Source organism: Streptomyces sp. LN549, assembly GCF_043203805.1.
Classification (GTDB): Bacteria; Actinomycetota; Actinomycetes; order Streptomycetales; family Streptomycetaceae; genus Streptomyces.
Window position 1 is genome coordinate 9043950 of record NZ_JAZHRI010000002.1, and the last position, 48700, is coordinate 9092649.

Genomic DNA, 48700 nt, shown 5'->3' on the forward strand with positions numbered 1-48700 from the left:
CGCACGGACTCCCCGATCGGCTTGAGCCACTGGCCACCGCCACCGGCACCTCGGCCCGCATGCTGATCTATCACTTCGGCACCCGCGACGCCCTGTTGCGGGCCGTCCTCGGGCACGCGCGCCAACGCCAGCTCGACACGTTCGGCGACCTCCTGCGGGTTCGACCCGACGAGCCCTACAGTGCCACCCTTGATCGCGCCTGGACCTCGATCACCGGCTCGGGCGGCCAGTCGTACCTGCGAATGTTCGGCCAGCTACGCGAGAGCACGGTGCAACAGTTGTGGCCCGACTTCCGGCGCACCGCCACGACCGACTGGCTCGGGCCGCTCGAGGACGGCCTGCGCAGCATCGGCCAGCCGGAACTGGCGACGCTCGTTCTCGCTGTCATCCGTGGTCTCCTCATGGACCTCGACGCCACCGCCGACACCCTCCGCACCGACCGGGCCTTCCGCGAATTCCTCGCCGCACTCGGGTATCTGTCCAGCGGCGACCGCTCAACCGCCCACCGCACCCAGGAACGCGTCGACAGCAGCACGGCCAGCACCGACCCGGCGTCGGGCACGTAGTGCCGCGAGCGGTCAGACCAAGATCAGCGTTATCACCGGAGGCTACCGGCAACGCCATCACTCAAACTTCCCTACGTTGTTCTGCGGGACCGGGCGAGCCCTTCGTATGGTTCTCCCACCCAGGGGCGTCGGGTGTGGCTTTCAAACTTCTGCCGCTTGTGGCTTCCATCGATTGGCCGCCCGACGCCCCACGACGACTCGGCTGCCAATTAGGAATTGCGAATGATCGCTCCGTAGGGAATCGACAGCGAGGTCGTCCGTCGGGAGGCACCAGCACACCCCACTGCACGGAGGCACCACATGGCCGCGATCTGGGCCGGCATCGACGCAGGCAAGACCCACCACCACTGCGTCGCGATCGACGAGAGCGGCCGTCGGCTGCTCTCGCGACGCGTCGCCAACGACGAGCCCGAACTCCTCGAACTCCTCACCGACGTCCTGGCCCTGGGCGACGAGGTGACCTGGGGAATCGACCTGGCCGTGGCGCCGACGAAGTTCACAGCGCCGCTGGAGAACGTAGCGCCGACGAAGTCCATGGCGCCGCCGGAAAACATGGCGCCGCCGAAGTCCACAGTGCTGCCGGAGAACATGGCGCCGCCGAAGCTGACCGTTCCGTCGGGGAACGTAGCGCCGCGGAAGCTGACCGTGCCGCCGGAGAACCTGGCGCCGCTGAAGTCCATGGTGCCGTCGATCGTGACGCCTCTGAGATCGAGGTCGCAGCCCTGCCAGGAGCGGTGGGTGCCCTGAGGACGTCGAGAGTGGTCGCCGATGAGGCGCAGGATCGTGTGCCGGACTTTACGAAAGGCCAGGTAGCGGTGGTGTCCCTCCTGGTGGGCGGGGTCATCGCCGGGGTCGGGGGTAAAGGGCAGCTGGAGGTAGGCGCACAGGACGTCGATGCAGGTCTGGCGCAGGTTGTCGTCAGGGGCATCGCCGGCGAGGCCGGCCAGGGCGTGGACGCCCCCGAGCCGGACAGCGGGTGAGTCGGATCCGAGCTTGTCGACGGCCTGGGAGAAGCGTTCAGCATGCAGCCGGGTGGCTTCGCGGTGGGCGCCAGCCTCGTCAACGCGCTGGCGGCGGTAGGCGACGACCAGGGCGACAAGTGCGCCGGCCCCGGCGACCACCCCGAAGGAGAGCTTCACCAAGTCGAAGAGTGTCTTCGCATCGAGCCTCGCGGCGGTGTCGATCTCCTGGAAGCCCAGCAGCACTACCAGCCCGTAGAAGACGCCGCCTGCACCCAGGATCGCGGCGACGAACGTGAGGGTGAGCGCCCGGCCGACTCTCCACAACCGCAGCTCGCGTTCATTCAGTGATCGTGAACTTCGCCTGGGTGTCATGACGTTGAAGACAATGCACTGAAGTCAGCGGTTGCAGCCAGCACGATAACCACCTGGCCCTTGCGGCCGTTTCCGCTCCTCGTTGGAATTGGATGACTACCTGCAAGTGTCTGCGGCCCAGCAGTCTCCCCGCGACACGCTCGTGGGCACGGTCTACACGTATGAGGACAATTCTCACCGACTGACCGCTGGCGAACTCCGTTATTGCGGGCGCGGGAGGCGGTGTCCGACCACGGCTCCGCCGGTCGTCGTACGGTCCGAGCGCAGAGGAGTCCGACGGCGAGGCAGAAGCCGGGGTCAGACCGTCGGCGGCTGGCTGGAGGGCGTGGCCTGGTCGGCTGGTTGGTCCAGCTGCTGCTGGCGGCGTCGCTGCTCGTTGCGGTGGTCCTCGACGCGCTGGGTGAACTTCTTCAGCGCCTCGTCCTCCTGGCCAGGCCTGTAATCGCTGTATGGCCCGATGCCGAGTCGGACGGCGTTCGCCTCCTCCTCGATGGCGTCGGCGGTCTGCTGGAGGAAGTAGCTGCGCTCGCGGAACTTGTAGTAGCCGGTGAACATGGCAGCCACTGTGATGGCGAAACTGATGGCGGTCAGGGTGACGCTCTGCCAGGTCAGCTCCTTGCCGGTGTCCAGAGCCGCAATCGTGGTCGTGGAGGCCGATCCGACCATGATGAGGGTCTGCAGACGGTTGTGGATGCTGCGGTACCTGCGGCTGTCGGCCTGATACTGCTCCACCAGGGATGCGACGTCTTCCCGGTACACGTTGCGCCGCAGCATCAGCGACGGTGGGTGTGCTGCGTTGATAACGTGTTCGGCCAGGTGAAGGACCTCGAGGTCGTCTTCCAACTTGGCGAGGGGCTGTGGCTTCCGCAGCCGCGTATCGGCTACAGCGCCTGCGATGCAGAGGCCGCTCACGCTGAAGGAAAAGATGCTTGGTCCGAAGAGGAAAAGAGAGGAGGGTGTCTGCCACTTCCACACCACCCAGCCGATACCCGCCGCGAGAGCCACGCCAGCGACCAGAATGGCCATCCGTCGCACTCGAGCTACTGAACGCGCCTGAGCCAGCTTTCGCTCAAGTCGCGCGGCATCATCCTGGAGCTGTGCCCAATTGATCATCTGTTCCAAAGGAGTGCCGATGATGCTCGCAGTGGGCGAGGGATCGTCGTCACTCCCACGCTCTTCGCTCAGGTTCCGTATGACCTGGTTGTACGCCTCTCCGAGCCGGTGGGCCGCGTCATCGTCGCTGTCTCGGGGTGTCATGCCGGATCAGCGGCCAAACGCTTCGGTGAGGCTGATGCGGTAGCCGTCCTCTTCCATCAGCACGACGGTGACGCCGAACGGGTCGGGGTGGTCCAGCTCGATCGGGGTGAAGGCGTAGTTCACCGCAGTCTGGATGGGCGGGACCAGCTCGCCGCCGGGCTGCGGCGCGGGGGCCGGCCTCCAGTCGGGGGCGACCGACGCCCAGCCCTCGGGGCTGCGGGACAGGAGCTGCTCGGTGTAGGGGAACTGGTGCAGCACATGCCCGTCGCGGGTGGCGAGCACCATGTTCAGGCACGGTGCCGGGCCGACGATCGGGAGCTCGCAGGCGGTGGCGACGTCGTGCGTCTCCCACGCGAGGACGACCTCGTCCGCGCCGGCCGCCGCGGCGATGTTCGCGAGCTCCGCGATCCCGGCGAGAGAGTCCTGGCCGACCCGGAGCGGGCGGACCCAGATCAGTCCGACCAGCTCGCCGCGCACCAGCGGCATCATGAGCGGCCGGGGCACCATGCCCTCGCACAGCGAGGCGCTGTACGTCTCCTTCGCGACGCTGACCAGACTGTTCCACATCCGTGCTTCCACGGGAGCCCCCTCCGTCTGCCGTAACCGATCAACGCCGACCCTGCCGCGCAGGGTGATGTCGTGTCAGCGGGATGATCGGCCAGCTGTAGGGGGGCCGACAGCAGAAGCCGGGCGGCTCAGACCGCGTACGGCAAGCACCTGGTTCGCATGGGCCAGCTCATCCCGGCCGTGCTGTACACACACGTCATGGACTGCCCAGGGCCTCGCGGCCGCGCTCGTCCCGGCGGCAGGCCAGCAACGGACCAGGTTCGCGCTGAGGTCCGCCCTACTTGAAGACCCCGAGTACCACCGCGAGCACAGCGCTGATCACCATCAACGCCATCGCGAACGCCTTGCCCGACGTGGAAACAGACTCCGGTACCGGGCTCCCGCCCCAGCGGGCGATAGCGAACGCTACCCCTGCCACAAAGAACGAGAAGACCACCGCCAGGCCGATCCCCATCAGCACCATCAGGGTGTGGGTGACGTTCAAGACTCCCCTCCAAAATTCACTTCGTGTAGCGGTACGCCGTCGCACCGCACTGAAATGACGATCCACCCCCCACCTGCGCGGATGAACCGGTTGGATGTTGTTCGCGGGACAACGTGGGGTTGTTTGGCCAACAACCCGATTAGGAGGGGGACGACGTGGGAGCAGCAAGGCGGCCCGGGCGGCCGTGGGCGGAGGCTCGCGGGGCGTCCGAGGAGATCAACGAGGTCGTTCACATCCTTCGCGGCTGGCTTGATGCGTCCAATGTGTCGGTGGCAACGCTGCACCGCCTTCTGACACCGGAGCACTTCGACGGAGCTCCACGATCCGTCCCTCCGGTCTGGCGGTTACGCGAGCAGCTCAACGGCGTGGGTCTGACGTGGGAACTCACTGAGGCCGTCGCAGACATCTGCTTTCCGGCCGAGACGGTGCAGGAGGCAGCTCACCGGCTCGATCAGGTTCGGCGGTTGTGGGACGCAGCGAACACCTCACCCACCGCGGCTCATGTCGATCCGACGTACAACCTCGTCGAGGCGCAGAAGGACACGATTCGCGCATTGGAGGAGCTCAACCGTGTGCGGCAGGCGTACGAGGTCAGTGAGCAGGCCCGGCTGCAGGCCTTGCAAGTGGCCACAGTCCTCTTCGCGCTGCTCGGCCAGACGCAGGCTCAGGTAGCCCAGCTCACACGGCAGCTCGATGCTCTCCGCGCCGCCGACAGCCCTCGTCCCGTCGAAGAGGTACGGACCGAGGGCCGCCTCGATCGCGCCCAGAAACAGACCGAGGACCTTCGCCTCCAACTGGCACGAGCTGAGGAAGAACGCGACAGAGCACAGCAAGTCGCGGATCTCGCTGCCCGTCAGATCAGCCAGCTCGAGAAGGAGCTCCGCGACCTCAGGCCCGGTGCGGAGCACGGTGTTCCGGCTCAGAGCGGGGCGGAGGTCGCGCTCCCTGGGCCAGCCGGAACTGCTGCGGATGATGATGCTCTTGACCAAGTTGACGCGGCCCTCCAGAAGGCCCGCGACGTTCTCGACCGAGAACACGAGGCGGTTCAAGAAGCTGCCGAGGACGTCGGGTGGCGGGATGCCGGCCAACAGAGCCAGGCGCCTCCAGAAGCCGCCGAGGACGAGGAGTGGTGGCTGGTCGAAGACGCGGAAAAGCAAGGGGGAGTCGTCCCGGGCCAGGTCGTAAGGGACGTACCAACGGTACGAAACGACGAGGAGACGTTGTTCGGGACAACCTCTGATAACCCTCCCACCAGCGCAAATACCCCTGGTTCCGGTACAGAACTTGCGGTCCGGAGGGAGGGTGACCGCGTCCGGTTCATTGGGGCCGCGACGCGTCGGATCTCGCGCGGGATGGACCTCGACGAGATCGTGCTCGGGCTGTGCCGCGCGAGCGTACCGACGTTCTGCGACACCATCCTGGTCTACCTCCGTGACCCGCTCCCGGTGGGCGACGAGCGGCCGACCGCGCCGTTCGTACTGCGCCTGCGCCGCACCGATCAGCTGCGGTTGAATGACATGGAGGGCGAGGAACTGCCGCTCGCCCCCGACTTGAATCCGACCCCTGCGGCCGAACTCTGCGAGGTGCGTTCCGGCGGGGCCCTCGCCGATGTGATGCGCCATGTCCGGCCGGTCTTTGGCGAGGCCACCGGAACCCCCGCTGCAATGCGGGAGCTATTCGGCCCCGAGCACGGCGTGCCAGGATCGCGCCGAACGATCCTGGCCCCACTGCGGGGACGGCGCCGCGTCATCGGCGTTGCTGTCTTCCTACGCACCCATGAACGGCCGGCCTTCGATCCGCACGACCTGCTCGTCTCAGCTCAACTCGCCACTCATACAGCGCTCAGCATCGACAAAGCCGTCCTGTACGGCCGGGAGGCTTACCTCGCCGGTGAGCTGCAGCGCGCGATGCTGCCAGATTCGCTGCCTCAACCCCGCGGTGCCAAGATCGCCTTCCGCTATCTCCCGGCCGCCGAAACGGCACGGGTCGGCGGCGACTGGTACGACGTGGTCCCACTACCTGGCAGCCAGGTGGCGCTGGTGGTTGGCGATGTGATGGGCCATTCCATGACCTCCGCTGCGATCATGGGCCAACTGGGGACCATGGTGCATACCCTGTCCGGGCTGAACCTGCCGCCGGACGAGGTTCTCAGGCGGCTCGACATTCAGGCACAGCGCCTGGGTCCCGACCGGATGGCGACCTGCATGTACGCGGTGTACGACCCGGTCGCCCATCGGATCAAGATCGCCAACGCGGGCCACCCACCTCCGATCCTGCTGCACCTCGGCGGTCGGGCAGAGGTTCTTCGGGTCCCGCCAGGAGCGCCGATCGGTATCGGCGGGGTCGACTTCAGCACCGTCGAGTTTGACGCGCCTCCCGGAGCCACGCTGATTCTCTACACAGACGGTCTGGTCGAGTCCCGCATGCGGGACGTGTGGACCGGGATAGAGCACCTGCGGCAGCGCATAGCCGACGTCAGCCTTCTGAGCGGACCCGACCACTCGCCGCCCCTGGAAGCGCTCTGCGACGACGTCCTCGACATGCTCGGCCTGGGCGACCGGGACGACGACATCGCGTTGCTCGCGGCCCGTTTCGACGGGATCGAACCGTAAAACGTGGCGTATTGGTTCCTGGAACCGGAGGACGCAGCACCCGGGCGGGCCCGGCGGCGGGTGCTGGCCTGCTGGGACCTGGGGGAGTCTCGGGCGCCGTCGAGCTACTGGTCAGCGAGCTCGTGACGAACGCTCGCTGCCACCACGTTCTATGGGCTGGTGGTGCTGCTCGACTTCAAGGAGGTCGACACCACAGCGAAGCTCGACGCAAGGACCTGTTGGCGCTCCTTGAAAATGGCTCTGGCCGGAGTTTCGTGAAGGGCCAGGTCGTCGGAGTGGAGGTGGCTGGGATTCAGCGGCACCCTTCGTAGGTCGCTACCCAGCAGCCACAACCATGCCGGCCGTGACCTGAGGACGGTTGGGGAGCAGCGACGCGAGGTTGTCCCTTACGAAGTCCGCCGCCCGCTCGATCGACTCTTCGGCCCCGGACTGGTCTTCGAAGACGCTGGTAGAGACCATCACTCCGTCCCCGGCGTCCACCCAGTAGTAGGCCACGAATCCGGGGACTCGGCGGAGGAGAGGCACGAATCCCTCGTCCACTCGGCGTCCCGCCTCGGCAGAGTCAGTCACTCCTTCGTAACGCCGAATTACTGCGTACACAGCTGATCTCCTCACAGATCCCCAGTTCACCTTGCGCGAAGCGACCTACCCCCACCGAGCATCTTTCGCTCGGGGGACTCCCGGAAGCGACCCGTATAGGCGCACCGGTGATCCAAACCGGGGATCTGCTGTGGCCGAGGCGGAGCGAACCGGGACGTCACGGAAGTCCGGTCAGAGCCTTGAAAATCGCCACCCTCTGCTCAGGGGTTGTCCAGACCTGCTCACCTTCGCTCCCCATCCATCGGCCCCCAAGCGGCTTCTGTCAGATGCATGGTGCAAGGTGTGCACGGTTGCCATGATCTATGAACATGAACAGACGCAAGCTGACCGGGTGGTTGTTGGCGTTCGTGTGCGCGGCAACGGTGGGGACAGTGGCGGCGTGGGGTTTACCGGGGCTTAAGCAGGGTGATGTCGACCCGCTCGGCGCGGCGATCGCCTTGATGGGGCTTGCGCTGGCGGTCTGGTCGGGGTGGATGTCTTGGCAGGGACTGCGCCACCAGGAGAGCGACGCGGTTGCAATGGCCGGACGGCTGGCGCAGGCGGTACTGCGAGCGGAGACCGAGGCGAGGACGCAGCTACTCGGCGGGGACGGCACGACGATCGATGTGCGATTCGGCTTCCGACCAGCTACGGCCCGCAACGCCGCCGGTGCCGCCGTGGAGGGGCGATTGAGCGAGGTGGTGAACTACTACCAACGGCTACGACCAGGGCGTCTGGTGATCACCGGGGAACCAGGGGCAGGCAAGACTGTGCTCGCCCTCGAACTCCTCCTTGCTCTGTTGGAGGAGCGCAGGCCCGAAGACCCGGTACCGGTACGGCTGCCTCTGGCTTCCTGGCTCCCCCTGACTGCCTCTCACCGCGGCACCGTGCCAAGCACGGGTGCCAGCCATACTCCGGGCGATGCTGTGAAGGTGGTACAGGCGTGGGTGTGCCAGCATCTGGTGGACACCTACCGAGGGATCTCCCCTGCTGCCGCAGCGGCGCTGATGGACGCAGGACTCATCCTTCCGGTGTTCGACGGGCTGGACGAGATGGACGCCGGAGACACGCCGGGGTACGGCTCCCGAGCCCGGCAGGCGTTGGACGTACTCAACGCCTTCCAACGTGGCCGGGCGAAGGCGTGCCTGGTGCTGACCTGCCGCAGCGGGCAGTACCAGGCGCTGGAGGCATTGGAGGTTTGGGCTCAGGACGCCGCGCGAGTGGAGATCGGTCGGATCAGTCCCGCCCAGGCCCGCCTGTACATCCAGCAACGGGTGGGAAGCTCAGCGCGATGGCAGGGAGTGCTGGACACACTTGATCGGCCCTCGCCCTCGCCGCTGGCACGGGCTTTGTCCACCCCCTGGCGGCTGACCGTGGCCGTGACCGTCCACGAACAGCGTGATCTCGACGGCGCTTATCTGCGCTCGCCCCGGGATCTGATCTGTCCCGAACTGGGCAGCGACCGGGCGGTCCGCGACCACCTTCTCAAGCTGTTCCTCCAGGACGCCACCGCCCGGTACCGCGCCCCGCAGAGCGACATCTACACCCCCGACCAAGTCAGGGCTTGGCTGGGTGTGTTGGCCGCCTACCTCAACACCAACGCCGCCACCGGGCGCACCATGGCTGGCAAGGCCCTGTCGGGCACCGATCTGACCCTGCACGAACTGTGGCCCGTGGCCGGCAGCCACCGTCCTCGCATTGCCCACCTTGCTCTCCTCACCGGAGTGTTCCTGGGAGGCGCGGCCCTGGGCATCTGGGGATTCGGCATCGAGTTGTCCGGCGGGGCAGTCCTCACCATGGCCGTGGCCCTCTCGGCTCTCGGGCTCACGTATGTTTTTGCGTGGCCGGAGCCCTCGCGGCTCGACCTGAGACGGCTGCGTACCCCCCAGGGCCGACGAACTGCAGCATTCTGGCTCGCGAACACATTCATGGCCAGTGTCGGTTTACCGCCCCTGGGCGGGTGCGCGGACGAGGGCACCCTCAGCGTCGTCGATCCCCGCGTACTTGTTCGTATCAGCCTCACGAGCGGACTCGTGGTCGGGCTCGGTTCCGGGCTCATGTTCGTACTCGCGACGACCGGTCTCGCGGCCGGGAACGCCCCGACGACGGTCAGGATCATAGTTGGGATCATGCTGGCGACCGCGGCGGGGAGTGCGGGGAGTGCCGGGATGCGCTACCTCGCCCTGCTGCTGTGCACCCGCCGCGGTGCCCGGGCTTTGCCCTGGCGCCTCGGCCGGTTTCTGCAGTGGGCTACCAATGCCGGCCTTCTTCGGAAGGCCGGCATCGCCTACCAGTTCCGCCACCGCGAACTCCAGGACTGGCTCGCCGCCCCCGCCAACCGTCCCTGATGGCCGCTGCTCTCCAGCTTGGTCCAGCCTCTGGATCCCTGGCTCAGGTCAGGGAGGAAGCCGGAGGCCCGGGCCCATCCGGCCGCTGCCTGGAGTGGAGCGCCGTTCGCTCGTCCGTAGGTGGGTGATGCCGTGCTCGATCCTAAAGTCACGGGCGACGTCGGCGCAGTAGGGCAGCGGCGAGGGCCGGGAGGGCCCGTACAACAGCGACCACATCGGACCGGTGGGCTCGGAGGATCGCGACGACGCTGACAACCGTGGCGCAAAGCAGGGCGACGACGAGACCGAGCGGTACGGCGGTGGCGAGCAAGGCGAGTGGATGCATGTGTGTCTCCCGGTTGAGGGCGTGCGGCGGTAGGGCAAAGGAGGCGTGGCGAGGGCAAGCACGCCCATCCCGGACGACTCGACAGGCCCGGAAGTCGTTGCGGTTGACTCAGTAGACATCACACAGGGTGAGTAGAGAACACCTTTCAGTGCCTAGTGGCCAGGTGCGCGCTGCCCGCGTCTCGCCGCGAGGAGGGATGTTCGCTTCCCAATCCCCACCGCGCGTCGCCATGCCGCGCGACGTTTCAGGTCGGCCTGTGTGCAAACGCCGGTGCAACAGGGATTTGCAACGCCCCAGCGCTTGGGGTTCTGACCTGCGCAAAGAGTCGTTGCGCGGCCTATCCGTGGTGTGCTTCACTCCGCCCTAAAGTGCGATTCATGAGCGATTGAATGAGTGAATCAAGGCGCGATCGGCTATGCTGTCTACTGGAGGTGACCTCTGTGTCCACTGAGAACGAGTTGTTCAGCGCCGTCGATGCGCTGCTGGAGCAAGTCGCGCAGGACGAGCTGCCGACCCCTGCGGAGCGTAAGCGTCTGCGTGAGGCGGCTGGTCTGAGTCAGGCGCAGATCGCCACGGCGCTGGACGCCCGCCGGGAAGCAGTCGGGAACTGGGAGGCCGGGCGGACCGAGCCGCGGCCGCCGAAGCGGGCCGCGTACGCCCGGCTGCTGGAGGGCCTCGCCGCCCGCTATCCCACCCAGGCCGTCGGCGCGCCCGCCGCCCCGGCTCCGGTGGTCCCTGAGTCGTTCACCGGTCCGGCCCCGGAGCCGGTCTCGGCACCCGCCGTGCCGCCGTCCCGGCCGAAGACCGAGACGAGCAGTACCACCAGGCCGTCGGCCTCGTCGCGGCGCCCGGGTGCGAAGAAGGCGGTGGCGAAGAAGACCACGGCGGCCGCCGGCGCCGTCGACCCGCGTTTCGAGAACGGGCCGCTCGCTGTCATCGACTGCGAGGACGGGCAGGTGTCGGCGTACTGCGTCGGCGGCCTGGTCCTGGACGTGCCCGCCAAGTCCATCCCGGCGCTAGTCGACTGGACGCTGGCCGAGGCCCGCCTCGGTCAGGCCCGGCTGCACCGCAACGGCCGCGACGCCGACCCGATCCTCATCCTCACCGCGGCAGCACTGGAGCGCTTCGGCCTGCCCGCCGCCCTGTCGGAGGAGGAGCGGCACGCGAGCCGGCTGCCGGAGGGCCACAAGGTGGTCAAGCAGATCGGCAAGGCCGGCCTCCAGCTCACCCAGCGCGGGTTCGGTCCGTGGGCCCGCGTCTTCCGCGAGCCCGAAGGCTCCCGGCGGCGCTGTGTCCAGCTGTGCATCCTGCCGTGGAACGCCCTGGACACCCGGGAGTGGGGCAAGAAGGACAACCCGCAGCTGCTGCTGACGATGCACCCGGCCGACCTCGCCCAGTACCTCGGGCTGTACGCGGCGCGGGTGATGACGCCGCGCGGCACCACCGCGACGACAGGCCTCGAGCTGATGGTCGCGCTGCGCCCGCCGACCCGCGCGGAGAAGGACCCGGCGACGGGTGAGTTCAAGCGCGCGTTCAACGACGACGCGCTCACCGCCGTGTACGACGTGGTGGAGTGCGAGGTCCCCGACGAACACCCGGTCCTCAAGGGCAAGTTCGCCCGGCATCACATGCGCACCCCGGCAGAGATGCTGATGGAGGAGCCCTACGACTGGTGCCGGCCGCTGACCGATGACGAATGCGTGAACCAGTTCCTGGTCGCGGTCGACCTCAACATGTCGTTCGCCGCGGCCGCGAACAGCCTCACGGTCGGGCTGAACGGGCCGACCCACCTGACCGGCAACCTGCGGTTCGACGCCTCACTGCCCGGCTCGTGGCTGGTCGACCTGAGCCACGTCGACCTGTCCCGCGTGCGGATCAACGGCCGCAGCGTCGACGGCGACCGGCTCCCGAGCCCGTTCACACCGAAGGGCGACCGGCCCGAGGGCCCGGCCTGGTACGCCACACCCACCGTCGCCTACGCGGTGGAGCTCGGCTTCGACGTCGCGCCGATCGAGGCGCACGTCCGCACCCAGTCGGGCCGCTACCTGGACGCCTGGTACAAGCGGCTGCGCGACGCGTACGTGGAGACGATGGCCGACATGGGCATCACCACCGACCTCGGCGGCCAAGACTTCCTCGACGCTATGGCGCAGCGCAAGCAGGCCGACCCGACGATGGCGCTGCTAGAGACCGCGATCAAGGCGACGGCGAAGGGCGGCATTGGCAAGCTGCGCCAGCGCAGCCGGGGCCAGGTGCCGTACTACGAGCCCTACCCGGCGCTGAAGCGGGAGACCTGGCGCCCCGACATCCGGGCCGCCGTACTCGCGAATCAGCGGGTTGGCCTGCACCGCAAGCTGATGAAGACGGCAGCCGCCGCCGACCTGTACCCGGTCTCCATCGGCACCGACGCGATCGTCTACCCCTCGTCCGGCCCGTCGCCGCTGGACGTCCTGCCGCACACGCCCGAGGGCAAGCCGGCACCGGGCACGTTCCGGCTCGGGGTCTCGCCCGGGATGGTGAAGCACCAGGGCACCCAGACCGTCCTGTGGGCAGAGCAGCAATTCGAGGAACGCGGCGGCGTCTTCAACATCGCCAACCTCATCAAGACCGACCAGAGCGCCGGCGAAGGGGAGTAACCGATGGTCGACTCGCTCGGGGACAGTCTGGACCGCGCGCTGGAGGGGGCGTTTACCCGCCGCATCCCGCAGAGCGCCCAGGCGCAGATGAAGTACCTGGTCAAGCAGCTCAAGGGCACCAAGGCCGCCGCCCAGGCACTCGGGATCTCCCAGCGCACCGTGGAGCGATACGTCTCGGGCAAGCTCAAGCGGCCCCGCCAGGAGCTGCGCGGCCGCCTGGAGCGCGAGGTCAAGAAGCGGTGGCAGCCGCAGATCCGTGCGAAGGCGCGGAAGAAGGCGGCGTCCACGGGCGGGCTGGTCGTCTCCACCCGCGCCCGTTTCGGATTCGAATCCGCTGGGGGCACGACCGACGACGCCCGGATCCGGGACATCACCCAGGCCCTGCCGCCCCAGTACGCCGACCAACTGTTCAGCGCACGGGAGCAGGGCGCCAACGAGGACCAGCTCCGGCAGATCGCGGCCGATGGCCTCGCGCAGATGTACTTCCGCGCCAACAACAGCCGCGCACCCGGGCTGGGCGTGGAGTTCACCGACGTGGAACGACTCGACATCGAGCTGTAGGCCCGCTCATGAGCATCGCCTGGGCCCCGGCATTGAAGCTGCCGGGGACCAGGCGCTTTGCGTCATGGGAGAGGCTGGCCTCCGAACTCCTCGGCTACCAGATGTCCTGTTCGCCCTCTGGGCCAGCCGATCCTGTGGCCGCGGCCCAGTCCTCAGGGTGTGCCACGGACAACAGCCGGAACTGCTGCTCATGGGTGCTGTCGTACGGTGTGGCGGCCGACTTCATCCGGACGTGATCGTTGATGAGGAGCATCTCGATCACGCGCGCGGCGGTCTGCAGGTCTGCTTCGGTTGTTCCGGCGGGAATGGCCGTGGGGAACAAGATGGTGTCGTTCTTGTCGCGGTCGACGTAGAACCCGCGCTGCTTTGCCAGGTTGGCGATCCTGGCAGCGGCCTCCGCTTCCTCCTGTCGTGCCTTGTGGGCCTGCTCCCACTCCTCGTAGCTCGATCCCGTGGCACGGACGGCGCTGTAGTCGCCCCAGAACTCGGCGAGGTCGTCACCGAAGACCACCGCCTCAAGGTACTTCTTGGTATGACTCTTTCCGTGCTGAGCCAGGGCGTCCACCGTCCGGGGCTGATCAGCACCGGAGCTCCAGTCCACCTGGAAGACGTTGTAGATCCACAGGGCCTTCCCAAGCTCCTCCTGCGCCAGGACGGTCAGGGAGTAGGCCCGACCGTAGGACCCGACGCTCAGCAGGGTGCGGGCGTCGGTGATCAGTGAGGAGGCGTTGTCCACCAATGCTTTCCAGAACTCGCGCGCCTGTCCTGGGCTCATTTCGGTCATGAGCCCAGTGTGCCGACTTCCCGACTGGGCCGGCAGCACACGTACAAAGCGCCTGGCCCCGGCATTGAACCGCCGGGGCCAGGCGCTTCGCATCCTACGCGCTACGTCCTCGGCCGGGGCGAGGCCCGGTAGCTCTCGACCAGGCCTTCCATGCCCGTCAGGCCGGCGTCCAGACCGAGCTGGCGGAGCCAGTCGTCCACCTGCTCCTGGCGGTCAGTGTCGTTTCGCAGGTTCAGGGCCGGGTTGGCGCGGAAGACGCCGCCACTCGATGGACCGGCGTCCGGGATCTCCTGCAGCCCGTTGGAGTGGAGGAGTTCCTTGACGTGCCGGTCCGCAGCAAGGTGGAGCTCGCGCGGCTGAGCCACAAGAGCGGTGTCGATGTCAGCGATGCGGGCGATCTCCGCGACAACTTGGGGATCGACGGCAGTCTTCAGCAGCCCGTCGAACAGGTCGGCCAGGTCCGGCACCGCGTACCGGTGTTTCCATCCTGCGCTCCCGCGGCTTTCGGCGTACTGGCAGACCCTGGCGATGATGTCGATGGTGACGCTCGCGACCGGATGCCTTTCCGCAGAGCCATAGGCTTCGGGGAGGTCGACCGACACTACTGCTTCGACCAGATGCATTCTCTCGTCGGGCCGGCCGGTGGCCTGCCATACCAGTCGGGCCTTCCGAGCCCTGTTGTACCCGCGCTGACGGAAGCCCGTGGCGTAGACGATCGCCCCGTTTCCGAGGTTGTGCAGAGCCGCGGGGAGAGCGGAATCGTCCAGCGCCCGGGCGAGGGAGGCGACGGCCCTCTCCGACAGCGGACGCCAGGCACCGGCCTCGCCCATCGGGAGGTTGATGCCGGTGCGGAGGATGAAGTCGGCGGTGGCCTTGCCCTCGTTGTCCCTCTCCAGGTTCGGGGACAAAATGTGCTGCCCCATGGGCAACACCGTTGCGGAGGGTTCCTCGCGGACGAGTTGGAGAAGCCGGGCCCGGTCGGCAGTAGCGTTGCGTCCGCTCAGCCGGATCGGCGCTTTCAGCTTGACCAGCACAGGCCGGGGCGCGACGTTGGCGTCCACGCGGACGACCACCACGCTGCGCCCCGATCCGTCGCCAAAAGGCACATTGAAGAAAGTCGGTTCCCAGGGTGGATCGAGCATCGTGCTGCACCCGCTGACGATCTGGTCGATCGTCGTCTGGGCGTCGACGCCAACGACCCGCTCGACGCCCGGCTCCACCTCGTCGTTGATGCCGACCAGGATCATTCCGCCGTAGGTGTTGGCCATTGCAGCGATGGTCGTCACCAAAGTCGAGGAGTACTTGCTTTTGTACTCCAGCGTCAGGCTTTCCACCTGGTCCAGACGCGCGGCGAGGGCGCGAATGCGCTCGATTGTCAGGTCCGCCGCCGACGCGGCGAACAAAGAGTTATTCATCCCTTCATACTCCACCAACGGCCGTACCCTCACGACGAATTCGCGCGTGGACAAGCACCGAAGCGACGGGCCCCTGAGTCGCTTACGGTCTCGAGGCCCTCCGTCCGCCCGCCGGGTCAGCCGGCGGTGTCCGGCCGGTCGGCCAGTGTCTTCCTGGCCTGCTACTGACCCTCGTACGTCGCAGGGTTCAGCGTGGTGGGGCTGCGGCATATCGGTCCGCAGCGTTGTTGAGGGCCTCGGCTAGGAGGCGGCGGAACGGAGTGAGGAACTCGTCCATGTCGGGGCGCACGTCCACCAGCGTGTCCATAGCGATGAGGAGTTCGGAGAGCCAACCAGGGGCTGGCTGGACATCGAGAAAGGCAGTCAGGTAGTAGTTCGCCTTGTCCCGGTGGGGCATCAGGCAATGGGCGAGGAAGAGGTTGCCCAGCACCGGTACAACGTGCAACGGGCCCTCTGATGAGGCTTTACTGGCCTCCAAGACCTCAATGGCACGCACGAGGGCTTGCTCGTAAGCCGGGTCGTGCAGGGCATGCAACGCCACCGCTCGCTCGTAGTGAGCCCATCCGTCGTCTGGGTCCAGTTCGACGGCGCGAGAGAGATCGGCCAGTGCCGCATCGTATTGGCCGGTGACTCGGTAAACGAGTCCTCGGAGGCCGAGGGCGAAGCCGCTGTCCGGGCTGACCTCCAGAGCGCAAGTAAGGTCGGCCAGCGCCGCTGCGTTCCGGCCCTCCAAGCGGTGCATTTTGGCCCGCGCGCTGAGATTCCGTGCGCTGTCGGGCTCAATGGCGAGGGCTCGGTCGAAGTCGGCGATGGCCTCGTCATACCGATGCAGAGCCTGATGGACGAGGCCACGGTTGTAGCGGGCGTACACGTAGTTTGGGTCGATGGCGAGGGCCAGGTCGAAGTCGGCGATGGCCTCGTCATACCGATGCAGAGCCTTGTGGGCGAGGCCCCGGCTGATGAGGGTGTATACGTCATTTGGGTCGATGGCGAGGGCCAGGTCGAAGTCGGCGATGGCCTCGTCATACCGATGCAGAGCCTGATGGATGGAGCCCCGGCTGTAGCGGGCGTACACGGAGTTTGGGTCGATGGCGAGGGCCAGATCGAAGTCGACGATGGCCTCGTCATACCGATGCAGAGCCTGATGGATGGAGCCCCGGCTGTAGCGGGCGTGCACGTAGTTTGGGTCGATGGCGAGGGCCAGGTCGAAGTCGGCGATGGCCTCGTCATACCGATGCAGAGCCTGATGGATGGAGCCCCGGCTGTAGCGGGCGTACACGTAGTCTGGGTCGATGGCGAGGGCCAGATCGAAGTCGACGATGGCCTCGTCATGCTGGCCCAATTGCTGACGCGCTCTGCCGCGCATGGTGCGGGCGAAGACGTCGTCTGGCTCGAGTGCGAGAACTTCGTCATAGTCACCGATCGCTTCCTCCTCCTCTTCGAGAAGCCTGTGTGTCCAGGCACGCTGGGCCAGATTGGACGTGTCTGCCGGGTCGGCCTCGACGGCCCTGTTGAAGTCGGCCAAGGCATCCCGGTACTGGTGCACGGCAAGGTGCACCAACCCGCGCCCATAGTGGGCGAGGTCCCCCTCCAGCCCCAGTTCGATGGCGCGATCGTAGTCGGCAATCGCCTGCTCGTACCGCTCGGCTTTGCGATGCTGGCGGCCGCGCAACGCGTGGGCGAGCGCCCGGCTCGGGGAGCGAAGGGTGTCGTGAGAGAGCAGGATGGTCAACGCGGCGATAGGCGGGTCTGGTTCGTCAAGTGCGGCCCGCAGCCGCTGTCCGGCCTCCGTGACGACCGTGGCGTCGGTGTCCTCACCAGCTCGTGCGACGACGTCCACCCAGTGTCGGAGAGTGGTGAGATCGTGGTAGTAGGCCCTGACCAGCTCGCCCAAAGCCTCGGGGAGAGCGGCGCGGGCATCAGCACACAGGCGATGGTAGGTCTCGTGGACGCGGGCGGCACGCCAGCGTTCATCATCCCAGTCGGCCCTGTCGGAGCCAGTACGGCCCTCGATCTCCTGGCGCTGCTGCTGGTAAGCACCGGCCAGGCGAACATGCTGCTCCCGCCAGCGTTCTGGGGACTGAATGCGCTGCTGGCGCAGCATCGCGTTGCGCACCACCTCGTGGTACAAGCAACGACCGGCATGGTCACGTACAAAAGGCAGGGAGCGTAGCCAGCCGAACAGTTCTCCAGCTGCCTCCTCGTCATCGACGGCGGTCCGGCAGACATCCTCGTCCAGCTCCAGAGGGAGGGCACACGCGAGGGCCGCAGCGCGGCGGGCAGGGTCGGCCTCCCATCTCAGGAAGCGTTCAACGGCGGTACCGCTGGGATCACCCACCTCAGTGGGGTCTGTCGGGCGAGCCTCCGCGAGCATCGAGACCAGCACGGGTAGCCCTTTGGACAGCTTCAGAACCAGCTCGATGACGCGTTCGTCGGTGACACCTTTGGCGACCAGTAGGTAGCGGGCCTCGTCCTCGGTGAAGACCTCCAGGGGGAGGTCGGTGACGAGGTCGAGCCAGTCGCCCCAGCACTGCGGGTCCAGGCGCGATTGGCCGGCCAACAGCAGCATCACGTTCGCCGGCAACTCGCCATACCGGTCACTGACCAGAACGTCCCGCAACCAGGCGTCCAGCAGCGGACCGGTGCGCTCGTAGGTATCGAAGATCAGTACCACCCACGGCCGGCTCCGTGCCGCGTCGGCCAGTCCGCGGAGGAACGCCGGAGTCAGGACCTGCAGTGGCGAAAGGACTAACTGGACATCCTCGTGGCTGCGCAGACGGGCGCTGAGCACCGCCTTAAGACGGTCCGCGCCAGCTGCTACATGGCTGGCGTCAACCGCGCCGGTGAACGCGCCAACGCCCGGTAGCAGTCCCAACCCTGCCAGACCGAGCTGTGAGACAACCATGCTCGATGGTGACGGTGGGGGCGATGCGGCAGGTCCCAGGAAGTCCGCCGCCCTCTCAGTCTCGGCAAGGCCGGAGTCGGCATCGTGGCGCCGCTGCCGGTAGGCCGCCAGCATCTTGTCGAACTCCTTCGACGAAGCGCCCTGCACGGCGAGCTGAGTACTGACGGACTCCATCACCTCGATCGGGTCGGTCACCGATTCGTCGACGTAGGCGGTGATTGCACCCGCCTCACGGGCGGAGCTCTCCAACTGTCGTGCCAGTGTGGACTTCCCCACACCACCGGGGCCGTGAATGTGGAAGAGGAACTGTGTCGCCTCCTCAGGCACCTGTCGCAGTGCCTCCTGAAACGCCACCTGCTCGCTACGTCGCCCAACGAATCCACTGCGGCGTCGACGCCTGATCAGTTCCTGTCGTGAAGGACCCCGCCCCGTCACCTGCTACCCCCTGGTTTTCGACCCGCACCTGCCACCATCATGCTGCCGCGGTGGCCGCAGCGTGCTGGAAGCGCACCAGTCCGTTCTGCGGGTCCGTCCCGCCGGCGATCCGGGCGTGCGGCACCACCGGCAGAAGCGAGCAGGGTCAGCAAGAACGTCCGCCGCGCCCTCCCACAGCAGACGATTGGCGACGGCCGCGCCCGGCAGTTCCATCACCGCCACGGTCATCGCATCTGGCTGTACGCGCAGGTCCCCGATCTGGGCCTGCCGCTCCCGCGCACTGACCTCGAGGTAGGGGCCGCTGACCTGGTGCATAAGCTCTCGGGCATGAGCGAGGAGAGCCTGCACGAGATTCTGGGCGCCATCGAGAGGTCGGTCCGCGATTTCACCGGTGCCGAAGCCGTCCTCGCGGAAGCCGAACAGCGGCGCGACCACACGCGGCAGAGCGTGCTGGAGCAGGTAGAGCGACTGCGTGACGAGGTAGATGCCGTCCACGCCCCGGAGCTGATCGGGGTGCTCAGGCACCTGTACTGGCAGCAGCCCGGAATCCACGGCCGCCCCCTGGCAGAGGCCGCCGGCCTCCACCTCCACGAGATGCTCGCGGCGATCGGCACGGCACCGTCGGGGATCCTGTGCGCCGACTGCGGCACTGAACTGCTGCGCACCAGCCGCTCGTGGAAGCCTCCGGCCCGGTACGGGCCGCCGCTGTGCCCGCACTGCCTGTCCCTGGAACGTGACGCGCGCTCGCGGACGTGGCAAGTGGCGAGCCTGCGGTCGCGGATCGTCGCGGAGGCCCGAGTGCAGGCCCGGGCTATGGACTGGCGCGCCGCTGCCGAGCTGGTGCTGGCCTTCCCGCCACTGTCCCAGGGAGTCAGCCGCGGCAGCACCGCAGACCAGCAGGAGGGCGTCTGGCGTGGCTGGGAGAACGCCCGGGTGATCCGCAACCGCCTGATCGCGTCGGCCACTGCAGGCGGCGACACCGTGGGCGTCGCCGTCGATGAGGCGCAGCTCCTGGTGGACACCGCGCTGCGGGTCGCCGACTGGGACACGGCCCGCACCCGCGACATCGTCGACCCGATCACCCACGAACCGGCGCTCGCCCTGCTCACTCGTCTCAGGCGCGAGGTCCGCGCCACTGCTCAGGCGGCCCGGGAGCGCGCGGACGCCGCGTACCCGGAGGGCTACGAGCTGAGCGAGGACGAGGAGTACGAGGCGTGGCGCGGCACCGGCGGATGAGAGGCTGACGCTCCAGGCCGGGTCGTGCGGGCAGCGTCAGGACGGTTCGCCGGATGTTCGGCGGGAGCGCCGGCGGATGACGTCGGGCAGCTGGCAGGAGGCGGCGGCCGGGATGAAGAATAGCCCGGTCATGCTGAGCTGCCCTGTTGTGCCGTCCGCGTCTCAGCTCCAGGGGCAACGAGGCCATCGAAGTTGCTCACCGCGGTGGCGTCATCGCACAGACCGGTGGTGTCGGTGTCGATGGGGGTGAGAGTGCCGTTGCTTCGGACGGTCCAGGCCACCAGCGGGTCCACGGTGGATGAGCCGTCCGATTCCGTGAACCGGGCACTCCACCCACCCCCAGGGATGGCGGCGACAACAGGGTGCTCGCCCTCCGAGAGTCCGGTGAAGGCGCGGCCGTTGTTCGCCGGGACAAGTCGACCGTTGCGCTGATCAACGACGAGCGCTTGGCCCTCGTCGTCCCACGCAATGACGGGCTTGCTGCTGTAGACCGTACGGCCGTCCTCTTCCTGCTTGTAATGCGCTTCGTAGGGGTGCTGTGCTGGGATCACTACGTCTCCTGAGCGGGTTGGTACTGGTCTTGGTGTGACCGTACGGCCGGGGCGGTCTGTCCGTCCCCGGGTTTGATCAAGAGATCGCGCGCCTGCGGTTTCCCAGGGCCGTACCGGACACGCGGCTGTTGCCGCCCGCTGACTGCTCCTCCTCCCCGCACCCCAGGTTCGAGGATCCGCCTGTCTCTGCCTGGGGCAGAGGGTCGGCGAAACCGGCATAGGCCACCCGCTCCTGCGGCGTCCCGTACGCCGCGAGCCACCCCCGCGCCCAGTCCGACTTCGGGCCGATCTCCTGGCCGTAGGGGTGGGCGTGAGACCACAGCTCCAAGTTCCCTGACCGCCACCGCCCCTGCTCGTCCTCAACGAGAGGCCCGTCCGTGCGGTTGTCCGCCTTGACGCCATTGACATGGTGGACGGTCTCCGTCGCCAGCAACGGTCTACCCAGCAACTCCTGCACGAAATGCCGGTGTTCCATCACACTCCTGCCGTTGACCCGGATTACCCGATAGCCGCCGCCGTTCACGTAGCCCGCGCCGGCGGGCGCGTACTTCTTCTTCTCGCCCAAGGGCTGTCCCAAGGCGAGCCGCCGGTAGTGGCCGGCGCACATGTTCTTCGCCCGACCGGGATCTGTGCACCCAGGGGCGTGGCACCAACCGGTCTGCTTCATGTTGGCCTGGAGCTCCGCCCCGCCGGGGTCACCCGCGGCCCGGAAGCGGAGGTAGTGCCCTCCGCAATAGCCCTGGGCCTGATGCGGACGCGTGCAGCCCTCGACGTGGCATCCCCGTACCGCGGGCGGTACCGCGACCGTGATCGGCGTGACCAGGGCCGCCTCGCCGTGCTTCTTGAAGCGCTGGTAGTGAGCTAAGGGCTGTCCCGCAATTCCTGGCGGGCGCGCGACGACAGCTACGGCACCTCGCGGCGTTGTCGGAACGCCCGAATACATCCAGTATTCGGGCGTCCCTCCGCCTTGCGATGCACCGCATCTGACGCCGCGCGCTGATCCACCAGGAATTACGGGACAGCCCTTAGGCACAGCACCTTTGGTGCGGCGGGGACTGGCTTCGTTCACGTCCAGCGACAGCGTTTGTCGATCGTTTCCAGCAGCGTTTGACGACCGAGGAGGTTGTGAATGTTCGCGGGAAATGACGGCGCTGCGGCTTCGCTCGGGTATGCCAGCGTAGGTCGTTTGTGCAGGCCAGTTGGCCACCCGTAGGGTGGCTCGCATGGACGAGCCTGACTGGTATTGCAGCGAGGTCATTCCCCGCGCGATCGACATCGACGTGGTGATTGAGACCGAGGAGGTGTTGGCGTTTCGTCCGCCAATTCCCGGTTTCGGGACAGACCATGTGATCGTCGTGCCGAAGCAGCATGTTCGATCCCTGCTGGAGCTAGACGTCGCGGTGGGGGCTCAGTTGCTGGCGGTCGTCCAGTCCGCTGCACGGCAGGTAGTCGAACAGCACGGGGGGTGCCAGGTCTTGACCACGCTCGGCGACGAACAGCACAACCGGCATCTCCACCTTCACATCGCTGCTGGAAATGGCGTAGCCCGGTTCGTCCCGCGCGCGTAACTCCGCTGGGTTGCGATAGCTACAGCGGGTTGGCCCGGCGCTCGACAATGCCGGGCCAACCCGGTCTCACCAATAGTCAGCTGACCTCGACGTGCTGTTCAGCTCGTGCACGGGTGGTGGCGAGGCGGTAGGAGTCGGTGCCGGTTTCGATGATGGTGCCGTTGAACGTGAGGCGGTCGACGATGGCCGCGCAGAGGCGGGGATCAGTGAAGGTCTTGGTCCAGCCATCTGGGGCTGGCACATGTTCCTTTTCGTGGATCGCCGCTGCCACCGGCCCGTATCTATCTCCTGCTGTCCTCGTTGGTCTTCGTGGTGGTGCCCGGATTCTCCAGGTGCTGCCTTGATCGGTCAGGTGTGAGGAAGGTGTGCCGGTGGCATCCCAGTTGAGGGTGGTCCAGGGCGGTGCCGTACTGCTGGAGCCGGTGACCGCCGATCCGTGGGAGTTTCAGGCCGACTGCGTTGAGGCGTTCGTCGCCTCATGGCGAGCTCGTGGGTTCAGCCCGGTGACCGTCGAGAACGACATCGGACTGCTGGAACGCACGCTCACCGCACTGGGCCGGCCCGCCTGGGACGTCACCCCCGAAGACATCGACCGCGTCGTCGGAGACCTGGCTCTTGCCGGGCGGGCGGCCTCGACCCGGCGCGAGTACGTGCAGATCTTCAAGGGCTTTCACCGGTTTCTGCAGGTCCGCAAGGCCGTCGAGATCGAAGCCGGTTTCGGCGTTCGCCTGGTCTGCCCGGTCGATGAGTTCAACGCGGCCCGGCACGTCGGCGATGACTCCCCGGCCCAGCTGCCGCCACCGACTCCAGAGCGGGTCGCGGAGTTCTTCGACTTCCTTAAGGCCCGGATCGCCACCGCCCGCAAGTACGCACCCGCCGCCCGGGACTATGCGATGTTCCGGACCCTCTATCACGCCGGCCTGAGGTCCGAAGAGGTGTCGCTTCTGGACCGCCCGGACCTCCACTTCACGCGGGGACCGTTCGGGAAGCTCCACGTCCGGTTCGGTAAAGGTGCCCGCACATCCGGACCGCGGCCGCGCTGGGTGCCGATGCTGGACGGGCTCGACCTTGTCCTGCGCTGGTTCCTCGACGACGTCCGCGGGAAGTTCCCCGACTCGCCGGTGCTGTTTGCGGACGAGTCCGGAGGCAGTCTGCACCGCGGGACGATTCGCAATCGTTTGCGCTATCTGATGGAACTCGAAGGCCGTCCGGCGACCGACCGGTTCAGTCCGCATGCCCTGCGGCGGGCCTGCGCGACCCATAACTACGAGCGTGGTGTGGACTTGGTGGCAATCCAGCAGCTCCTTGGTCATTGGACGGTCAGTTCGACCATGAGATACGTCCGTCCCTCCGCGACGTTCATCGAGGATGCCTATCGTCGCGCGGTGACCACCACGCTCGGCGAGCTGACCGCTGAGGGGGACAGCTCCGCATGAAGATCCGATGGCGTTTACGGATGGCCGCTGCCCAGCGCGAGATCTGGACCGGCACCCAACTGCAGCGGCTGCTGGCCGAACGCGCCGGGCTGCAAATGTCCTCTGCCTCGGTGTCTGCGCTGTTCAGCAAAGAGCCCTCCCAGGTGAAGATGTCCACGCTGATCGCGTTGTGCACCGCGCTGGACTGCACCCCCAACGACCTTTTCGAGGTCGACACCACCCCCGTCGAGCGTCCTGCGGTTCCACCGCGACCGGTCGCCGACCTGCCGAAAGTGGCCTCCGCGCGAGGCCGCTCGATGCCACCTATCTGACCCGGAGATGAGGGGGCATCGTGGGCGTCAAACAGAGCGACTGCGTCGGCTGCGGAGCCCCGGTCGGCTTCATCGACCGGTACCACTGCTGCCGCTGCACTGCCCGGCAGAAGGAGGCCGAGGGCCGGGCCGCTTGTCCCCGGTGCGGCCAGCAGCGCGTTCTCCAGGCGGACACCGGCCGGTGCATCACCTGCTCACGCATATGCACCGCATGCGGACACCCGGTGCGGAGTAAATCCTCGGCACTCTGCCGCACTTGCCTGCGGGAGTCCGAACGCGACGCGGCCAAGGATCCATGCCCTCGCTGCAGCCGGCCCGGATATCTGCGCGAGGACACTGGCTGGTGCGGGCACTGCTCGCGTCCCCGGCAGGCCGAACAGCCGCCCCGGGCCTGTGAGCAATGCGGCAGAGTACGGAAGCACGCAGGGCTGGGGCTGTGCTCGGCCTGCTGGCAGCGTCACCCCGACCGTCCCTTCGTCCGGGCCGAGCACCTCATCGCCGAACTCGACAATCCCCCCGACTGGCTCCCGGACTTCACGACAGATCTCGCCGCCAAGTACTCCGTCGGCCGGGCCTGCACGATGATCACTTCCCTCGGGCGGCTTCTTCGGGACGGCCAGCCCAGCCTCCCCCAGTCCGTACTCGAACGTTCCCGCCGCCCGGGGCGGTCGATGGGCTCCCTCGCCCGCGCCCTGGAAGCCTTCTTTACCAGTCGCGGTCTGGCCATGGCCACCGACCAGGGCGAGCGGCTCGCGGTCGGCCGCCGGCAACGCCGGGTTCTCGCGGTCCCGGAGCCCCTGCGACCTTCCGTGGAGGCCTTCTCCGACTTCATGATCCGCTCACGCGAGCGGTCACGGCGTGCCGGAACGCTGCCCCGCACTGACGGCACCATCGAAGCCGCACTGGCCATCGTGCGTGACCTTGCCCTGTTCCTCGCCGGTGAGCGCGGGAAGCAGGACTGGGCACTGACCGACGTGCACGATCTCGAAGCTTTCCTGGCCGGCTCGCCCAAGGCCCGAAAGCGTCGACTGGTGGTGCTCGGACAGTTCTTCCGCTTCGCGCGATCCCAGAAGATCGTCCTCGTCGATCCCGCCCGCGGGCTGACCGCCGGAGGACCGAGCGGCTTCACTGGCGCGACTCTGACGCTTGACCAGCAACGTCTGCTGTTTCGCCGCTGGACAACGGATCCAGCCGTCCACCCGCACGAAGCACTACTGGGCATGCTCGCCCTGTTGCACGGCGCCTCAAGCCGTGAGGTCAAAATGCTCCAGACCGTTGACCTCGACCTTCATGCCCGGACCGCCCGGCTCGGCGACCGCCCGCATCCGGTCCCTTTGGATCCGCCGTCCTGGGCGGCCATGGAACGCTGCCTTGCCCACCGCGAAGACCAGAAGACTGATAACCCGCATGTGATGGTCACCCGCCAGACGAAGTCCGGCCGGGGGCCGGCGTCCACCGCCTATGTCAGTCACGTCCTTGACGCCTGCGGCTTCCCACCCCGCATGATCCGCTGCACTCGACTGCTCGAGCTGGTCAACACCATGGACCCCAAGCTCGTCGCCGCCGCGTTCGGCATGGACCCCGAGGCCACCATGATCTATCTGGCCGATCACGTCGACGAGGGGCGGCTCCCGCTTCCGGATGCCAGCCGAAATGCCAGGAGGCCGCGCTGAAAACTCGTACAGAATTGCGGGCATGACCGCCTTCTCTTGCACCAACTGTCAGCAGCGGATGAGTCCTGATCTCCGGGAGGTGCCGATGCCGCCGCCGGTCACCGAGGAAGCCCCGGGACACCGACTCTTGCCACCGCTTCTGCCGCGTGGGTCGTATGCGGTCAGTCCCCATACTGGCGCACTGGTCCTGAACCCCGACGACATCATGGGGTTGACCAGACACCCTGACCCCAGGCGTCGCAACGGATGCTGTGGACTCGACGGCCTGGACGGCCCCAACCTCGTCTGTGGCAACTGCGGAGCGGAGGCCGCGACACAGCAGTCGGACTGCTGGTCTCAGCAGCTGATTGCGCTGATCCCCGAAGCGGTGACCGGGATGGTCTCTCCGTCTGCTTGAACCCGTGAAGTTTCGGCAGCACCTCGCACGGGTTCGCCGGAACATGTGCGCTTTGCCGAAGGACTCGTTCGAGGCGATGGCGACGCTGTTCTTCTCCTCACGTTCGGTCAGCACCTGGAAGAGGAGTTCAGCGCCACGGCGGTCGAGTTCCATGTAGCCGAGCTCGTCGATGCACATAAGATCGACGCGGCCGTAGCGGGCGATGGTCTTGTTCAGCTGCTTCTCGTCGGCAGCCTCGACCAGCTCGTTCACCAGTTTCGTGGCGAGCGTGTAACGGACGCGGTAGCCCTTCATCGCGGCTTCGGTTCCCAGAGCGATGAGCATGTGGGACTTGCCGGTGCCGGAGTCGCCGATCAGGCAGAGAGGCTGGCTCTTCTTGATCCATTCACAGCTGGCGAGGGTGTGGACGGTGGCCGCGTCGATGTTGGGGTTGGCGTCAAAGTCGAAAGCACGCAGGGACTTCTCCCGAGGGAAGCCGGCCGCTTTGATCCGCCTCTCCGAGCGGCGGCGGGAGCGATCGTCGCACTCGGTCATCAGCAGCTCGGCAAGGAAGCCCCGGTAGGTCATCTGGTCCTTCATCGCCCGGTCGGCGATATCGGAGAACTCGTTGCGGATCGAGGGCAGCCGCAGCATTCTGCAGGCGGTGTCGATCGCGGCGTCGGCAGCCTGCTCGGTCAAGCCTCGCTGGCGGGGCAGAGTCACTGGGCTTCTCCCTCACGATGGTCACCGTCGCTGATGCGGCGGCGTCGGAGCAACTGGTCATAGGGGGTCACCGATGGCAGCGGCCTGGTGTCCGCGGGAAGGTGCGCCAGCCGCCATTCGTGCAGGGACGTCACCGTCGCTGGCGAGCTCCCGGGAATCAGCGGGCCTGCCACAGGTACAGGTTCGATCTCGGCCTGGGCGGCTTTGCGGGCTTCCAGAGCGACCGCGTCCGCGGTCATGGCTCCGGCCCGCAGGGCCGCAGCCAGGCCGGCGACTACATGCTCATGGGGCAGGTGACGCCCCAGCAGGAGGACCTCGATCAAAGCCCGGGTGCCGTCCCGCTCACCATGCATCTTGCGGGGGCCTGGTCCCACCAGGCATCGTGGACGGGGGTGAACCTGCCCGCAGAGCGGGCCTGTTCGAGGGCTGTGGAGCCAGGGAAGGCGCCGGGCTTGCGGACCAAGACTTCCAGGTAGTGGTCCAGGTCCAGCCGGACGGCGCCCTTCGCGATGAGGCGTTCGTGCCGGGCGACTTCCACGTTCTGGTCGTAAACCACCAGATGGGAAGCGTGCAGCACGACGCGTACGCGTTTTCCGATCAGCCGGATCGGGACCGAGTAGCGGTTGGTGCGGACCGGGATCTGGCCGTAGCGGTCGACTCGCGGGGTGAACAGTCGGCCCGTCTCGAATGGTTCCTCGGGCAGGGACATGAGCAACGGTTGTTCGAGTGCGAAGTACTCCGCGACCGTCTTGGGCCTGGAGCCGATGCGGCGGGCGTCGTCCTGCCGGTCCCACCGTTCGACCATCTCGTTCAGTTCGGCGAGCGAGGAGACCTGGGGGACGGGAACGAAGTGGTTGCGGCGGAAGTAGCCGATCATCCCTTCGACTCCGCCCTTCTCGTGGGCGCCTTCGATGCCAGGTCGGCAGTAGAAGCTCTCGATGCCGATCCCCCGTGAGTTCACGGATTCTGAAGGGTGCTCCGGATGAACCTACGGATGGCCCTGGGAACTTGGCCTGCATGGGCCTGCTGTCGGAGTGCTCGTCGAAGCCCAGCCGGGTAAACGCGAACATGCTCACTGCGTCGTACACGACGACTGTGCCGGGGGCACCCGGCCATCAGTTGATCGGCGGAGCAGGGCAGTCAACCTACGGCTTTGGCGCTACGGCCGACGCGGGCAGGGCAAGGACGCGCGCGAGGGCGGCGGTGACGGGGGTGAAGTGGTCGGACAGGTACTGAGACACCCAGTCAGCGGCTAGTGCAAGGAAGTTGGTCAGGTCATGCTCGGCGCCGTCGAGCAGGTGGCGGAGCTCGGTGACGGGCAGCTCGATCACCGGGCTGTCGCTCTGCTCGGCGTCGACGGTCAACCGGACGGTGTCGGCGAGGCGCTCGGCGAATGGATCGGGGTCGTGGCCGAAAGAGGCTCGGCCGCTGCCGTCGACGACCTCGCGCCAGTCACGCCAGTCCTCCAGCCCGTTGCAGCAGCCGGGCAGGAAGGTGACGCCTTTGGAGCCGTCCGTGACCCGCATGCCACCGGCCGCGAAGAGGTCGTCGAAGGTCAGCAGTCCGTGTAGGAACGATCCGAGCGGGTCGGCGGGCCGAGGCGGCCGGTCGTCATGTTCAGGGTCGATGTCGTTGCAGCCGACGATGCGCATCACCGCTGTCCCGACCTCGGCGGGAGCGAGCTCACCGCTGAGTGGCAGGTAGCTGAACGACTCGATCTCGGCGACGGGCCAGAGGGCAAAGCCATCAGGGGGGTAGATCTCCAGGACGGGCTGCATCACGATCACCTGGGAAGTGTTCCGCATCCCCCGCCCATATCGCCTCCCGATTACGCCGAGCATTCACGCGCCAACAAGCCTTGAAGAGGGATGGAGGCTGGGCACCTTCCGTGGCCCTGGCGCTGATCTTGTGACGCCGCTGACTGTCATTAGGGATGCCCGGTGGTGGTCGAGGATGATGCGGGGATGACTGATCAGGGTCCCGCCGTGATTCCGGCGCTGGTGTTCGATGGGGAGCGCGTATCCGTGCTCGTCGGCGGCTCGGTGACAGCCGGGCGCTTCACGGTGGGGGGCGCCGGCGTCGTCATAGGCCCAGCGGGGATGGTGATCATCGCGGAAGCGAGTGACGCACCCGCCAGGAGCGGTGTGTGGAGCGCTGAGGAGGTCCGCCTGATCGGGCCCGCACCGGCACCAGTCACAGAGCGACTGATGGGGTCGCCCTGGGGTGCGGATGAAAGCTCGTTGCCGATCCACATCGCGGTCCGCCTCGGAGAAGAGGTCCTGTACCTGGGCACCGCCCAGGTGAGCCAGGCCGGCACATCCGACGGCGTTCTCACCGACTGTGAACTGCGCCTTGAAGCACCCTTGAGCAGAGAACTCCTCAACCGAGTGCGCCCACCACTTCCACCCGTGGACTTGCCGGGCCTGGAGTGGCTCAGGCATGTGAACGGTGACCGTGCGGCAGCGCTGGAACAGTTCGTCACCGGCTGGTACCCCGCCGGTGACACCACCGAATCGCCTTCCACATACTCTCCCTCACGCCTGCCTGGTGGACTGAGACAGCTGTACCAGCTCGCGAAGCAGCGTCCGGGTGCCCTCGGAACCCAGAACAGCATCCTGCCCGAGCCAGACCTGCACACCGACCATCTCGGGGAGATGCTCGTCTTCGGCGTCGAGAACCAAGGAGGCTTCTTCTGGTCCCTCCTGTGGACGCTTGACGGACCTGAGGCCGATCCGACTGTCTGGTTCCGTGAATTCGACGAGGAGCCGATCGCCGAACAGGAACCGCTCAGCGGCTTCCTGATCCAGTTCTCCCTCTTCGAGGCTTCCATGGGCGCCGACTACCTGGCCCTGCCCAACAGACTCACGGCACCACAGGTCGAGCAACTCACCCAAGCACTGCACCTTGTGCCCCTGCGTCCCTTCTGGCCCTGGGCACCCACCCACTTCTACGTGGCCCCCGGCCTCGTCGTGCGTGTCAGCAGCGAGGGCGGCGAAGAATTCGATGTCTGGGCCGGCGCCACCCACCGAAGCGCCCTGGACCCGCTGGCCGACCTCCCCGTCGACTGGACCCGCTTCGATGGCTGACCGTCACAAGATCAGCGGCAGAGTCCTTTCGTTGCACCTCCCTGAGCACATACAGATGTACGCCGGCAACTGCGGTTCAGGAGGTGCGCGAATCCTGTTCGGCGGCCGAGCTGGCGATGGCGGATGTGTAACGGAGGCTGGTTTTGGCGCCGAGGGAGAAGACGTGCGCGAGGTGAAGGGGGTCGGCGCCGTTGGTGAGGGCCTCTTCGAGGATGCGGTCCTGCCGTAGCCGGTCGACGCTCACCGGTAGTTTCTTGACCAGCTTGTCCATCCAGAACGTGCCCACCGCCGCAGTGGTTGTTGCCGTGTTCCGGCTGATCAGCAGGTGCGGATTTGTGCTGTTCGGCCAGCGGCGGCGCCGGTAGGCGAGGTAGTCGGTGATCGCCTCGGCGGTGTACTCGTCCAAAGGACGGTCCAGATCCTCCGGGTCGAGACGGCGTCCTGGCAGGTCAGCTTCTTCCAGCAGCAGCGACCGGATTCGGTGGGCAGGCAGAGCATGGATACCGGATAGTGCGACGACCACGCGAAGGGCCGGTTCCTGCAGGGCGGCCTGAGCCACGGACTCCACCTCGTCCGCGGTGAGCGACAAGGGGATCGAGACGGGAAGTCTTCCGCCGTGGACGCCGCGCGTCGGGTTGGTGAATACCAGCCGCTCGGCCTTGAGCGTTCGGAACAGCCCACGCAGTGCACTGGCGTCGTATGCGCGATGGGGACGGTGGGCGAGCCATTCGATGACGTCGTCTCGGGTGACCTGACGCAGTGTTGTGTACTTCGCCGCGTACTCGGTCAGGAACGGCAGGATGCTCCCCAGGTTGGTGATGATCGTGGACCTGGCCCGTGGTCTGCGGCGGGAGGTCCCGTGCCGCAGGATATTGATCCAGATATCCAGCTCCGCCCGAATGTCCGGTGCAAGAGAGGCGAAGTGTGTCTCGCACCAGGCATCGAGTGAGTCCGGACGGTCGTCGAGGAAGATCTCCAGGTCCTCGAACACCTCCAGGACGTGATTGGCCGGCACCGCAGTGTGGGTGAGCTGGGCGATCGTCGAGGCCAGGATCACCTCGCCCGGCCGGTGAACCGCGCAAAGAATCCTGATGCCCCTCCGCACCGACCCGAGGGTGCGGGGAGGCCAGCCGCGAAGTTCCGCGATCCGCGCCGCCCGTGTACTCAAGGCCGTGGCCAGTTCCGGAGCCAGGAGTGGTGCCAGGCTGCTGACGCCCCTCAGATCACGGTGCATCTCGAACAGGGAGGGCTCTGACCACCGCGGCTGGACGCCGTGCAGCCGTCCTCCCAGCGGCTCAAGCTCGGGCCGCTGATCGTTCGCTCTCGGTGGGAGTCCGCCGCGTGGCCTCAGGGTGCCGATGATGAACAACTGCTGCCCGGTGCGGGCGGCGACCGTCAGGTCGACACGCGTCTTGTTGTCCGGACCAGCGATCAGGCCGGCCTGGCGACGGCAGAGCCGACAGACCCCGTCGATCGCGGCGACCTCGCGCTGGCAGACGTCGCAGTGCTGGCTGGTCGCCTTCGCGACGAACCCCCAACATGCCTTGCAGCGGGGCCTGTCGAACCAGCCCCAGCCCATGCAGTCGCGGCAGCTGCGGGTCGCCCAGGGCCGTGATCTCCGGGCGGGCGTACTCATAGCGGCGGTCCTGAACGGCCCGGCCGACGCTGATGCATGACCGGGGTGCCACCGACAACCTGCCGCGGTGTCTCCTCGACGGCCGTGGTCTCTTGCCTGCCGGCGGACTGCTCCGGGACCAGGAGCTCGGCGGGCGTGCAATCCAGCACCTCGCAGATGATGTCGAGGTCGTCGAGGCGGACGGTCAGCGGCCGCCCGGACCACAAGTGGGACATCTTGCCCGCCGAGATCACCAACCCGGCCTCCGCGAGCATCCGCTGCAGCTCGGACGCCTTCCAGACGTCACGCTGGGCGGCGACCATCCGCAGGTTCCACTTCACCGGTGTGTTCCTCCGAATCGAGCCGCAGCCCGCTGGCCTGCACGGATCCACGCGTCCTCAACGTGGGACTTCTCAACGTGCACATAAATCATGGTCGTGTTGAGCCACTCATGTCCGAGGATCTCCTGGATGGCAACGACGTCCATGCCGTTGCGGTAGAGGTCAGATGCCGCGAAGTGCCGCAGCACGTGCGGCGTGAGTTGCCCGGCCTGATGCGGCAGATGCCGTGCCACCGCCGCGGCCAGCCCGGTCCGCAGTGCGTCGTCCGTCACCGCCCTGCTGGAGCCGTCGCCGTATCGGCGTTCGGAGGGAAACAACGGGGCTCGGGGGTCGTTGACCCGCTCGTCGAACTCCCAGCGAGGCCCAGTGAGCCACCATTCCAGCAGGTCACGGGAACCATTGATCAGTGGGACCAGCCGTTCCTTCTTGCCACGGCCCTGGCTGCCCTTGCCCTTGAGTAAGACCTTGCCGAACCGCCCCAGGTCCCAGCGGACGTCACCGATCTGCAGCAGACACAGTTCCGAGATGCGCGGTCCGATGAGGCTGGTCAGCCGCGAGGCAGTGTAGTTCCGGGCAGCCGGAGCGTACTTGCGGGCCTCCTCCATGTCGCATCGCCAGCCGTCGAAGAGCGTGCCGATCTCCGTTTCCGGCGGCGGGATCCGCAGCCTCGCCGAGGTGCCTCCGCGCGGACGGTTGACCTCGTCCAGCGGGGACTCGACGACGAATCCGGTGGCCGCGTGAATCGCGGCCTTGTGCCGGAGCTCAAGGAATTCGAAGAACACCGCGAAGGCCACGGCCTGGCGGACCTTGGTGCCCGAGGCCGAGTCGCGGCGGTGCCGGCCGAAGTACCGGTCGAGGTCCTGGGGCTCCATCTCCCACAAGGGCCGGCCGAACCACTCCCGCAGGGCCAACACGGGACCGACGTCACCGCGGATGGTGTCATCGAGGACTCCGGCAGAGGCCCGGGCGAGAACGAACTCAGCGAGTAGGTCCTGCTCGAAGGCCGCGACTTCCTCGACCGTCTCCAGCCGCAGCTCCGGCCGCAGATCGCGCACAACGGCCAGTCCCATCCCGTTCCTCCCCTTCAGCTATCAGGCGACTCCTCCATAACAGCCGAGAAGACTTCAGGATCTACGAGGAACGAGCAGTAATCACCCGATCGTGTCCGGTCAGCCGAAATGTCCAGATCAGGAGGCCGTGAAGGTCATCGACGGGGTTCAGACGCTGCGGGAACTCACGGGAACATCGACAAAGTGCGAGCGAAAGGCGATCCACCGGTCGGCCTCGAGTCTTCCCCTGCTCTGCCCCAACACCCTGGCGACGGCGGCCTTCAGGTTGTCGTAACGGACCTTGGTGCGCGGAACCCCGCCCAGAGTCCGCAGTGCGTGGACGTGGCCTTCAAAGAAAGCTTCCTGGCCGCAGGAGGCGAACACACGGTGGACGGCCCTGCCCGAATACGACAGCCGGAAGGAGAAGAGGTAGCAGGTGACCAGTTCGCCGGCCAGACGTACGGTCACGTCACCGAAGTCGACCTCCGCTTCGTGACCGGGCAGGTGGGTCTGCGGGACGAACGCTTCCAGCGGCGCCTTGCCGGACTCGACCAGGATCTCGGGCTTCCGGCCGGCGACGTAATAGCGCACCACCCCGTAGGAGACGTCCGCCCCGTGCTCCTCGACCAGCCGGTGAAAGATCCGGGTGACGGTGTGCCGCTGCTTGCGGGGCGCGTCCAGGTCCGCCCGCAGGATCTCGTCGATCACCGCCTTGTACGGGTCCAGCGTGGTGGCTCGGGGAGGCAGCTTCTTGCGGGGCTCCGGCCAGGACGAGTCCAGCGCTTTCCGGACCGTCCGCCACGTCACGCCGTGCTTGCGCTCAAGCTCCCGCATCGACATGCCACCGCGATGGTCACGCCGGATCGCCGCGTACAGCTCGACCTTCGACATCTGCGGCATGACCAGGACCTTTCACCAGGAGCATCCCGATGCTGCCCTGGCAAGAACCCCAGCGCCTCCCGAACTCATCAACATCACCCGACCGTGGTTCTGGGCGCCTCCCAAACCCGTCGACAAGTGACGTCACTACTGGGTTCTGGCACAGATCTTGGGGAACCATAGCGGAGCGTGACCTCGGTGTTCGATTGCGAGTGACTGACTCGTGCGAGACGGCGCACGCCTTGGTGTCTGAAGGCCGGAAGTGACGCTCCCTCAGGTGCATTCCGTTCGCTGCTCTGGCTGGCTGTGAACAGTGATAGTGCTGGGCATGCAGACCGATGCACCGTTCTGGGATTCGCTGGTGTTCGACGGGATCGACGATGTGGAGGTCGAGGCGGTTACGGTCGCGTTCGGCACGGTAGAGGTGGTAGCAAGAGGCCGCATGACGGGGGCGGCGTGTCCGGACTGCGGCCGCTTCGCGGACCGGGTCCACGACCGTTACCAGCGCAGGCTGAAAGACCTTCCGCTCGCAGATCAGAGCTTTGTGATCCGGCTGATGGTCCGGCGATTCATCTGCGGGTCGGCGGACTGTCCGCGCCGAACGTTCGCCGAGCCGTTCTCCCGGCTGGCCGCGCCGTACGCGCGGTTCACCACACGGCTGAACCGGGCCCTGGAGCGGGTGGGGCTCGCCTTGGCGGGACGAGCCGGCTCTCGACTGGCGGCCCAGCTCGGCTTCGGTGCGGGACGGATGACCTTGTTACGCAGGGTCATGGCGTTGCCCGATCCGCGATTCAGTACTCCACGCGTGCTGGGCGTGGACGACTTTGCGATCCGTCGCGGCCAGACCTACTCCACCGTCTTGACCAGTGTCGAAGACCATCGCGTGGTCGATGTGCTCCCGACACGTGAAGCCGGGCCGCTGGCAGCTTGGCTGGACTGCCATCCCGGCGTGGAGATCATCTGCCGGGACCGGGCGGGTGCCTACGCCGAGGGCGCGCGGCGCGGTGCACCCGGCGCTTTGCAGGTCGCCGACCGGTTCCATCTGTGGCAGGGCCTCGGCCGCGCCGTGGAGACCTGCGTCGCTGCCCACCGCGACTGTCTGCGCACGCCGGCGCCCAGCGGCACGCTGACGGAGGCCACCCGACCGACTTCAGGGGGATCGCAAGACGACGCGGAGCCCGTCGGCCGGCGGGCCGCGCGAAAGAAGGCCGCACACGCCCTGGTCCACGAGATGCTCGCCCAGGGGCACTCGCGCCGGGCGATCGCCCGGCATCTGGGCTGGGGCCTCAACACCGTCCTCCGGTACGCGAACGCCTCACGCTGGCAGGACACCATCCGCGAGAAACGGCCCCGGCCCAGCAGACTCGATCCCTACAAGCCCTACCTCGAACGACGATTCACCGAGGGATACACCAGCGTCACCCAACTCCACGGCGAACTGGTCGCCGAGCAGGCTCCCGTCACCTACGGCATGGTCCGAGCCCACATTGCCACCTTGCGCAGGGACCCGTCCGCCGCACCGCCACGGCCAGCGACCGTACGGCAGGTGACCGGCTGGCTCACCCGCCACCCCGCCACCCTGAGTGAGGAGGACCGCATCGGCCTCAAGGACCTTTTGACCCGTTGTCCGGAACTGGACACGGCTGCCGGACATGTCCGGGACTTCGGCGAGATGCTCACCGACCGCCTCGGCGCCACGCTCCCTGCCTGGATCGACGCAGTCGAAGCCAGCCGGCTGCCCGGGCTCACTGGCTTCGCGCTCCACCTGCGGCGAGACCTCGACGCCGTGATCGCCGGCCTCACCCTGGACTGGAGCTCGGGCAGCGTCGAGGGAGCCGTGAACCGCATCAAGAGGATCAAGAGGCAGCTCTACGGCCGAGCCGGCTTCCACCTGCTCCGGAAGATGATCCTGCTGCAGTAGCGCCTCGCAGTGGCTATTCGAGGTGCGACTCCCGATACCTTCCTCAGGCTGTTCCTCCAAGTGAAAGCGGGCAGCCACGTCCGGCTGCGCGACTTGCAGGACAGGGAGATGCGGCAGCGATGTCATGCTTTGGCATCGGGCATGCCGCTGGTGACGACGATCGCCGCCACGTCGCCGGTCTTCGTGCGGCCCAACCAGACGACGCCGCCCGACTGGGCCCCGAACGTGACGAGATCGGCTTGCTGCGACTCATCGCGTACCCGTTCGCACCCGTCGGCCAGCTGCTCGGTACCGCGCGGGGCAGGGACCCCGTCTATGAACGTGCGAAACGGTGCGGACAAGGTCGTCCACGCGCCTGCGTCGGCGAAGCAGCCGACATTGGCATCGGAGAAGAAGCGGGGCTCCTCGCCCGGCTTCAGCCGGGCGATGTCGTCCTCGACACTCAGGCCCATCTCCCATCCGACGACAGGGTCGTCGCTGATGCACAGGCGCGTCGCGGCGCACTCAACACCGTCGACGTGCTCGCCCATGAACTCGTACGGGCCTGCCGTCCACGCGATCTCTACCCGGTAGACGCCCGGGGGAATGCGCACCGCCAGCTCCCGCGGGGGCGTGGTCGGCAGCCCTCTTCTGTACTCCCAGACCTGGTCGTCATGGAATGGCGCATCGACGACGAGCCGGCCGCTCGGTACGCGGATCGTCGTCAGCTCCTCGATGCCCGTCACGACTACCGGCGTTGTCGGATCGTCGTACACCGTCCCAAGGTGAGCACCGGGCGTGAAAGCCGCCTCCAAGTACCAGGCGGCCTCAGGCCCGGCTGCCAGCCGCGCGTCCCCGACCCACTCCATGTCCTACTCCCTCCTCGCCACCCGGCCGGGCGGTCAACCGAAAGCTACGTGGGCCCGCTGACATCGGCACTTCTTGCATCGTCGCAATCCGTGATCGCTCCCCAAGATCTGTGCCAGAACCCACTACTGCTCGATAAAGCCACGGGGACGGTCACAGACCGGCGACCTGCAGATATTCGAGTCGTAGCGCTCGCGGATCCGGCGCTCGCCTGCGACGTTCCCCTCCTTGCGCCAGCGGGCGTAGTGCGTACCACACCACTCCTTCGTCCGCCGTGGCCGCTCGCACCCCGAGACCGTGCATTGCCGCGTCCCCAACGCCGGTGCCGCAGTGGAATACACCCGCACCGGAGTATCCGGGTCGCCGTACTTCTTCCACCTCCAGTAGTGCTTCGGGCACCACCCCCGCGATTCCGCGGCGTTCTGGCACGCCTCCACGCCACCCAACTTCCAGGGGGCATCCGTCGTCATGCCCGCATCGTTGTCTGCCCACCGACTTCGGCAGGCACCACGTGCCCGTACGCATGCTCGAGTCACTCTTCTGGCCTGGCAGCGGCACAGAAGCCAAACGGCAGTTGGCCAGTCACGGTCCAGGTACCGCTTCCCAGCGGAGCAACCGCAGGCCGAACGATCTATAGCCGGGGCTGCTGGCCAACTACGAATCAATGTGGCCATCCGCCGACACAACGTCACAGATCAGGTCAGACCGGCCGTGCGGCGCCACGTCTCCGGCCTCTGTCCGCAGGCCCGGTCGGGCGGAAATGATCACATGACTGATGACGACGTGAAGCGCGCGGCCCGGACCCGCGCCAAGATCCTGGACGGTCTCGCCCGCGCGGAGCGGGCCCTGTTCACCCAGCCCGCACCTAAAAGAGCGTTTTGTCCTGGCAGGAGTGTTTGGCAACGCAGTGCTGCCGTGGATGATTGCGGGGTGTTGGTTCACGTGGAAGCGGTGGGGCAGGTCGCCGACGGGCGCGCGACGGTTCGGGTGCGCTCGGAGGTGGGTGCCGCTGCGGCGTTCTGGTGCGGCGATCCGACGGGAGTGGGCCGCGAACATCATGTGGAGTGGACCGTTGAAGAGGACGTGGCCTGGGGCGGCAACACTCGACCGGCCACTTCATCTTCACCCGGGGTGGATGAGGAGGAAGGCGGTCGGATCGTCTTTCGGGGGCGGCTGGGCCTGACGGGCGATGGCGGAGCCATGCTGGAAGTAGCTGGAACCCGCATCCTGTTCGACCTCGCCGACCCGCCGCCATCGACTGCTGTCGATGGAACGTGGGTCGAGATCAGTGTGGAGCGGAACAGCGTCAGCCTGTGGCCCTACCTGCTGTGATTCGCAGGAGCCCGACGCTGCCGCCGTTCAACTGTCGCGCCAGTTGTGGGTCGATTCGCGTGTGAGTCTGCGGCTCATGAGGTCGATCATCGCTATGTTGATCATGGCTTCGGAGCGGTGTGGGTGGGTTTCGTAGTCGCGGGCGAGGCGGCGGTGGTGCATCAGCCAGCCGAAGGTCCGCTCGACGACCCAGCGCCGCGGAATCACCTTGAAGCCCTTCTGGGCGGGGTCGCGGCGGGTGACTTCGACGTCGATGCCCAGGCGGGCGCCGTGGTCGATGGCCTTGGTGCGGTAGCCGCTGTCGGCCCACGCCTTCGTGACGCGAGGTTGGCCTTCGGCAATGTTCGAGAGCAGGCGGATTCCGCCGGCGTTGTCGGAGACGCTGGCGGCGGTGACCAGCACGGCCAGCAGGAGGCTGACGGTGTCGACGCCGATGTGCCGTTTGCGGCCCGCGATCTTCTTGCCCGCGTCGATGCCCTGGCCGGCCGCGGGCACGTTGGCCGAGGTCTTGATGCTCTGGGCGTCGAGGATGCAGGCGCTGGGCTCGGCGTCTCGGCCCTCGGCCTTCCGGACCAGCCGTCGCAGGAGTCCGTTGAGCTGGTCGAAGACGCCGTCCTTCTGCCAGGCGGCGAAGTATCCGTAGACGGTTTCCCACGGGGCGAAGTCGCGTGGCAGGTACCGCCATGGGATCCCGGTCCGGTCGACGTAGAGAATGGCGTCCATGATCCGGCGCAGGTCGTGTTCGGGCGGCCGCCCGATGTCCAGGCCCTTCCCTCTGCGTTCCACTCGCCAGGCTGTCAGGGTTGGTTCGAGCAGTTCCCAACGGGCATTGGACAGGTCACTGGGGTACGGCCGCTGTCGGCTAGGCATGTTTCCGTAGTACCGATGGCAGTCGTCCCGCCACAGGGCGCAAACGGGCCGACCGGGGGCGTGTTGGGATCAGACAGGAGCGAAGGGACCGAAACGGACCCTCGAAGGCCGTCACCCGCCCCATCTGCCACAACAAGCGTCTACCACCTCAGCCGGCCCGAAGCGGTCCGCCATCTGAACTGCAATGAAGCCCCCCCGCCGGGACAAAACGCCCTTTTAGCCTGCGCCCGCTCAGCCTGCCGACGCTCCTTATCCTCTGCGGCCTCGAGCTCGCGGATCCTCTGGTCCGCGCACCGCAGCTGCCACGCGAGGTACTCGCGCGTCGCCCGCCACTTGTCGAGGCTGGATATCGCACCAGAGCCGGCGCCGGACATCGCTCTCAGCCCGCCTCACCGGCCGGCTGCTCATGGGCGTGCTGCAGCGCCATGCGGGCCGCGACCACGTTCTCGCTCAGCCCCTCCCAGTACGGGTGCGTCATCACCGTGGTGCTCAGCTCCAGGAGCTGCGCCCGGTAGGCCGCGAGCTGTTCGCGTTGCTCGTCGGTGTAGCCGGGGCTGTCGGGCTTGGCGGAGCGGTAGCCGGAGTGCAGCTGCTTGTCCGCCTCCCATCCGGGCATCGGTTCGGCCGACCACGCCAGCGTCTTGGCGTACTGCTCCATGGCGGCACGGGTGCGGTGGAGGGCGAGCTGGGCGTCGCGCAGGTCCTGGGGGAAGTCGTACGTGGGCACACCTGAATAGTACGACTGTTCGAATGTGGTTTGCGAGGACACGCCGGTCACCGTTCCCGCGCTCACCCGGGCGGCCTCGCCCCACTCCGGCCGCATCCTCAACGAAGCAACCGAAACCGCCGACCCCTCAGGCTGATGAGGCTCTTCGGGATCACGGAGAAGACCGCCATGCACTACGTCACCGCCGCCCACCCCGAGAAGACCGCTCGCCTTCCTCGCTGAACACCTGGGGCTGATCCGTGGACCAGGATGGCTGGCCCCCGCCAACCTCAGCGGGAGCCAGCCAGTAGCTGCTTAGCGCTCGACGAAGGTTCGGATGGCCCAGTCAGTCACGGCGCGGGCCGCGCCCGAGAAGACGCCGCGCACAGCTGAGCAGAGCACTAGGCACTGTTTCTCGGATCATGTTCTGAGCCAGATGACGAGGGCTGCGAGGGTGACAGTGCCGAGGTAGATGTAGGCGCGTTTCTCGTAGCGGGTGGCGACGGCGCGGAAGCCTTTCAGGCGGTTGATTGCGCGTTCGACGGTGTTGCGCTTCTTGTATCGCTCGCTGTCGAAACCGGTGGAACGGCCGCCTCGGGAACCGCGATTCTTGCGGTGTCTCTGCTGGTCGAGGCGTTCGGGGATCGTGTGCCGGATGCCGCGTCGCCGCAGGTAATGACGGTTCTTCCGAGAGGTGTAGGCCTTGTCCGCCAGGACATGGTCGGGCCGGGTCCGGGGTCGGCCGACTCCGATGCGGGGCACGGAGACCTGCTCCAGCACTCGCTCGAACTGGGGGCCGTCACCGTAGTGTCCGGGTGTCAGGACGAGGGCGAGGGGCCGGCATCGCCCGTCGGCGGCAAGGTGGATCTTGGTGGTGAATCCGCCGCGGGAACGTCCCAGACACTCGCCGATCTGACCACTTCCTCCAGCCGGACCGTCAGTTTCCTCAACACCGGATCGACCTGGTTCGTCCCCCCAGCGATCCCCTTTTGAGGGGCCGCGACCGCCGTCGCCTTGCGCGCGCCCGCGGCGTGCTGGTGGGCCCGCACAGCTGTCGAGTCCACCGAGACGTCCCAGTCGATCTGGCCCGCAGCGTCCTCGGCCGCCTGGATCCGCGACAGCAGCATCGTCCAAGTTTCATCCGCTGACCAGCGGCGATGGCGTTTGTAGACGGTCTCCCACGGCCCGAACCGCTCCGGTAGATCCCTCCACTGCACGCCCGTCCGGACCCGGTAGAGCACCCCGTTGATCACCCGACGGTGGTCACTCCACCGGCCCCCGCGGGCCCCACCAGGAGGCAAGAACGACTCCAGCCTGTCCCACTCCGCATTCGTCAGATCACCACGGCCCATACAAACAGCCTGACCCCAACACCCCACGCACGTCAGGAGATCCGAGAAACAGTGCCTAGCAGCTTGCCCGCCGGGGCGGGTTCAGGACACGTACCGTTGGACATTAGGGTCCCTTCTCTCAGGTTGGTGATCCGAGGCCCGCCGGCTTGGTTGGACGCCGTCCGGCGGGCCGCTTTTATGTCAGCACCCAAGTCCCAGTCTGTTCAGATTCTGAGATCAAGCAGGATCATGTGAGACTTCATGAGACTTTGTGGTGTGCTGCGGAGGGGACTCGATGCCGAACAGACGACGATCGATCGATGCTTCTACTCCACTGGGCGGCTTCGCGTTGAAGTTGTTGGACCTGAAACGGAAGGCACTTGCGCAGGCGGGCTCGTCTTCCCGCGCCCGCGCGATCAGCATCGACAAGATTGCCGCCCCGGACGGCTTGTGGAAGACCAGCAGAGCCTCGATCTACGCGGCGCTGAACGGCACTCGGCTACCGTCGACGGACACGCTGTGCGCGATGGTGACGGCGTGGGACGAGGACAGCGCTGAGGCAAGGGGAAGGTGGCTGCGGCTTCGGTCCGACGTGGAGGACGCGCTCATGGGCACGGAGCCCGCCTCGTCACCGGGGAACGTCGACGCCGCCATGGAGAAGCCGCTGCCCGGGCCGCAGGACCAGCTGGGCGAGGCAGAGTTCACGGGGTCGTCCAAGGTGGTGCCCGATGTGGCCTCCCACATCGAGCTGAAGCAGATGCTCAGGGATGCTCTGGAGAGGTCGGGACTGACCAAGTCCCAGGTCGCTGCGCGCACAGAACTTGGCCGCACGACGGTGTCCCAGTGCATTCAACACGGAAGGCTCATCTCCGTCTGCGAATACCCTGTACGCCTTGTCCAGAGCCCTGCGCCTGGACAAAACGGAGCAGGCTCGGCTCTTGGCTTTGCGGGAGCTGGCCGTCACTGGGCGCGGCCCGCGGAACATCGGCCACGTCTAAGACGGGGCGCGTCCGACTCCGGCTTGTGGCAGAGGCAGCCCATTACGCCTGCGTGAGGCGACTCCAGGTAGGATTCCAGCTACTCACCACGAGCACGAACCCGCGCGGGAGACCCCCGAACTGGCGCGTCTCGGGCGAGTTCCGCTCTCGCCACGTCCAGGAATCCGCGAACTCGCGCGTTTCCCGTAACTCCGGGGCGGAACTGGCGGCCGGTGCGCAAGTCCGGCTCGAAGGCGTCCAGCACGACCCGGCGGAAGAGCCGGCGCTGGGCGGGAGCGAGGTGCTGGAAGTCGGCGGTGAAGCGGGGGAGGGTCTCGAAGGTGGGCACGGTGGTCTCCTCCGGGCAGCACGACGAAGCCCCGGCGGGCGCCGGGGGCTTCCTTGGCGGTGCTCGTTCCTTGGAGCGGTGGTGATGCTCAGCGGTGTTTGTCGGTCCCGTTCGGGTCGTGATGTGCCTGCGGCCGGAGAGCGATGACATTCGCGTTCGGCTCGAAGCCGCTTCCCGCCTGACGGCCAGTTGGGCAGAAAGTCTGGCCGCTGCTCCCGCCTGGCGGGTCGCACGACTGTCCGGCCTTTTCTTGCAGGTCAGGGCCGTGTGGCGTGGTCTTCATGATGGATATCGCGATCATTCGAGCTGGTCAGATGTACCGGTACTACCTGCGCCAGGTCGTTGTCGGCGACGGCCGCCGCCCGGCGCGCACGCCGCTGCGCGAGGCTCAGGAGGAGGCCGGCGTCCCGGCCGGGCGATGGATGGGCCACGGCCTGGCCGCGCTCGGGCTGAGCGAGGGTGAGGAAGTCACCGAGGCGCAACTGCGGAACCTGTTCGGCGAGCGGGGCCGGCACCCGTACGCGGACCGGATCGAGGCCGAAGAGCTTGCCGCGGGGAAGTCCCCGAAGCAGGCGTTCAAGGCCGGCGCCCTGGGGCGTCGGGTGACGGTTACCGGGTTCGATCTCGTGTTCCGGCCGCAGCCGACGATCTACCTGTTGTGGGCGCTGGGTGATGAGGAGACTCGGCGGGTGATCGAGGCCGCGCACGAGCGGGCGGATCGAGCGGGTCCTGGAGTGGATTGAGGTCGAGTCGGCGGTGATCCGGTACGGCAAGGACGGGTATCTGCAAGGTCCTGCCGCCCGGCGGCCTGGTCGCGGCTCGCTTCCGCCACTACGAGGCACGCTCCGGTATGCCGCTGTTTCATGACCATGTGCTGCTGTCGGTGAAGGGGCAGCGCCTGGACGGGAAGTGGGGGTCGGTCCACTTCGAGGTCGTGTTGGAGAACACGGTCGCCGCGTCCGCGCTCTACAACGAGATCGTGGCTGCTGAGGTCTGTGAGGAGCTGGGCCTGGCTACCGAGCCGCGCGTGGTGAGCACCGGGCGGCGTCCGGTCATGGACATCGCGGGCGCGCCCCACGAGCTGATCCGCTGGACCGCCAGCCGCGGGGAGCAGATCGACGCCTGCCTGGCGGACCTGGAGTACGAGTACGTCACCGCCGTCGACGACGAGGGCGAGCTGAAGCACTGGTCCGCGGTCTCCGAGCGGGCCCGGGTGGAACTGATGCAGCTGGCTCCCCACAAGACCCGGCCGCCCAAGCAGAAGAAGGCCCGGTCACTCGCGCAACTGCGCGCTGAGTGGAAGCAGAGCGCGATCGACACGTGAAGGTGGCTGCCGACGTCATCAACTCGCTCCTCGAGCGCGCCCGCGCCGCAGCCGCCGCGATCCGGGCCCGGTCGCCGCCGTGGTCGATGTCGCCCTGGCGGCCGTCGACGTCGCCGCGGTGGTGATCGTGATGAACGGCGGCGGCCGGTTCCACCGCCGGCATCTGCTCGCCGAATCCCGCCGCCACCTCGCTCTGGTCCTGCGCGGCCGGCGCCGCGGACCCCCGCCCGGACGAGACCATTGTGCGTGCCGCCATCTCCACTTACTGCCTGGACATCAGCGAGCCGAAGACCAGACGCGGCCTGCTCTCGGACTACCGCTCCCTACACCGCCCGGTGGGCGCTGTCCGACCTCGATCTCCCCGGCGCCCGCCGACCGCTGTCCCCGACCCGGACCGACTGCCCCCGGCCGACCCCGGCGCATCGGCCCCGGCGGCTCCCCAACTGCCGGGCCAGAGGGCGAGGGAGTGGGAGATACCCCGCGTCCCGTTGAGCTACGACCGTGCCGTCCTCGCCGGCGCGGCCGTACGGGAGAAGCTGCGCACCACCACCGTCACCGCCGTGCGGGGTCGGGCGTACGACGTCGCCGCGCACCAACAGCAGGCGGCGATGCTCGAGCAGCTGCTCGCGCCCCCGGCCGCTGACCCCGAGGACGACGACCGTGGAGCCGGAGGCCGGGCCACGGTCGGGGAGCGACCCGACAGCACTGCGCACGCTGAAGGCGTCGCGCAACGTGACGTGGAAGCCCTCGATCTCACCGACGAACGACTGCGCCATCTCCAGGACGCCTTCACCAAGTCGGCCGACCGCGCCCGCGAGACGATGAGCTGGTACGCCAATCCGGAGGACACCACCCCACCGCGCCCGGTGCGCGAGGACGACCAGCGCGCGCACCGCCCCCAGCAGCCAGACCGACACCGCGGGCCAGAAGCCGGCCGTTGAGTGCACCCGGCGCGGCCCACTGGATGTACACCGACGATGTCGTGCCAGTGGACACCACCGTGTTCGGTATCGACTCCACTGGGCGGAGCCTAGTGGGTGGAGTGGCCGACATCTTGTGGGACGGTGCCGCGCATCCACCTGGTGCGCTCAGCTCAGGTCAAGGAGAACGCGCCGCCTCCACCTCGCCCACCCCCTGCACCGAGTCCACCTCGATGCGCATGGGGCGGGGCCGCGGGCAGCGGTCAGCGGGACTGCACGGTGCGGGCCCACTCCAAGTGTTCGTCGCGCATGGTCTCCAGGTGGCGGCGGTGTCTTTGTGGCTGTCGGGGTCGGGGATGACGTTCTCGACGAAGCGGATGATGCTGCGGGCGATGCTCAGCACGGCCGTAGTGGGGGAGTCGCGCGTCCATTCCCGCAGGGCGGACAGCAAGATGCATCCGACCTCGTCCAGGGCGAAGGAGTCCGCGTGCGGCTCCCTGTCGCCCAGGACCCCCGTGACGGGGAAGACGATGTTCTCGGCGAGCCGCAGCAACAGGAAGGCCAGCTCTGGGAGTGGCCGACGTGCGGCCGGAGGCGTAGTTCCCGCCCTCGCTGACCGTACAGATCACCGGGCACCTAAAATGAGACGGTGATCGTGCAGGTCGCGGTCCCCCGCTACTCATGATCGTGTCTGTTCGTTGAGGGATCCCCTAACGAACAACCCCTGGCGCGGCGCCCTGAGGTTGATCACGTTGGTGCCTATGCGCGGGACGTGCGGAATCTCAGTCGCGCGAGTGCCCCCTCAGCCTCATGTCGGACGTAGCTGTCGAGAGCGGGGTCGGTGACGACCAGGGCGAGAAGGCGGGCTGCTCTTTCTGCGTGTCCCCCGAACTCGGCAAGGGCTATGGCGGCAGCCACGCGCGCGTGTTGACCCAAACGGTGCTGTCTGTGGCGAGCATGGCGAGAAGGCGGGCTGCTTCCTCGTCATGTTCGCTCACCTCGGCAAGTGCTTTGGCGGCCGAACAGCAGACATGATCTGGGTTGCCATCGGCGGCGAACGTGGCGAGGAAACAAGTCCCCTCCTCGGCGTGGCCGGGCATCTTCGCCAGACTCTGGGCCGCATAGATGCGACGGAAGGCGTCGACATTGGTGTCGGCCATGAACGTGGCGAGGAGGCGGGCGCCCTCGTCCTCATATCCCTCCACTCCCGCCAGCGTCTGGGCCGCCCAGACACGGTCAGAATTCTCAAGAGTTGTATTGGCGGCGCAGTGCCGCGAGGAAACGAGCCCCCTTCTCGGTGTGACCGACCAACCTGGTCAAGCCCTCGGCCGCCTGGACGCGAGATGTGGGGTTGAAAGCGGTGTCGGTGGCGAGCGTTGTCAGGATGTTTGCCGCCCCCGTTGCACGGCGCCCCACTTCGAGCTGACCTCGCATGGCGTTGGAGTGGGCGCCGTGCTCAACGACGTCGGTGGCGAGCGTGCCGAGGAGGCGACGAGCGTCTCCGCGGCGTACCCGTCCATGCTGGCCAGTGTTCGGCGCAGCGCGTCCACACGGCTGAGGTCAGGAATGGCGGGATCGACGGCGATATTGGTGTGAGGAGCGTGGCTGTGGGTTGACCGGGGAGTCCGGTTCTCAGCCAGATCTGGCTGGCCAAGAAGTCCAGAGCGGCTAGTGGATCGTCCGTCATGCGCGTCATCGACTGGTCACAAACTGCGCGGGCGTCTGCACCGTGGAGGAGTTGGTCCAAGAGGAAGCCGACGTAGGACGGTTCGAGGCCAGGGGGCCACGGCTGGTCGCGACTCGGGGTCCAACGAAACAAGGCCTGGCCCGCGTGCGCGCGGGCATGGGTGTTTCGGGTGGCGTAGCGGGCGGCGTGATACTCGAGGAAGGTCTGATGGGGGAAGCCGAGCCCGTCTGCATGGTGATACAGCAGGCCGCTGTGTCTGAGAAGGTCGTCCAGGAACGCTTGCCAACGCTTGGCCGGTACATCGTCAGGGCGGTGCACGGCCATGAGTGAGGCCACTGCCTCGGCTGCTGAGGTCGGTTGCCCGGTGAGCCATTGGTAAGCCAGGTAGTCGATCAGTTCGGGTAGCTGTTCGTGGATCTGCTTGGCGGCGGCGGCGACCTTCGACGCGCTTTCGCAGCCTCGAGATCTGTCAGCAGGTGATCCATCGCTTGTTCGTGGCTGTCTGCGACTTCCCTGCTCTTGTTGTGCAGGTAAACCAGGCCGGTGAATTGCGTGTCACGGCGCTGCGGCCGGCGGGCAACGGCCGCTCGGGCTGAGCGAGGTAGAGCTGGCAGAGCATGAAGGCCATCAGCGGGGTGCGGGCTGGCTCGGCCAGGGAGGCGCCGCGCAACGCGCTGATGAACTCCTCGGCGCGATGGGTAGCCCTCCGGTTGCGGCCAGCGGGTGTTTGAAGTACTTTCCGACGTAGGCGTGCACGTCTTCGAGGGCGAAGGGCTGCAGTTCGTAGCGCGAGGCTGTGTCGCCGAGGACGCCCAGTTCGTTGTGGGGCAGGGGGCGGGTGGCCACGACGCACCGGTACAGCGGGGGATCTTCCGCGATGGCTGTCTTCAGTTTTTCTAGAACAGCGCGGCGCTCGCTGGCGTTGGGCAGTTCGTCCAAGCCGTCGACGAGGAGTTGCCAGTGTGCCCCGGCGCACGGCAACTGCAGGAAGCGCTCGGGAGGCAGGGAGGGGTTGCGCCCGTGGTCGGGGAGAACGTCGCTTGCGGCGGCGAGGCCCTCGTGTACGTGGGTGGTCTTTCCGACGAGGGTGCGGGCGCTCACCCAGACCGGAACGGGGCGCGAGCGTTTCCCGGCGGAATGCTTGTCGGCGAGCCACTGGTCAGCGGCCTTGCGTACCTGTGCGCGCAGCAGCGTGGATTTCCCGACGCCCGGACCGGCGATGACCACGGAGATGCGCGCGTCGTTGCCGAAAACGACTTCTGCAGGTTCGAGCGGGGAGTCGTCTCGGGGCCCGGGGTGCGCATCCGGGGCTGCCGGGCGGCTTTGCTGACGCACGTAAACTTCCGTCAACGGCGGCGGCGTACCTTCGGCATCGTCAAGGTCCGGGTCGTACAAGCCCAGGTACGGGTGTGCTGCGGCCGCAGCACGGGCGCCAGCGAGGTAGCGCAGCAGCCCCTCATCCAGGCTGGTGCGCCGGGGAGGGGTGAGCTTGGCCTGCTCCCAGCGGATCTTCCACAGCTCGTGGTGGTATTGCCACTCGCTGGCGGCCGGACCGCGGTAGGGCCCCATGACAGCGTGCTGCTGGCTGCCTCCCAGCCCGCTCGCGCAGTACTTGCACCAGCGCCCACAGGAAGCGGAAGTCTGTAGCGGGATCACCCCAGGTGAACCATTTGCTGACCGCTCCTGTTTTCAGCGGCAGTGCACACCCCGATCCGCTCCAGGCGGTCGTTCGTTTCCTTGACAGCCTGCGATGCGGTGGTTGCCCTTGTACGCTACGGCCTCCAGTTCTTGCAGTGCGTGGCGTAGCGCCGCGCGTTCAGCACTGAGGTCCGACGGGTCGTTCACCACTGCTCTCCTCTCCCGTGTCCCGGCATCCCTACTGAATGCACTGCATCCCGCGCCGAAATGACGCTTAGAACGCCTGTGACCTGGCCTTTTTTATCAAACATGTCCACTCGGTCCACCAGCTGCGGTGCCGTCGCGTGGCCCTGTAGTGCGCTTTCTCCCGTGTCGCTCGACGGACGGCGGCGCCGGAGGAGGAATCGCAATGGACATCACTGCCTGGGTGTGGGTGCCCGTGGCCGCCATGCTGGTGGCGGCCACGGCCGCCGTGCTCATCGTCGCTATCGCACTGCGGGAGTACCGAGTCCTCGGACCGCGCCATCGTGATCAAGGCCGTGGCGGAGCTGATCCGTGCCGTGCGTGGCCGCCGTCGGTGACGACCTGCCTCCGGGCCCTGCGCGGGTGCCGAGGTCGAGGCGGACTTCACCGTCAGGGCGTACGTGGGGCCAGAACAGGGGAGTAGGGCCACGGCGGTCGGCGGGGCCGAGGAGGACGGACCAGGCGGGTTCGGTCGCGCCCCGCTTCTCCGTTACGAGCTCCGCCTTCGTCATCGAGCACCGTCCAGCACTCGACCAGCTCGCCCATCCCCACCGGCTCCCGCCCCGGGACCGCATCATGCCGGAGCACCCCAGACCAAGACACTCACTCGGCAGTAACTCACCACCGCGGTTTGGGGCTGTTCACACGTTCGCCAACGGCACCCGGATGACAGGCGGTGGCCATGAACTCGTCCGTCCAGAGGGTCATGCTCGCCCACTCATGCGCGGGTTCCCGCGACTCAGCGACCAGAAATCAGCGAACCCGCCCACTTCCGGCAACGGCGTGATGATCTACTGGCACGTCGAGCGGAAGAACGTCTGCATTTACTCCCAGCTCAAAAGCTGTTCGTCATCCGAGGTCGCGGCGATGATCGAGGGCCTGCTGGCGGGAAATCCGCACCCAG

The 48700-nt window shown here is 67.2% G+C and carries 39 protein-coding genes and 7 pseudogenes (1 of these 46 running past the window's edge); 18 read left to right on the forward strand and 28 right to left on the reverse strand.

Going from position 1 to position 48700, the window contains the following annotated elements; genetic code table 11:
- Together SH922_RS40040 and SH922_RS40045 are read left to right on the forward strand one after the other, a co-directional pair.
- Nucleotides 1-566, forward strand: partial view of a TetR/AcrR family transcriptional regulator gene (locus SH922_RS40040; protein WP_393063392.1) — the 3' portion only. 67 nt of this gene lie to the left of the window's left edge; the window shows 566 of its 633 coding nt (coding positions 68-633); its start codon lies off the left edge, out of view; the stop codon is at nt 564-566.
- Between the two features lie 300 nt (nt 567-866).
- Nucleotides 867-1043, forward strand: a pseudogene (locus tag SH922_RS40045) (transposase); the annotation flags it as partial.
- A gap of 137 nt (nt 1044-1180) precedes the next feature.
- Here the strand turns inward: SH922_RS40045 and SH922_RS40050 are convergent.
- The 5 genes and pseudogenes from SH922_RS40050 to SH922_RS40070 all read right to left on the reverse strand — a co-directional run.
- Nucleotides 1181-1900: pseudogene (locus tag SH922_RS40050) on the reverse strand (pentapeptide repeat-containing protein); the annotation flags it as partial.
- A gap of 297 nt (nt 1901-2197) precedes the next feature.
- Nucleotides 2198-2926 (reverse strand): DUF4231 domain-containing protein, encoded by a 729-nt coding sequence (locus SH922_RS40055; protein ID WP_393063393.1) that lies wholly within the window; start codon nt 2924-2926, stop codon nt 2198-2200.
- A 237-nt stretch (nt 2927-3163) separates the two neighbouring features.
- A complete protein-coding gene (locus SH922_RS40060) occupies nt 3164-3724 on the reverse strand; it encodes a hypothetical protein (protein WP_393063826.1) in 561 nt (186 codons plus the stop codon).
- 277 nt (nt 3725-4001) lie between these two features.
- The gene (locus tag SH922_RS40065) at nt 4002-4208 is read right to left on the reverse strand and encodes a hypothetical protein (RefSeq protein WP_331762214.1); all 207 of its coding nucleotides are present in this window, start codon (nt 4206-4208) and stop codon (nt 4002-4004) included.
- Nucleotides 4209-4693: 485 nt separating this feature from the next.
- Nucleotides 4694-5365: a hypothetical protein gene (locus SH922_RS40070; protein WP_393063849.1), complete on the reverse strand. Its 672-nt coding sequence runs from the start codon at nt 5363-5365 to the stop codon at nt 4694-4696.
- On the opposite strand from SH922_RS40070, the pseudogene SH922_RS40075 reads away from it, so the two are divergent.
- Nucleotides 5342-6954, forward strand: a pseudogene (locus SH922_RS40075) (PP2C family protein-serine/threonine phosphatase); the annotation flags it as partial. The gene SH922_RS40070 and the pseudogene SH922_RS40075 sit on opposite strands and share 24 nt — an antisense overlap.
- A gap of 181 nt (nt 6955-7135) precedes the next feature.
- Here the strand turns inward: SH922_RS40075 and SH922_RS40080 are convergent.
- The gene (locus SH922_RS40080) at nt 7136-7360 is read right to left on the reverse strand and encodes a hypothetical protein (protein WP_267047436.1); all 225 of its coding nucleotides are present in this window, start codon (nt 7358-7360) and stop codon (nt 7136-7138) included.
- Nucleotides 7361-7728: 368 nt separating this feature from the next.
- On the opposite strand from SH922_RS40080, the gene SH922_RS40085 reads away from it, so the two are divergent.
- Nucleotides 7729-9747, forward strand: a complete 2019-nt coding sequence (locus SH922_RS40085) for an NACHT domain-containing protein (RefSeq protein WP_393063394.1) — start codon at nt 7729-7731, stop codon at nt 9745-9747.
- Between the two features lie 148 nt (nt 9748-9895).
- Here SH922_RS40085 and SH922_RS40090 read toward each other — a convergent pair whose 3' ends face one another.
- A complete protein-coding gene (locus tag SH922_RS40090; protein ID WP_393063395.1) occupies nt 9896-10072 on the reverse strand; it encodes a hypothetical protein in 177 nt (58 codons plus the stop codon).
- 440 nt (nt 10073-10512) lie between these two features.
- Between SH922_RS40090 and tap the strand changes: the two genes are divergently transcribed.
- Together tap and tpg are read left to right on the forward strand one after the other, a co-directional pair.
- Nucleotides 10513-12708 (forward strand): telomere-associated protein Tap, encoded by a 2196-nt coding sequence (gene tap / locus SH922_RS40095; RefSeq protein ID WP_393063396.1) that lies wholly within the window; start codon nt 10513-10515, stop codon nt 12706-12708.
- 3 nt (nt 12709-12711) lie between these two features.
- Nucleotides 12712-13269, forward strand: coding sequence for a telomere-protecting terminal protein Tpg (gene tpg, locus SH922_RS40100; RefSeq protein ID WP_393063397.1), 558 nt, complete (start codon nt 12712-12714; stop codon nt 13267-13269).
- Nucleotides 13270-13363: 94 nt separating this feature from the next.
- Here the strand turns inward: tpg and SH922_RS40105 are convergent, their stop codons facing one another.
- The 3 genes from SH922_RS40105 to SH922_RS40115 form a co-directional block, all read right to left on the reverse strand.
- Nucleotides 13364-14053, reverse strand: a complete 690-nt coding sequence (locus SH922_RS40105) for an AbiV family abortive infection protein (protein WP_393063398.1) — start codon at nt 14051-14053, stop codon at nt 13364-13366.
- A 101-nt stretch (nt 14054-14154) separates the two neighbouring features.
- On the reverse strand, nt 14155-15522 hold the full coding sequence (locus SH922_RS40110; RefSeq protein WP_393063399.1) for a helix-turn-helix domain-containing protein: 1368 nt from the start codon (nt 15520-15522) through the stop codon (nt 14155-14157).
- A 133-nt stretch (nt 15523-15655) separates the two neighbouring features.
- Nucleotides 15656-18808 (reverse strand): tetratricopeptide repeat protein, encoded by a 3153-nt coding sequence (locus SH922_RS40115; protein ID WP_393063400.1) that lies wholly within the window; start codon nt 18806-18808, stop codon nt 15656-15658.
- Nucleotides 18809-19135: 327 nt separating this feature from the next.
- On the opposite strand from SH922_RS40115, the gene SH922_RS40120 reads away from it, so the two are divergent.
- Nucleotides 19136-20044, forward strand: coding sequence for a hypothetical protein (locus SH922_RS40120; protein WP_393063401.1), 909 nt, complete (start codon nt 19136-19138; stop codon nt 20042-20044).
- 128 nt (nt 20045-20172) lie between these two features.
- Here SH922_RS40120 and SH922_RS40125 read toward each other — a convergent pair whose 3' ends face one another.
- Both SH922_RS40125 and SH922_RS40130 read right to left on the reverse strand, forming a co-directional pair.
- A complete protein-coding gene (locus SH922_RS40125) occupies nt 20173-20595 on the reverse strand; it encodes a hypothetical protein (protein ID WP_393063402.1) in 423 nt (140 codons plus the stop codon).
- A gap of 76 nt (nt 20596-20671) precedes the next feature.
- On the reverse strand, nt 20672-21160 hold the full coding sequence (locus tag SH922_RS40130; protein WP_393063403.1) for a hypothetical protein: 489 nt from the start codon (nt 21158-21160) through the stop codon (nt 20672-20674).
- Nucleotides 21161-21818: 658 nt separating this feature from the next.
- Between SH922_RS40130 and SH922_RS40135 the strand changes: the two genes are divergently transcribed.
- A complete protein-coding gene (locus SH922_RS40135; protein WP_393063404.1) occupies nt 21819-22163 on the forward strand; it encodes an HIT family protein in 345 nt (114 codons plus the stop codon).
- A 76-nt stretch (nt 22164-22239) separates the two neighbouring features.
- Here the strand turns inward: SH922_RS40135 and SH922_RS40140 are convergent.
- Nucleotides 22240-22389 (reverse strand): annotated as a pseudogene (locus tag SH922_RS40140) (ATP-binding protein); the annotation flags it as partial.
- Between the two features lie 196 nt (nt 22390-22585).
- Between SH922_RS40140 and SH922_RS40145 the strand changes: the two are divergent.
- The 3 genes from SH922_RS40145 to SH922_RS40155 all read left to right on the forward strand — a co-directional run bounded on the left by SH922_RS40145 (nt 22586) and on the right by SH922_RS40155 (nt 25583).
- Nucleotides 22586-23599 carry a tyrosine-type recombinase/integrase gene (locus SH922_RS40145; RefSeq protein ID WP_393063405.1) on the forward strand — a complete coding sequence of 338 codons (1014 nt, stop codon included), beginning with the start codon at nt 22586-22588 and terminating at the stop codon, nt 23597-23599.
- The gene (locus SH922_RS40150; RefSeq protein WP_393063406.1) at nt 23596-23910 is read left to right on the forward strand and encodes a helix-turn-helix domain-containing protein; all 315 of its coding nucleotides are present in this window, start codon (nt 23596-23598) and stop codon (nt 23908-23910) included. The genes SH922_RS40145 and SH922_RS40150 overlap by 4 nt, the downstream gene beginning before the upstream one ends.
- 671 nt (nt 23911-24581) lie before the next feature.
- Nucleotides 24582-25583: a tyrosine-type recombinase/integrase gene (locus SH922_RS40155; protein WP_393063407.1), complete on the forward strand. Its 1002-nt coding sequence runs from the start codon at nt 24582-24584 to the stop codon at nt 25581-25583.
- Nucleotides 25584-26034: 451 nt separating this feature from the next.
- Here the strand turns inward: SH922_RS40155 and istB are convergent.
- The 3 genes and pseudogenes from istB to SH922_RS40170 all read right to left on the reverse strand — a co-directional run.
- Nucleotides 26035-26682 (reverse strand): annotated as a pseudogene (istB, locus tag SH922_RS40160) (IS21-like element helper ATPase IstB); the annotation flags it as partial.
- Between the two features lie 319 nt (nt 26683-27001).
- Nucleotides 27002-27643 carry a hypothetical protein gene (locus SH922_RS40165; protein ID WP_393063408.1) on the reverse strand — a complete coding sequence of 214 codons (642 nt, stop codon included), beginning with the start codon at nt 27641-27643 and terminating at the stop codon, nt 27002-27004.
- Nucleotides 27644-27827: 184 nt separating this feature from the next.
- Nucleotides 27828-28487 (reverse strand): hypothetical protein, encoded by a 660-nt coding sequence (locus SH922_RS40170; protein WP_393063409.1) that lies wholly within the window; start codon nt 28485-28487, stop codon nt 27828-27830.
- Nucleotides 28488-28646: 159 nt separating this feature from the next.
- Here SH922_RS40170 and SH922_RS40175 point away from each other — a divergent pair, with 159 nt between their 5' ends.
- Complete coding sequence (locus tag SH922_RS40175) at nt 28647-29768, forward strand: hypothetical protein (protein WP_393063410.1); 1122 nt, start codon at nt 28647-28649, stop codon at nt 29766-29768.
- Nucleotides 29769-29844: 76 nt separating this feature from the next.
- Here SH922_RS40175 and SH922_RS40180 read toward each other — a convergent pair whose 3' ends face one another.
- The 4 genes from SH922_RS40180 to istA all read right to left on the reverse strand — a co-directional run bounded on the left by SH922_RS40180 (nt 29845) and on the right by istA (nt 33673).
- On the reverse strand, nt 29845-31137 hold the full coding sequence (locus SH922_RS40180) for a hypothetical protein (RefSeq protein ID WP_393063411.1): 1293 nt from the start codon (nt 31135-31137) through the stop codon (nt 29845-29847).
- A 263-nt stretch (nt 31138-31400) separates the two neighbouring features.
- On the reverse strand, nt 31401-31724 hold the full coding sequence (locus SH922_RS40185) for a helix-turn-helix domain-containing protein (RefSeq protein WP_393063412.1): 324 nt from the start codon (nt 31722-31724) through the stop codon (nt 31401-31403).
- Nucleotides 31721-32794 carry a tyrosine-type recombinase/integrase gene (locus SH922_RS40190; protein ID WP_393063413.1) on the reverse strand — a complete coding sequence of 358 codons (1074 nt, stop codon included), beginning with the start codon at nt 32792-32794 and terminating at the stop codon, nt 31721-31723. Before SH922_RS40190 ends, SH922_RS40185 begins: the two co-directional genes overlap by 4 nt.
- Nucleotides 32795-32941: 147 nt before the next feature.
- Nucleotides 32942-33673, reverse strand: coding sequence for an IS21 family transposase (gene istA, locus SH922_RS40195; RefSeq protein WP_393063414.1), 732 nt, complete (start codon nt 33671-33673; stop codon nt 32942-32944).
- 307 nt (nt 33674-33980) lie between these two features.
- Here istA and SH922_RS40200 point away from each other — a divergent pair, with 307 nt between their 5' ends.
- On the forward strand, nt 33981-35573 hold the full coding sequence (locus SH922_RS40200; RefSeq protein WP_393063415.1) for an ISL3 family transposase: 1593 nt from the start codon (nt 33981-33983) through the stop codon (nt 35571-35573).
- A gap of 122 nt (nt 35574-35695) precedes the next feature.
- On the opposite strand, the gene SH922_RS40205 is transcribed toward SH922_RS40200, so the two are convergent.
- Nucleotides 35696-36421, reverse strand: coding sequence for a DUF4241 domain-containing protein (locus SH922_RS40205; RefSeq protein WP_393063416.1), 726 nt, complete (start codon nt 36419-36421; stop codon nt 35696-35698).
- A 766-nt stretch (nt 36422-37187) separates the two neighbouring features.
- On the opposite strand from SH922_RS40205, the gene SH922_RS40210 reads away from it, so the two are divergent.
- Nucleotides 37188-37751 carry a hypothetical protein gene (locus SH922_RS40210; protein ID WP_393052996.1) on the forward strand — a complete coding sequence of 188 codons (564 nt, stop codon included), beginning with the start codon at nt 37188-37190 and terminating at the stop codon, nt 37749-37751.
- A 27-nt stretch (nt 37752-37778) separates the two neighbouring features.
- Here the strand turns inward: SH922_RS40210 and SH922_RS40215 are convergent, their stop codons facing one another.
- The 4 genes and pseudogenes from SH922_RS40215 to SH922_RS40230 all read right to left on the reverse strand — a co-directional run bounded on the left by SH922_RS40215 (nt 37779) and on the right by SH922_RS40230 (nt 41363).
- Complete coding sequence (locus SH922_RS40215) at nt 37779-38621, reverse strand: IS5 family transposase (protein ID WP_393063417.1); 843 nt, start codon at nt 38619-38621, stop codon at nt 37779-37781.
- Nucleotides 38622-39000: 379 nt separating this feature from the next.
- Nucleotides 39001-39348, reverse strand: coding sequence for a hypothetical protein (locus SH922_RS40220; RefSeq protein WP_393052991.1), 348 nt, complete (start codon nt 39346-39348; stop codon nt 39001-39003).
- A 399-nt stretch (nt 39349-39747) separates the two neighbouring features.
- Nucleotides 39748-40679 (reverse strand): annotated as a pseudogene (locus SH922_RS40225) (IS5 family transposase).
- Between the two features lie 453 nt (nt 40680-41132).
- Complete coding sequence (locus SH922_RS40230; RefSeq protein ID WP_393063418.1) at nt 41133-41363, reverse strand: hypothetical protein; 231 nt, start codon at nt 41361-41363, stop codon at nt 41133-41135.
- 902 nt (nt 41364-42265) lie between these two features.
- On the opposite strand from SH922_RS40230, the gene SH922_RS40235 reads away from it, so the two are divergent.
- The 3 genes from SH922_RS40235 (at nt 42266) to SH922_RS40245 (ending at nt 44249) form a co-directional block, all read left to right on the forward strand.
- The gene (locus SH922_RS40235; protein WP_393063827.1) at nt 42266-42727 is read left to right on the forward strand and encodes a relaxase domain-containing protein; all 462 of its coding nucleotides are present in this window, start codon (nt 42266-42268) and stop codon (nt 42725-42727) included.
- Nucleotides 42728-42777: 50 nt separating this feature from the next.
- The gene (gene mobF, locus SH922_RS40240) at nt 42778-43308 is read left to right on the forward strand and encodes a MobF family relaxase (RefSeq protein ID WP_393063828.1); all 531 of its coding nucleotides are present in this window, start codon (nt 42778-42780) and stop codon (nt 43306-43308) included.
- Between the two features lie 488 nt (nt 43309-43796).
- The gene (locus SH922_RS40245) at nt 43797-44249 is read left to right on the forward strand and encodes a hypothetical protein (protein ID WP_393063419.1); all 453 of its coding nucleotides are present in this window, start codon (nt 43797-43799) and stop codon (nt 44247-44249) included.
- A 157-nt stretch (nt 44250-44406) separates the two neighbouring features.
- Here the strand turns inward: SH922_RS40245 and SH922_RS40250 are convergent, their stop codons facing one another.
- From SH922_RS40250 to SH922_RS40260, 3 genes are all read right to left on the reverse strand, one after another.
- Entirely contained in the window at nt 44407-44781 is a 375-nt protein-coding gene (locus SH922_RS40250) for a hypothetical protein (protein ID WP_393063420.1), read from the reverse strand.
- 349 nt (nt 44782-45130) lie between these two features.
- On the reverse strand, nt 45131-45433 hold the full coding sequence (locus SH922_RS40255; protein ID WP_393063421.1) for a hypothetical protein: 303 nt from the start codon (nt 45431-45433) through the stop codon (nt 45131-45133).
- A 1109-nt stretch (nt 45434-46542) separates the two neighbouring features.
- Complete coding sequence (locus SH922_RS40260; protein ID WP_393063422.1) at nt 46543-47484, reverse strand: NACHT domain-containing protein; 942 nt, start codon at nt 47482-47484, stop codon at nt 46543-46545.
- A gap of 1086 nt (nt 47485-48570) precedes the next feature.
- Between SH922_RS40260 and SH922_RS40265 the strand changes: the two are divergent.
- Nucleotides 48571-48700 (forward strand): annotated as a pseudogene (locus SH922_RS40265) (Tn3 family transposase); the annotation flags it as partial.

Coding starts and splice junctions, on each gene's coding strand:
- SH922_RS40260 (WP_393063422.1), bottom strand. CDS start 47,484: ATGGGGCCCTACCGCGGTCCGGCCGCCAGCGAGTGGCAATACCACCAC.
- tpg (WP_393063397.1), top strand. CDS start 12,712: ATGGTCGACTCGCTCGGGGACAGTCTGGACCGCGCGCTGGAGGGGGCG.
- SH922_RS40190 (WP_393063413.1), bottom strand. CDS start 32,794: ATGGGACTGGCCGTTGTGCGCGATCTGCGGCCGGAGCTGCGGCTGGAG.
- SH922_RS40215 (WP_393063417.1), bottom strand. CDS start 38,621: ATGCCTAGCCGACAGCGGCCGTACCCCAGTGACCTGTCCAATGCCCGT.
- SH922_RS40105 (WP_393063398.1), bottom strand. CDS start 14,053: ATGACCGAAATGAGCCCAGGACAGGCGCGCGAGTTCTGGAAAGCATTG.
- SH922_RS40135 (WP_393063404.1), top strand. CDS start 21,819: ATGGACGAGCCTGACTGGTATTGCAGCGAGGTCATTCCCCGCGCGATC.
- SH922_RS40155 (WP_393063407.1), top strand. CDS start 24,582: ATGGGCTCCCTCGCCCGCGCCCTGGAAGCCTTCTTTACCAGTCGCGGT.
- SH922_RS40085 (WP_393063394.1), top strand. CDS start 7,729: ATGAACAGACGCAAGCTGACCGGGTGGTTGTTGGCGTTCGTGTGCGCG.
- SH922_RS40175 (WP_393063410.1), top strand. CDS start 28,647: ATGACTGATCAGGGTCCCGCCGTGATTCCGGCGCTGGTGTTCGATGGG.
- SH922_RS40200 (WP_393063415.1), top strand. CDS start 33,981: ATGCAGACCGATGCACCGTTCTGGGATTCGCTGGTGTTCGACGGGATC.
- istA (WP_393063414.1), bottom strand. CDS start 33,673: ATGCCGCAGATGTCGAAGGTCGAGCTGTACGCGGCGATCCGGCGTGAC.
- SH922_RS40060 (WP_393063826.1), bottom strand. CDS start 3,724: ATGTGGAACAGTCTGGTCAGCGTCGCGAAGGAGACGTACAGCGCCTCG.
- SH922_RS40150 (WP_393063406.1), top strand. CDS start 23,596: ATGAAGATCCGATGGCGTTTACGGATGGCCGCTGCCCAGCGCGAGATC.
- SH922_RS40210 (WP_393052996.1), top strand. CDS start 37,188: ATGACTGATGACGACGTGAAGCGCGCGGCCCGGACCCGCGCCAAGATC.
- SH922_RS40090 (WP_393063395.1), bottom strand. CDS start 10,072: ATGCATCCACTCGCCTTGCTCGCCACCGCCGTACCGCTCGGTCTCGTC.
- SH922_RS40235 (WP_393063827.1), top strand. CDS start 42,266: ATGATGGATATCGCGATCATTCGAGCTGGTCAGATGTACCGGTACTAC.
- SH922_RS40205 (WP_393063416.1), bottom strand. CDS start 36,421: ATGGAGTGGGTCGGGGACGCGCGGCTGGCAGCCGGGCCTGAGGCCGCC.
- SH922_RS40055 (WP_393063393.1), bottom strand. CDS start 2,926: ATGGCCATTCTGGTCGCTGGCGTGGCTCTCGCGGCGGGTATCGGCTGG.
- SH922_RS40120 (WP_393063401.1), top strand. CDS start 19,136: ATGAGCGAGGAGAGCCTGCACGAGATTCTGGGCGCCATCGAGAGGTCG.
- SH922_RS40170 (WP_393063409.1), bottom strand. CDS start 28,487: ATGCGGAACACTTCCCAGGTGATCGTGATGCAGCCCGTCCTGGAGATC.